53 protein-coding genes (1 of these 53 only partly in view) are annotated in these 55,352 nt (G+C 65.2%); 28 read left to right on the forward strand and 25 right to left on the reverse strand.

Translation table 11 applies throughout. The features are described 5' to 3' along the window. On the reverse strand, positions 1-301 hold the start of the coding sequence (locus tag NMQ03_RS18195; protein ID WP_255173347.1) for an aminopeptidase P family protein. 956 nt of this gene lie to the left of the window's left edge; the window shows 301 of its 1,257 coding nt (coding positions 1-301); its start codon is at positions 299-301; its stop codon lies off the left edge, out of view. A gap of 106 nt (positions 302-407) precedes the next feature. Continuing rightward, the gene (locus NMQ03_RS18200; RefSeq protein ID WP_255173348.1) at positions 408-1,778 is read right to left on the reverse strand and encodes an MFS transporter; all 1,371 of its coding nucleotides are present in this window, start codon (positions 1,776-1,778) and stop codon (positions 408-410) included. Between the two features lie 322 nt (positions 1,779-2,100). Here NMQ03_RS18200 and NMQ03_RS18205 point away from each other — a divergent pair, with 322 nt between their 5' ends. Genes NMQ03_RS18205 through NMQ03_RS18215 form a run of 3 tightly spaced genes read left to right on the forward strand, consistent with a single transcriptional unit; the run spans position 2,101 to position 5,851 of the window. Then, positions 2,101-2,583 carry a hypothetical protein gene (locus NMQ03_RS18205; RefSeq protein ID WP_255173349.1) on the forward strand — a complete coding sequence of 161 codons (483 nt, stop codon included), beginning with the start codon at positions 2,101-2,103 and terminating at the stop codon, positions 2,581-2,583. Further along, positions 2,580-4,346: a DUF5671 domain-containing protein gene (locus tag NMQ03_RS18210; RefSeq protein ID WP_255173350.1), complete on the forward strand. Its 1,767-nt coding sequence runs from the start codon at positions 2,580-2,582 to the stop codon at positions 4,344-4,346. Before NMQ03_RS18205 ends, NMQ03_RS18210 begins: the two co-directional genes overlap by 4 nt. 47 nt (positions 4,347-4,393) lie before the next feature. Then, positions 4,394-5,851, forward strand: a complete 1,458-nt coding sequence (locus tag NMQ03_RS18215) for a hypothetical protein (RefSeq protein WP_255173351.1) — start codon at positions 4,394-4,396, stop codon at positions 5,849-5,851. Positions 5,852-6,279: 428 nt separating this feature from the next. Here the strand turns inward: NMQ03_RS18215 and NMQ03_RS18220 are convergent, their stop codons facing one another. From NMQ03_RS18220 to NMQ03_RS18230, 3 genes are all read right to left on the reverse strand, one after another. Further along, positions 6,280-6,528 (reverse strand): hypothetical protein, encoded by a 249-nt coding sequence (locus NMQ03_RS18220; protein ID WP_255173352.1) that lies wholly within the window; start codon positions 6,526-6,528, stop codon positions 6,280-6,282. 100 nt (positions 6,529-6,628) lie between these two features. After that, a complete protein-coding gene (locus NMQ03_RS18225; RefSeq protein ID WP_255173353.1) occupies positions 6,629-7,036 on the reverse strand; it encodes an SRPBCC domain-containing protein in 408 nt (135 codons plus the stop codon). Further along, positions 7,033-7,347, reverse strand: coding sequence for a helix-turn-helix transcriptional regulator (locus NMQ03_RS18230; protein ID WP_255173354.1), 315 nt, complete (start codon positions 7,345-7,347; stop codon positions 7,033-7,035). Before NMQ03_RS18230 ends, NMQ03_RS18225 begins: the two co-directional genes overlap by 4 nt. Positions 7,348-7,507: 160 nt before the next feature. On the opposite strand from NMQ03_RS18230, the gene NMQ03_RS18235 reads away from it, so the two are divergent. From NMQ03_RS18235 to NMQ03_RS18245, 3 genes are all read left to right on the forward strand, one after another. After that, positions 7,508-8,464, forward strand: a complete 957-nt coding sequence (locus NMQ03_RS18235) for a zinc-binding dehydrogenase (RefSeq protein WP_255173355.1) — start codon at positions 7,508-7,510, stop codon at positions 8,462-8,464. 165 nt (positions 8,465-8,629) lie between these two features. After that, positions 8,630-9,676, forward strand: coding sequence for a LysM peptidoglycan-binding domain-containing protein (locus NMQ03_RS18240; protein WP_255173356.1), 1,047 nt, complete (start codon positions 8,630-8,632; stop codon positions 9,674-9,676). Positions 9,677-9,813: 137 nt separating this feature from the next. After that, on the forward strand, positions 9,814-10,518 hold the full coding sequence (locus NMQ03_RS18245) for an EAL domain-containing protein (protein WP_255173357.1): 705 nt from the start codon (positions 9,814-9,816) through the stop codon (positions 10,516-10,518). 10 nt (positions 10,519-10,528) lie between these two features. On the opposite strand, the gene NMQ03_RS18250 is transcribed toward NMQ03_RS18245, so the two are convergent. Continuing rightward, positions 10,529-10,834: a hypothetical protein gene (locus tag NMQ03_RS18250; RefSeq protein WP_255173358.1), complete on the reverse strand. Its 306-nt coding sequence runs from the start codon at positions 10,832-10,834 to the stop codon at positions 10,529-10,531. A gap of 71 nt (positions 10,835-10,905) precedes the next feature. Between NMQ03_RS18250 and NMQ03_RS18255 the strand changes: the two genes are divergently transcribed. Both NMQ03_RS18255 and NMQ03_RS18260 read left to right on the forward strand, forming a co-directional pair. After that, positions 10,906-11,265, forward strand: a complete 360-nt coding sequence (locus NMQ03_RS18255; protein ID WP_255173359.1) for a VOC family protein — start codon at positions 10,906-10,908, stop codon at positions 11,263-11,265. A gap of 100 nt (positions 11,266-11,365) precedes the next feature. Next, the gene (locus NMQ03_RS18260) at positions 11,366-11,650 is read left to right on the forward strand and encodes a DUF427 domain-containing protein (RefSeq protein ID WP_255173360.1); all 285 of its coding nucleotides are present in this window, start codon (positions 11,366-11,368) and stop codon (positions 11,648-11,650) included. A 97-nt stretch (positions 11,651-11,747) separates the two neighbouring features. Here NMQ03_RS18260 and NMQ03_RS18265 read toward each other — a convergent pair whose 3' ends face one another. From NMQ03_RS18265 to NMQ03_RS18275, 3 genes are all read right to left on the reverse strand, one after another. Beyond that, entirely contained in the window at positions 11,748-12,089 is a 342-nt protein-coding gene (locus NMQ03_RS18265; RefSeq protein ID WP_255173361.1) for a hypothetical protein, read from the reverse strand. Positions 12,090-12,198: 109 nt separating this feature from the next. Continuing rightward, the gene (locus NMQ03_RS18270; RefSeq protein WP_255175721.1) at positions 12,199-12,342 is read right to left on the reverse strand and encodes a hypothetical protein; all 144 of its coding nucleotides are present in this window, start codon (positions 12,340-12,342) and stop codon (positions 12,199-12,201) included. A 243-nt stretch (positions 12,343-12,585) separates the two neighbouring features. Next, complete coding sequence (locus tag NMQ03_RS18275; RefSeq protein ID WP_255173362.1) at positions 12,586-13,494, reverse strand: patatin-like phospholipase family protein; 909 nt, start codon at positions 13,492-13,494, stop codon at positions 12,586-12,588. 190 nt (positions 13,495-13,684) lie between these two features. On the opposite strand from NMQ03_RS18275, the gene NMQ03_RS18280 reads away from it, so the two are divergent. Then, positions 13,685-14,158 carry a GNAT family N-acetyltransferase gene (locus tag NMQ03_RS18280; protein WP_255173363.1) on the forward strand — a complete coding sequence of 158 codons (474 nt, stop codon included), beginning with the start codon at positions 13,685-13,687 and terminating at the stop codon, positions 14,156-14,158. 86 nt (positions 14,159-14,244) lie between these two features. Here NMQ03_RS18280 and NMQ03_RS18285 read toward each other — a convergent pair whose 3' ends face one another. Continuing rightward, positions 14,245-14,700: an SRPBCC family protein gene (locus NMQ03_RS18285; protein WP_255173364.1), complete on the reverse strand. Its 456-nt coding sequence runs from the start codon at positions 14,698-14,700 to the stop codon at positions 14,245-14,247. Between the two features lie 284 nt (positions 14,701-14,984). On the opposite strand from NMQ03_RS18285, the gene arsA reads away from it, so the two are divergent. Beyond that, a complete protein-coding gene (gene arsA / locus NMQ03_RS18290) occupies positions 14,985-16,742 on the forward strand; it encodes an arsenical pump-driving ATPase (RefSeq protein WP_255173365.1) in 1,758 nt (585 codons plus the stop codon). Positions 16,743-16,803: 61 nt separating this feature from the next. On the opposite strand, the gene NMQ03_RS18295 is transcribed toward arsA, so the two are convergent. From NMQ03_RS18295 to NMQ03_RS18315, 5 genes are all read right to left on the reverse strand, one after another. Further along, complete coding sequence (locus tag NMQ03_RS18295; RefSeq protein WP_255173366.1) at positions 16,804-17,859, reverse strand: hypothetical protein; 1,056 nt, start codon at positions 17,857-17,859, stop codon at positions 16,804-16,806. Positions 17,860-17,886: 27 nt separating this feature from the next. Beyond that, the gene (locus NMQ03_RS18300; protein ID WP_255173367.1) at positions 17,887-18,750 is read right to left on the reverse strand and encodes a phosphatidylinositol-specific phospholipase C/glycerophosphodiester phosphodiesterase family protein; all 864 of its coding nucleotides are present in this window, start codon (positions 18,748-18,750) and stop codon (positions 17,887-17,889) included. Positions 18,751-18,966: 216 nt separating this feature from the next. Then, positions 18,967-20,415 (reverse strand): HNH endonuclease signature motif containing protein, encoded by a 1,449-nt coding sequence (locus tag NMQ03_RS18305; protein WP_255173368.1) that lies wholly within the window; start codon positions 20,413-20,415, stop codon positions 18,967-18,969. Positions 20,416-20,708: 293 nt separating this feature from the next. Then, positions 20,709-21,902 (reverse strand): acyl-CoA dehydrogenase family protein, encoded by a 1,194-nt coding sequence (locus tag NMQ03_RS18310; RefSeq protein WP_255173369.1) that lies wholly within the window; start codon positions 21,900-21,902, stop codon positions 20,709-20,711. A gap of 154 nt (positions 21,903-22,056) precedes the next feature. After that, a complete protein-coding gene (locus NMQ03_RS18315; protein WP_255173370.1) occupies positions 22,057-22,953 on the reverse strand; it encodes a LysR substrate-binding domain-containing protein in 897 nt (298 codons plus the stop codon). A gap of 174 nt (positions 22,954-23,127) precedes the next feature. Between NMQ03_RS18315 and NMQ03_RS18320 the strand changes: the two genes are divergently transcribed. The 8 genes from NMQ03_RS18320 to NMQ03_RS18355 all read left to right on the forward strand — a co-directional run bounded on the left by NMQ03_RS18320 (position 23,128) and on the right by NMQ03_RS18355 (position 31,118). Further along, a complete protein-coding gene (locus tag NMQ03_RS18320) occupies positions 23,128-24,378 on the forward strand; it encodes a CaiB/BaiF CoA-transferase family protein (protein WP_255173371.1) in 1,251 nt (416 codons plus the stop codon). Beyond that, entirely contained in the window at positions 24,371-24,835 is a 465-nt protein-coding gene (locus tag NMQ03_RS18325) for a thioesterase family protein (protein ID WP_255173372.1), read from the forward strand. The genes NMQ03_RS18320 and NMQ03_RS18325 overlap by 8 nt, the downstream gene beginning before the upstream one ends. After that, positions 24,832-26,028, forward strand: a complete 1,197-nt coding sequence (locus tag NMQ03_RS18330; protein WP_255173373.1) for an acyl-CoA dehydrogenase family protein — start codon at positions 24,832-24,834, stop codon at positions 26,026-26,028. The genes NMQ03_RS18325 and NMQ03_RS18330 overlap by 4 nt, the downstream gene beginning before the upstream one ends. A gap of 69 nt (positions 26,029-26,097) precedes the next feature. Beyond that, positions 26,098-26,874: a 3-oxoacyl-ACP reductase FabG gene (gene fabG / locus NMQ03_RS18335; RefSeq protein ID WP_255173374.1), complete on the forward strand. Its 777-nt coding sequence runs from the start codon at positions 26,098-26,100 to the stop codon at positions 26,872-26,874. Next, complete coding sequence (locus NMQ03_RS18340) at positions 26,874-28,067, forward strand: acetyl-CoA C-acyltransferase (protein ID WP_255173375.1); 1,194 nt, start codon at positions 26,874-26,876, stop codon at positions 28,065-28,067. Before fabG ends, NMQ03_RS18340 begins: the two co-directional genes overlap by 1 nt. Next, on the forward strand, positions 28,068-28,520 hold the full coding sequence (locus NMQ03_RS18345) for a MaoC family dehydratase (RefSeq protein ID WP_255173376.1): 453 nt from the start codon (positions 28,068-28,070) through the stop codon (positions 28,518-28,520). Positions 28,521-28,606: 86 nt separating this feature from the next. Then, entirely contained in the window at positions 28,607-29,983 is a 1,377-nt protein-coding gene (locus NMQ03_RS18350; RefSeq protein WP_255173377.1) for an MFS transporter, read from the forward strand. A gap of 175 nt (positions 29,984-30,158) precedes the next feature. Further along, positions 30,159-31,118 carry a type I restriction enzyme HsdR N-terminal domain-containing protein gene (locus tag NMQ03_RS18355; RefSeq protein ID WP_255173378.1) on the forward strand — a complete coding sequence of 320 codons (960 nt, stop codon included), beginning with the start codon at positions 30,159-30,161 and terminating at the stop codon, positions 31,116-31,118. 744 nt (positions 31,119-31,862) lie between these two features. Here the strand turns inward: NMQ03_RS18355 and NMQ03_RS18360 are convergent. Beyond that, on the reverse strand, positions 31,863-33,890 hold the full coding sequence (locus NMQ03_RS18360; protein WP_303693902.1) for an ABC transporter ATP-binding protein: 2,028 nt from the start codon (positions 33,888-33,890) through the stop codon (positions 31,863-31,865). After that, positions 33,887-35,620: an ABC transporter ATP-binding protein gene (locus tag NMQ03_RS18365; RefSeq protein ID WP_255173379.1), complete on the reverse strand. Its 1,734-nt coding sequence runs from the start codon at positions 35,618-35,620 to the stop codon at positions 33,887-33,889. The genes NMQ03_RS18360 and NMQ03_RS18365 overlap by 4 nt, the downstream gene beginning before the upstream one ends. Before the next feature lie 229 nt (positions 35,621-35,849). Between NMQ03_RS18365 and NMQ03_RS18370 the strand changes: the two genes are divergently transcribed. Next, positions 35,850-37,085 (forward strand): MFS transporter, encoded by a 1,236-nt coding sequence (locus NMQ03_RS18370; protein WP_255173380.1) that lies wholly within the window; start codon positions 35,850-35,852, stop codon positions 37,083-37,085. Here NMQ03_RS18370 and NMQ03_RS18375 read toward each other — a convergent pair. Beyond that, positions 37,039-38,142: an SDR family oxidoreductase gene (locus tag NMQ03_RS18375; protein WP_255173381.1), complete on the reverse strand. Its 1,104-nt coding sequence runs from the start codon at positions 38,140-38,142 to the stop codon at positions 37,039-37,041. The genes NMQ03_RS18370 and NMQ03_RS18375 overlap by 47 nt on opposite strands. 327 nt (positions 38,143-38,469) lie before the next feature. Between NMQ03_RS18375 and katG the strand changes: the two genes are divergently transcribed. Beyond that, positions 38,470-40,764 carry a catalase/peroxidase HPI gene (katG, locus tag NMQ03_RS18380; protein WP_255173382.1) on the forward strand — a complete coding sequence of 765 codons (2,295 nt, stop codon included), beginning with the start codon at positions 38,470-38,472 and terminating at the stop codon, positions 40,762-40,764. A 58-nt stretch (positions 40,765-40,822) separates the two neighbouring features. Here the strand turns inward: katG and NMQ03_RS18385 are convergent, their stop codons facing one another. Continuing rightward, entirely contained in the window at positions 40,823-42,064 is a 1,242-nt protein-coding gene (locus tag NMQ03_RS18385; protein ID WP_255173383.1) for a GAF domain-containing sensor histidine kinase, read from the reverse strand. A gap of 143 nt (positions 42,065-42,207) precedes the next feature. On the opposite strand from NMQ03_RS18385, the gene NMQ03_RS18390 reads away from it, so the two are divergent. Together NMQ03_RS18390 and NMQ03_RS18395 are read left to right on the forward strand one after the other, a co-directional pair. Continuing rightward, positions 42,208-42,726, forward strand: coding sequence for a GNAT family N-acetyltransferase (locus NMQ03_RS18390; protein ID WP_255173384.1), 519 nt, complete (start codon positions 42,208-42,210; stop codon positions 42,724-42,726). Positions 42,727-42,753: 27 nt separating this feature from the next. Continuing rightward, positions 42,754-43,053, forward strand: a complete 300-nt coding sequence (locus NMQ03_RS18395) for an antibiotic biosynthesis monooxygenase (protein WP_255173385.1) — start codon at positions 42,754-42,756, stop codon at positions 43,051-43,053. Between the two features lie 202 nt (positions 43,054-43,255). Here the strand turns inward: NMQ03_RS18395 and NMQ03_RS18400 are convergent, their stop codons facing one another. The 4 genes from NMQ03_RS18400 to NMQ03_RS18415 form a co-directional block, all read right to left on the reverse strand. Continuing rightward, entirely contained in the window at positions 43,256-43,441 is a 186-nt protein-coding gene (locus NMQ03_RS18400; RefSeq protein ID WP_141159249.1) for a hypothetical protein, read from the reverse strand. Positions 43,442-43,543: 102 nt separating this feature from the next. Then, entirely contained in the window at positions 43,544-45,157 is a 1,614-nt protein-coding gene (locus NMQ03_RS18405) for an AMP-binding protein (protein ID WP_255173386.1), read from the reverse strand. A gap of 115 nt (positions 45,158-45,272) precedes the next feature. After that, positions 45,273-45,932, reverse strand: coding sequence for a response regulator transcription factor (locus NMQ03_RS18410; protein WP_303693903.1), 660 nt, complete (start codon positions 45,930-45,932; stop codon positions 45,273-45,275). Further along, positions 45,929-47,239, reverse strand: coding sequence for a sensor histidine kinase (locus NMQ03_RS18415; protein WP_255173387.1), 1,311 nt, complete (start codon positions 47,237-47,239; stop codon positions 45,929-45,931). The genes NMQ03_RS18410 and NMQ03_RS18415 overlap by 4 nt, the downstream gene beginning before the upstream one ends. A gap of 167 nt (positions 47,240-47,406) precedes the next feature. Here NMQ03_RS18415 and NMQ03_RS18420 point away from each other — a divergent pair, with 167 nt between their 5' ends. Further along, positions 47,407-48,510 carry an ABC transporter permease gene (locus NMQ03_RS18420; protein ID WP_255173388.1) on the forward strand — a complete coding sequence of 368 codons (1,104 nt, stop codon included), beginning with the start codon at positions 47,407-47,409 and terminating at the stop codon, positions 48,508-48,510. A 31-nt stretch (positions 48,511-48,541) separates the two neighbouring features. Next, on the forward strand, positions 48,542-49,264 hold the full coding sequence (locus NMQ03_RS18425) for an ABC transporter ATP-binding protein (protein WP_255173389.1): 723 nt from the start codon (positions 48,542-48,544) through the stop codon (positions 49,262-49,264). On the opposite strand, the gene NMQ03_RS18430 is transcribed toward NMQ03_RS18425, so the two are convergent. Next, the gene (locus NMQ03_RS18430) at positions 49,242-49,994 is read right to left on the reverse strand and encodes a ZIP family metal transporter (RefSeq protein WP_159630406.1); all 753 of its coding nucleotides are present in this window, start codon (positions 49,992-49,994) and stop codon (positions 49,242-49,244) included. The two genes, NMQ03_RS18425 and NMQ03_RS18430, sit on opposite strands and share 23 nt — an antisense overlap. A 200-nt stretch (positions 49,995-50,194) precedes the next feature. Between NMQ03_RS18430 and NMQ03_RS18435 the strand changes: the two genes are divergently transcribed. Then, positions 50,195-50,671 (forward strand): sensor histidine kinase, encoded by a 477-nt coding sequence (locus tag NMQ03_RS18435; RefSeq protein ID WP_255173390.1) that lies wholly within the window; start codon positions 50,195-50,197, stop codon positions 50,669-50,671. Positions 50,672-50,788: 117 nt separating this feature from the next. Here the strand turns inward: NMQ03_RS18435 and NMQ03_RS18440 are convergent, their stop codons facing one another. Beyond that, positions 50,789-51,418, reverse strand: a complete 630-nt coding sequence (locus NMQ03_RS18440; RefSeq protein ID WP_255173391.1) for an NADPH-dependent FMN reductase — start codon at positions 51,416-51,418, stop codon at positions 50,789-50,791. On the opposite strand from NMQ03_RS18440, the gene NMQ03_RS18445 reads away from it, so the two are divergent. The 3 genes from NMQ03_RS18445 (at position 51,417) to NMQ03_RS18455 (ending at position 55,342) form a co-directional block, all read left to right on the forward strand. Next, on the forward strand, positions 51,417-51,569 hold the full coding sequence (locus NMQ03_RS18445) for a hypothetical protein (RefSeq protein ID WP_255173392.1): 153 nt from the start codon (positions 51,417-51,419) through the stop codon (positions 51,567-51,569). The two genes, NMQ03_RS18440 and NMQ03_RS18445, sit on opposite strands and share 2 nt — an antisense overlap. Positions 51,570-51,746: 177 nt before the next feature. After that, positions 51,747-54,386: a Tat pathway signal sequence domain protein gene (locus NMQ03_RS18450; RefSeq protein ID WP_255173393.1), complete on the forward strand. Its 2,640-nt coding sequence runs from the start codon at positions 51,747-51,749 to the stop codon at positions 54,384-54,386. A 227-nt stretch (positions 54,387-54,613) separates the two neighbouring features. Beyond that, complete coding sequence (locus tag NMQ03_RS18455) at positions 54,614-55,342, forward strand: polysaccharide deacetylase family protein (protein ID WP_255173394.1); 729 nt, start codon at positions 54,614-54,616, stop codon at positions 55,340-55,342. The last annotated feature ends 10 nt before the right edge of the window (positions 55,343-55,352 follow it).

Raw genomic sequence — 55,352 nt, forward strand, 5'->3', positions numbered from 1 at the left:
TGCGCCACGGCATGCCGGCGTCGATGTTGGCGGTGACGGTGACGGAGTCGTCTGAGGTGACCACCAGGGCGTAGTTGCGGCCGAACGTGGTGTACAGGAAGTCGGAGTAGTACTTGATGCCGTGGTAGCTGGTGAGGATGACCGCGTCCAGCTCCTTGGCGGCCATGATCTTGCGGAGGCCGCCAAGGCGGCGCTCGAACTCCGCGTCGGAGAACGTGAGCTTGCCCTTGGTGCCGTTGTGCAGGACCTTGAGGCGATCGAGTTCGGCGATGGAGGAGGCGTTGTCGGCAGTGATAGTCACGGGTGGTGCCTTTCTAGTGGGTGCCAGCTGCTGTTGGTGCAGTTGGTGTTGTTTGCGTAGTGAGGTTGGTCTGTGTACCCGGAAGGGTTAGGGGCCGTCTGGTTGGTCAGAGGTGTTTGAGGGGCTTGCGCGACGTTTCGGCGGCGAACAGCACGGCCATGAGGGACACGGCGGATGCGGCCACGAGGTACCAGCCCGGCGCCAGCTTGCTCTGGGTCATGCCGATCAGCAGGGTGGCCATGAAGGGCGCGGTGCCGCCGAACAGCGCGTTGGAGAGGTTGAAGCTGACGGCGAAGCCGCTGTACCGGACTTTGGTGGGGAACAGTTCGGCCAGGAAGCTGGGCAGCGTTCCGTCATTCAGGGTGAGCATGCCGCCCAGCAGGATCTGGACCAGGACGATCACCAGGAAGTTGCCCGTGTCCAGCAGCATGAAAGCGGGAACGGTCAGCAGCATGAACAGCACGGACGCGGTGATCAGCATGCGCTTGCGGCCGAACCGGTCCGAGGCGAGGCCGGTCAGGAAGATGAAGCCGATGTAGCTGGCCAGGGCAATGGTGGTGGCCAGGAACGACTCAGTGGGACCGAAGCCCAGTTCCTCGGACAGGTAGGTGGGCATGTAGCTGAGGATGACGTAGAAACCGACGGCGTTGAGCAGCACGGCACCGCAGGCGATCAGCAGCTGTTTGCGATAGGTCCGGAACATGTCCAGCGCAGGGGCTTTGGGAGCGGATTCCTCCTGGTCGGCCAGGGCCCGGAAGGCAGGCGTTTCCTCGAGCTTGGTGCGGATGTAGCGGCCGATCAGGCCCATGGGGGCGGCCAGCAGGAACGGCAGCCGCCATCCCCACTCGTGCAGTTGGTCAGTGCTGAGTACCGAGCTGAGGAGCGCCGCGATCAGTGAGCCCAGGAGCAGGCCGGCGGCGGTACTGGCGGGCACGACGGCGGCATAAAGTCCGCGGCGGTTGGCCGTCGCGTATTCCACCAGGAAGGCTGATGCTCCGGCGTATTCACCGGCCGCCGAGAAGCCCTGGACCACGCGGACCAGGAGCAGCAGGAGCGGGGCCAGCATGCCGATGGTTCCGTAGCCGGGGATGAGGGCGATGCAGAAGGTGGAGACGGACATGATGACGATTGAGAGGGACAGTGCCTTGCGCCTGCCCAGCTTGTCGCCGATATGCCCCCAGAAGAAGCCGCCCAGGGGACGGACGAAGAAGGAGATCGCGAAGACGGCGAAGGTAGCCAGCAGCGCGGTCTGCCGGTCTGCTTCAGGGAAGAACACCGACGAGATGACGGCCGCGAGGTAGCCGTATACGGCGTAGTCGAACCACTCGACAAAGTTGCCGATGAAGCTCGCGGTGACCACCCGGCGTCGAACGTCCCTGCTGGCAACGGCGTTGTCCGTGCCGCCACCGGCCCGGGCGGGACCGTTGGCGTCAGCGGCAACCATCCCTGCCTCGGGTGAGTTTTGTTGGGTGCTCATGAAACCACCAATGAAAGTTGGAGTTGCATTACTTGCAACATGGTTGTTTCAAGATAGGCCGTGACGCGCAACACAGTCAAGAGTTTTCAGAAGCATTAATAGAGAGAGTCTTCCGCTGTCCCTGACCTAACCCAAGTGACTGGAACACTCGCAGTTGCCTCGATTACGTTGCACGACAAACAACATAGTTGCCCCAAAAGGGCATCTGCCTGTGGTCCTTGAGTAAGCTGCACCCACTGTCTCCGTGGCATTTTGCCCAGGCACGGCAAAGACGGGCCAAAAGACACGCGTGGATCGCATCCCCCTGCCCCATACTGGCGCCATGGACGAGACTGCCGCCAGGGAGCGCACTGCGCGAAGACCGGACCGGATCCTGCTCGCGCTGGTGGGGGTGGTGGTTCTGCTGGTGGTGGTTGCCCTCGCAGTGGTCTTCACCCGCGGCGAGCCGGCTCCCCTCGATGAGGCGAGCCCGGCCGGGGTGGTCCAGCGGTACAGCAAGGCAGTGATCGACGGCGACAACACCACTGCCCAGTCGTACCTCACCGAGGGTGCCAAGAGCCGTTGCCGGGGCGCCTACGCCAGCGAGCCGGCACCCGCCCGGGTTGTCTTGGTTTCGACGACGGAACGCACCGATTCAGCCACGGTGAAAGTTTCGATTGTCCGGTCATCCCAAGGTGGACCGTTCGGCCCGTCGGAGTACGAAATGGAGGACGCCTTCTCGCTCCTGAAGGTGAACGGCAAATGGCTGATCGACCAGCCGCCTTACCCACTGGTGGACTGCACCGTTGTGCCGGTGAAGCCATGACGGCGCCGGCAGCAACCACGGCCCCTGCCCCGGCGGGCGGGCTGGCAACCCTGCGCCGGCTGATCCTGTACGTCCTGCTGTTTGCCCTGGTGGTGATCTCGGCCTCAGGGCTCCAGGGACTGCTGGAGCGGCTTTTCCGGACGGCATCCACCCTGGTCTCCGGCGATGTGGCCGGCCTGGCGCTGTCCCTGGCCTTCACCCTGATCGGCGGCCCGCTGGCGCTGCTGCTGTGGTGGTTCGTGTGGAGACGCCTTGATGACGAGTCGGAACGCCGGGCGCCCGGGTGGGGCCTCTACCTGACCGGGATGTACGCGGTTTCGCTGATCATCGCCACCACCTCACTGTTGAATTTGGCCACCTCCTTCATTGATACGCAGGAAAGCCAATGGCCGTCCCCGCTGGCCAACGGGATGGTGTGGTCGGCTATTTGGTGGTGGCACAGGTGGATGTGGAAGCACCCCCGCAAACCCTCGTCACACCTTGAGGACGTGCGGGCCGTCGTCGGCTCTGTTTTTGGGCTGCTGCTGGGCGCAGGCGCCGCCATTGCCGCGCTGGGCACCCTCCTGGACGTGGCGATCCGCGGTTTCACGGCAGCGGCCGCCTTTGAGCCATGGTGGTTCCCTGTCCTGCGGTCCCTGGTATGGGCTGCCGGTGGGGCTGCGGTCTGGTGGTGGCACTGGTTCCGGGACGGCGGCCGGCGTTTCCAGACAGGGCTGGTGGACGTCACCATCATCGCCGTGGGCATCTTCGTCGCCGGCATCACCGCCCTGGGCGGGCTGGGGGTCATCCTGTTTGTCCTCCTGCGGCTGGCGTTCGACCGGAGCGACCCCACGAACGACCTGCTCGAGCCCCTCGCCCCGGCCATCGCGGCCGCTGTCATCGGGGCCCTGGTCTGGCGCTACCACCGCACCACGTCCGTCACCCGTTCCACCAGGACCCGCCGCGCCAGCCTCCTGGTGACGTCCGCCGTAGCCCTCGCCGCGGCAGCCTCCGGCGTCGGCGTTGTGGTCAACGCACTGCTGGCCGCAGCCGTCTCACCTTTGGCCGGCGGCGCCACACGCACGCTGCTTCTTGGCGGCATCAGTTCGCTGGTGGTGGGGGCACCGGTCTGGTGGCTGGCCTGGAAGCCGAGGCACCAGCCGCGCACCGCTGAGGACATTCCGCCCGGCCGTCGCGTCTACCTGGTGGCATTTTTCGGCGTCAGTGCCGTGGTGGCCCTCATTACGCTGCTGGTCATCGGCTACCGGCTCTTTGAATTCCTGCTCGGCGACGTCACGGGCGGAAGCCTCCTGGACCGGGTCCGTGCACCCCTTGGCCTCCTCGTGGCGGCGGGCCTCGTTGCGGGCTACCACTTCGCGCTGTGGCGGCATGACCGGGCACTGCTTGCCGCCGCGGCACCCGCGCACAAGCGCATCGTCGAGCGGGTCACCCTGGTCAGCGGATATCCATCAGGTTCCGTGGATCCCGAGGCATTGGCCCGCGGCATCGCTGACGCCACCGGCGCCAAGGTGACCACCTGGCTGCGGGCGGACGACGGCGGCCCCGGACTTCCGCCGTCGCCTGAGCCTTCGCCCGGGGTCGGGGATGTCATCCGGCAGGTGACGGCGGCACTGGAAGGCGCCACAACGCAGCAGATCCTGGTCATTGCAGGCCCGGGGAACCGGTTGGAGGTCATGCCGCTGGTCGGCGTTGGTGGCGCTGCCGTCCCTGGTGGCCCTGCCGCCCTCGGTGCCCCTGCGCCTGGCCGGGTCCTACGGCCCTAGCTGGCGCCGGACGCCGGAGCCTAGCGTGGTGGCAAAGGAGGCCGGGGATGGCTGTTCGTGGACCCGTGAAGCATGATGTTGCCACCTCGGGAAGAAACAGCAGGCGCCGACTCGGATGCCTGGCGGCCGTCCTCCTCGCCTTGGCCGCGTGCTCACCCGGCGGCACACCGCCGGGAACCAGCCCATCCGGCAGTTCGGCGCCTCCCGCCCCGGCTTCCCCTTCCATCCCGGGGTCGGCAGTGTCACCGTCCAAGCCGTTCTCGGACGCGGAACTTGCAGCCATCATCAACGGAGTGGGCCAGACCCGCAAACTGCCATTTCCCGCGGCCCAGGATTCAACGCGCCTGCGCAGCGGTGCCGCCAGCGGCTCCTTCCCTCAGACCGACACGAAAACCACGCCCGCCGACTGCATCGCCTTCGTCCCCCAGGACCCGTTTACCCGATGGGCGGACAAGGACATCAATTTTGCCGAGGGCGCCATGCCGCCGGCCGGCGGGCAGTCCGGTCCCACCAGCACCATCATGATCGTGCTGCGGAGCGCGGACCAGGACGCCATCGCCAGGGCCGATTTCGGTTATGCCGATGACCTCCCGTCGCGCTGCAGCCAGTTCGACCTGGCCTACACCGAGTCGGGCCGGACCTCCACCTACGCTGTCCAGTTGCTGGCCGCTCCCCCAATCGCCGACAAGCAGTATGCGGTCACGCAGGTCACCAAGCCGAAGGGCCCGGGAGACTTCACCTCAGTTGGGTTGCGCGTCCTGCACGGCACCCTGTCCCTCACGCTCAACCTCGCTGTGGCAAACCTCAACTCGGAGGCCGACGCCAAGCCCGCCCTTGAGGCCATGTCGGAACTGGCGAAAGAGCTCATCAGCCAGTCGGGTAAAGCTTCCGCACCAACGGCGGCAACAGCTCCAAACTCAATGACGCCTGAACAGATGGTGGCGCTTTTCAAGGGCATGACCGGCCCCGGCGGGGAGCCGGTAAACCTGCCGCAGGCGACAGTACTCGGTCAGTCTCCCGGCTTCACCCCCAGCGCCACGTTGCCGGCGTCCGGCTCCCCATGCACCTTTGACGAAGAGTCTTACGCCGCATCCTTGTCTGGTTCCGTCTACGGCCAGGGGCAGATCCAGGGGGCCACCAAGAGCGGATATGCAGACTTCACCGCCGTCAACATGCCTTCCACCATGGGCCCGCCGTTCCCGCTCGACTCGCGGGCGGAGCAGCTTCGCGGGTGCACCACCGTGCAGGAAGTCCTGTTCGAGGGAAGCAGCCGGTCGTGGTCTTCGGTTTCCGCGCCCGCAATCGACGTTATGGCTGATGCACGTTACGCCGTCACCTACCAACTCAGCGACGGCACCGGTGAATGGCACGGCCGGAGCGGAGCACGCAAGGGGACACTGTCCGTCGAGGCAAGCTGCGTGGCGGCCACTGAACCGGAAGTCCGGGCAAAGACAGAGGCCCTGGCCGTATTTTTTACCTCTGTTTTTGCCCGAGCCGGACTATGACCGGCGCGCACTGCTACACCGGGAGAGAGGGCTTGCTCAAGATTTGCGCAGTTTATCCGGCTGGTGGATTAACCCTCTTTCCCTTGGCATTCGGTGGTGCCTAGTGTGGGCACACACGCTTGCAAGGGGGATAAGTGAAAAGCTCAGTCGAAGGTCTTCAGGACGCCACGGACCAGGATGCGCAGCAGGTCGCTGTGGCGGATTCACTGGACGTACAGCAGAAACTGGCGGAATGGACGTCTGATTGTCTCCTGACGTTGCGCAGCCCCGTCAGGTTCACCCGGGCAGACTGGCCCTAGCTTCGCTTGCCGGACCGACGGGACGGGCCACCTGGACCACCGGTATGACTCCTCAGAGCCATGCGCCCAACACGGCCAGCGCACTGGTCCAGGTCGTTACCCGCCGTTTCAGGCCCACCCGGCGGATGTTCAGCTGGACGCGTCCCGCTCGATTTCCTCGGCGAGGTCATCCACTTCTTCGGGGCGCGCCTCAATGCCCGCTTCCTCGAACCGTTCTTCAAGGACGTGGGCTACGTCGTCCTGGACCTGGCCCAGCTGGATGTCGTGGCGGACATCCTCGGCGATGCTCTCAGGCGTCTCGAGGTGCCCGCTTTCGGCCACAATCCCGTCGTTGCCGTCAAAGGGATCGTTGGCGCCGCCCGCTCCGGAATCAGTCATACTCCATGGTTACCCTTCTCCTTCCGGCAGTAAACGTGCGGAAGGATCCAGGGAAGGGACGACGACGGATGGGCCCGCCGTCGTCCGCTCCCCTGAAGCGTCAGGCTGCTTCGGCGAGAAGCCCGTCGATGCGGGTCAGCAGCCCCGGCCAGCCGTTGCCCATCCCTTCGATGGCGTGGCGGCCCATGGGGGTGTCCAGCTGGAAACCGGCGTGTTCGAAGTGGAGGACAGTGCCGTCCTCGACCGGCTCAAGGCGCCAGGTGATGGTGGTATCGAGCTGGCCTTCGGAGAAGAGGAAGCTGATGGACTTTCCGGGATCCACGGCAAGGACCTCGCACTGCTGCTGGCCCCAGGCGTCCATGTCCATGGTGAAGCGGTGGCCCACGACGGGTGCGATGCCGCCAGGCGCCCACCAGCGGGCCAGCAGTTCCGGCGTGGTCAGCGCCGCCCACACGGCCGCGGCGGGGTGCGGGTAGCGGCGTTCCAGCCTGATCGCATTTTCGGTCATGTCGGTTTCTCCTCGTCCAGAAGGTCTGCCAGCGCATCCAGCCGCTGGTTCCAGTAGTGCTCGAAGTGCTTCACCCAGCCGCCAACCTCGGCGAGGCGCGCCGGCTGGAGGTGGTACACCCTGTTCCGCCCCTGCCGCTCCTCCCGCACCAGCCCCGCCTCCCGGAGCACGGCCAGGTGCTCGGACGCGGCGGGGCGGCTGAGGTCCAGCAGGCCGGTGAGTTCACCGGCCGCCCTGGGACCTTGGCGCAGCTCGTCCAGGATTACCCGCCGCGCCGGGTTGGATACGGCGGCGAAGACATCGGGAAGCACGCCTACAGTATACGTCGGAAATATCCGACGCATTTCCAAATGGGCAGAAGACGGCCATGTTCCCCGCATCACACCAGGGCTACGCTGGGCCGAAACAGGCGTACGCTGTAATTGCATGCAAATGCATGAACTTAAGCAACGGACCGAAGGAGAATGACCCATGAAGGCATGGCAGTTCACCGGCACCAACAACCCGCTCACCCTCAACGAAGTGGCTGAACCCAGTGCCGGTCCGGGCCAGGTAGTGGTCAGCGTCAAGGCCGCCGGGGTGTGCCACTCGGACGTGACCGCCCTCGACGACGCCGGATGGATGCCGCTGTTCCCGGAACTCCCCCGCACCATGGGCCACGAGAATGCCGGCGTCATCACCGAGGTTGGCCCCGGCATGGAGCACTGGAAGGTTGGCGACCGGGTTGGCCTCTCCCCCGTCCTGAAGGACGGCGACGCGTTGGGTTACGGCAAGTGGGACGGCGGTTTCGGCCCCAAACTGCTCGCCACCGACGACAACCTGGTGAAGCTGCCCGATGAGGTCTCCTTCGAGCTGGGTGCGATGGCCACCGACGCCGGACTTACCGCCTACCACGCCATCATGGCCGTGGGCGGGGCCAAGGCGGGCATGAAGGTTGGCGTGATTGGCCTGGGTGGACTGGGCTACATCGGCGCCCGCGTCGCAGCGCTCTCAGGTGCAGAAGTCTATGGCGCCGAGGTGAACCCCGAGACGCAGAAGCTCGCGGACGAGATCGGCCTGGCCGGAGTGGCTGACTCCATCACCGAATCCAAGGACAAGAACCTGGACCTGATCGTTGATTACGCCGGGTTCGGCACCACCACCTCCGCGGCACTTGAGACCCTCGCCGAGTTCGGCACATTGGTCCAGGTGGGCATGGGACGCCTCGAGGCGACCATCAACACCTACCCGCTGATCATCAACCAGCTGTCCATCAAGGGATCCAAGTCGGGCACCAAGGAGGACCTCGAGAACCTCTATGCCCTCATGAAGACCGGCGAACTGAACCCGCCGATGAACCTCATCAAGCAGGCGGATATCCCCGGCGCCATCGACAAGCTGCGCAAGGGCGGAGTGGTGGGCCGTTTCATCGCGGTTTACGAGGACTAAATCAGCCACGCACTTTCCTGAGCGGACGACGGCGCACACGTCCCGCCGTCGTCCGCTTGCCTTTTTAACGGCTGCTGCGGCGCGCTCACGGTTCATCCACTAGGCTCGCTCTTGGTCCGTGTGGGCCTTGACCCGGCTGCGCCGGACTTATTGGGGGGCATATCCATGGTGGGAACTGGCAGTACATCAAAGACGCCGTCCAAGCGCAGGGCCTGGCCGCATGCCGCGGCGATTGTCCTGCTGCTGGGCGGGTTGGCGGGATGTTCCTACTCCGATCACGCGGCAGAGCCGGCGGCCGCCGTCCAGTCCACACCCGCCCCCACTGCGTCCTCCGCCGCGAAGCCTGCGCTGAGTGGAGAAACCGTGCGGGACTCGTTTGGCAACGTGGACTTCTACACGACGGCGGCGGGTGACACGCTCGAAGCAGTAGCGAAGGCACACAAGCTTTCCGAGGCGAAGGTCGCTGGGTTCAACGGACTCCAGCCCGGAACACCCCTCACTCCCGGCACACGGCTCCGGCTGATTCCGGCCGGTCCCGTGCCGGGCGCCAAGGGCGCTGCCACGGTGGACGCAAACGGCATTCCAACGGGTTACACCATAGAGCCCGAAGACAGCCTGGCCGGCATCACCTACCGGTTCAACCTGACCGAGGCGCAGTTGGCGGAAGCGAACAAGGTCCCGTTCACCTACGAAAAGGGGAACGTCTTCTTCATCCAGGCAGGAAAGGTCATCCAGCTGCAGAAGAAGCCGGTGGACAGCCGCTCCGGGTCCGGCACAGAGGTCAACAATTCGTTCGGCCAGACGGTCTTCTACACCACGGTGGACGGCGACTCGTTCGACAGCCTCGGCTACAAGTTCCGGTCCACCACGGCACAGATCCTGCTGTACAACCCTTCCTTGGCGGCAGACCAGCCCCTTCCTGCCGGCACGAAGGTTCGCCTGATTCCGGGCGCACTGAAAATTGAGGGCGCACAGGGAACGTTCACCGCAGACGCCAACGGGATTCCGCTGACCTACACCACGGCGCCCGGGGACAGCGAACGGCAGGTTTCGTTCCGCTTCGGAGTGACTGACCTGCGCGCAGCCAATCGCCCCAGCAAGGGCACAGGCGGGGCGTGGTACGAATTCACCGACCTGCTTACCGGTGAACTGGCACCCGGGCAGACCATCAGTGTGGCGCTGGACAAGCCCATCAATAATCCCGAACGCTAACGTCAGCACTCAGCGACCCGGCCCATTCACTGCGGGCAGAGACCTGGGGTGCCCTACTCTGGAGTAACCCTAGAGAGGACCCGACATTGGCGTGTGACGTCTGCACCACATCTTCACGGCTGGACTTTGACTTCAGCATGGCCTTCCAGCCGATCTATGACGCCGGGGCTGAACGGGTGTGGGGCTATGAGGCCCTGGTCAGGGGCTTGTCCGGCGAGGGTGCCTATGAGGTCCTGGGAAAGGTGCTACCGGAGCAGCGGTACCGCTTCGACCAGGACTGCCGGGTTAAGGCCATCGAGCTGGCATCACGGCTGTTCCCGGCGGATGAGGAGCTGATGCTGTCCATCAACTTCATGCCCAATGCGGTCTATGAGCCGGCAGCCTGCCTCCGCGCCACCCTCCTTGCCGCGAGGCGCTGCGGCTTCCCGACATCCTCGATCATGTTCGAGTTCACGGAGAACGAAGAAGTCACCGACACCGCCCACCTGACCAGCATCATCACTGAGTACCGTAAACAGGGCTTCACCACAGCCATCGACGATTTCGGTGCCGGCCATGCGGGGCTGGGTCTGTTGGTGGACTTCCAGCCGGACTTGCTGAAGATCGACATGAAGCTGATCCGTGGCATTGACACCAGCCATGCACGGCAGGCAGTGGTGGCCGGCATCGGCGGCATCGCAAAGGAGCTGGGGATCACGGTGCTTGCGGAGGGCGTGGAAACCGAGGAAGAGTTCCGGGTCCTGAAAGTCGGCGGAGTCCGCTTGTTCCAGGGCTACTGGTTCGCCAAACCGGAATTCGAGGCCCTGCCGGGAATCCGGGCGCTGGGCATCCCCGCCGCCTAGCCCCGATCCCTCACTCCTGGGCGGATCTTCCCTTGCGGCCCAGCCTGTACCCCGCCCAGAACGCGAGCACCAGCAGCCCGGCCACCATGATTCCCAAGCCGATCTGCGTGCCTTGCGTGACGAAGGCGGCCCCGTTGGCAACGAACGGCTTATTGCTGAGCGGCGCGTAGGCGAACCAGCCAGTGAAATCGCGGTTCAGGTAGGCGATCAGGACGCCCGCCAGCACTGCCGCAATCCCCAGCAAAGGCACCGCGGCGGCGGGAACTTTGGTGTGTTTTGACGGCCGATGTTCTTCAGGTGTGTTGTCTTCCCCCATGCCCGCGAGTCTAGCCGCGCCCCGCGTCGCGGTACCTACCGGGCCCGGCATATCGGGTCTAGGCTGGCCGGATGTTGACTATCGGAACCATTGTCCTCGGCGTCAACGACGTCGCCGCCGCCACCAAGTTCTGGAACGAGGCCATCGGCTATGTCCCGCGGGAGGCCGGCGACGAGACGTGGGTGACCCTTGTGCCGTCGTCGGGCCCCGGCGCGGAACTGTCCCTCATGCTCAGCGAAACCCCGGTCCAGGACCACCCGCGGATCCACCTGGACCTGTATGCGGACGACCAGTCCGCGGAGGTGGAGCGCCTGGTCTCGCTCGGCGCCCGGCGCGTGGACTGGGACTCGTATCCGGACGACCCCGACTTCGTGGTCCTGGAGGATCCGGACGGGAACCGGTTCTGCGTCATCGACAAGAGTCAAGGCTAGGGCCCGCCCCCGGCATCCCGGGAACAAGCCCGCAGCGCGGCCCGTTGGCATCCGTACACGTACCGCAGCACGATGCGGTGGAAGCGACGGAAGGGATCTCATGGTCAGGGCTGTCTGGAACGGAAAAGTCATCGCCGAATCCGCGGACACGGTGGTGGTGGAGGGGAACCACTATTTCCCGCGCGACGCCGTCAATGCCGAGTATTTGCGGGATAGCGACAAGAACACCTTCTGCCCGTGGAAGGGCACGGCCAGCTACCACACGCTGGACGTTGACGGCGAGCTGAACGAGGCCGCGGCCTGGTACTACCCGGAGCCCAAGCCGCGCGCGAAGCATATTGAGGATCGGGTCGCGTTCTGGCGCGGCGTCACCATCGAGGCCTGAGAGGCCGAATGACGCGGACGACGGCGGATACGGGTCCGCCGCCGTCCGCTCCCCCCCCACAATGTGGCCCGGCACGCGCCATTGAGCGCCGGGCCGGCTAAGCGGCGAGCGGCAGGTCGAACAGCTGCTCAGCAAGCCTGATGAGGTGGCGGGGAGCGTCACACTCTCCGTCCAACGGGCCGCGGCCCAGGAACAGGGCCGTCCCCTGGATGGTTCCGTCGAGATCGATTCCGGCCTCGCGGATGAGCACCTCAGCGCGGGGATTCGTGGCCAGCGTATGGGTGGGGCTGTCCAGATAGACGCGCCAATCCATGCCGGCGATGAGGCCGATGCCGCCGGAGGCGATCTTCTGGAAGGCCGTCTCATCGAGGTCGATTGGCCTGAGGTGCACTGGCTGGGTGAGGCGGGTGGGGACGACTAAAGCATTGTGGGAGGTCATCACGGTGGTGTCCTTCGGCTGATCGCCCGGCGTTGGGCGCTGTGGAGCTTGCCGGGTTGGCGCGGGCGGCCGCGGGCCAGGAGTCCCGTGCGGCCGCCCGCTGGCATGGTCAGCGCTGGTTTTTGCGCGGTTTTACAAAATTCAGTTCGTTATTTTCATTTTTCGCTCTTTTGTCGGCCCGTTTTTCCAGGATGGACTTGCCGGCTTTTTTCGCGGCGCCGCTTTTGGGGGATTTTCCGGACATCGGAATCACGCCTTTCTTTGCTTTGCGTTACCCGATACCATACCTACTTTTATTTTTTTATCCAGTCCTGCGGAGGCACATAAGGACCCGTTCCGACGCCGCCCAGTTTCCGGTATGCAGGATGGGGTGAGAGCCGGGTGGGTTTTTTCAAAATTTGCTGCACCGTGAGGATTTGCGTTTCTTTTGCTTTGCCTCAAGAAAGCAGCCGGAAGCTCTGCCCGCACCACGAAAACAAGCTCAAATTCGCTTAATTCATTGCCGCCAGAATTCTGTGAGCATCGCGGCGCGGGTTTTTCCTTCGTTGTATCCGGACTGGGCTGCTGCGGGACGGAGTGACAAATCCATGGCGTTGGCGCCGAACATCTGCCCGGCCCCGCTGTCCGGGAAGATGACTTCGACCCTGCTGCCGCCTGCCCGCAGCTCTTCCACCTGCGCCGCCAGCTGCATGCCCCATTCGAGTGGCATCCGCGTTCTGCCACCGAAAGGCGACAGAACCAGGACGCCCTCACACCCGGCCGCCAGGTCGGCGTTCTCGTTGCGCCGGTAACCGCCGTCGATATAGCTCCTGTCCCCAATCCGGTACGCCGAGCCGCTGGAGCAACTGGCGGCGACGGCGTCAACCAAATCGATGCCGCTGTTGCGGTCGAACACTGCCGGTTCCCCGGTAGCCGCATCGACGGCCGTGATCAGCAGTTCATGCTCTGGCCATTCCTTCCTGGGCAGCCGAGCCGCGACCGTTGCCCGCCACCGCTCCGAGGCGTCGTAGGCCGCCGCCAGGTCGAGTGCCGCTGCGCCCATCCGGCGGCGCATGTCCGGCGCATTCACGGAGGCGGCGATGATCCTGCCGGTCCGCTCCAGGTGGTCGGGCACCGGACTGCCGGAGGTTCCCGCGGGACGCGTCCGCTGCGGAAGCGGAGCGCCAAGGACGGCGGCATAGAGTTCGGCGGGCCCGGCGCCCGCAATCTGCGAGGCTGCCGTGGACCCCGCCGATGTTCCGATGACCCGGTCGGCGCCGGTCACGTCCAGCCCTGCGTCTGCCAGCCCGGCGAGGACGCCGATCAGCCAGGCGTTGCCGGTGGAGCCACCGCCACCAAGGACCAAGGCGCGTTTGCATCTTCCCGCCGGAGCGGCATGCGGGGCGGAAGAAGGTGTTGTGTTCACGGGAGTCGCCTTTCGCGAATGTGCCTGTGCGGCGCTCCCGGTGGCGGCTGGTTCAGCCGCTGATCGTCGACTGCGGGGGAGCACCCATTACGGATACAGCATTCATGGGTCTCACCTCCCGGAGCCGGGTCACGATCAGGGGAATCTTGGCACACGGCCGCTGATGTCCGCAACGGGTAAATTTGAAGCGATGATTTCGATTGACCGGGACAGCCCCACGCGCGATGACGTCCACCTGCTCCTGACCGAACACCTGGCGGATATGTTCGCCACCTCGCCCGCCGAAAGCGTGCACGCCCTGGACCATTCCGCCCTGTCCGCCCCGTCCATCACGTTCTGGACGGCCCGCGAGGACGGCAACCTTTTGGGGTGCGGCGCACTTAAGCTGCTGGACTCCCCCGCCGGCCCGGGGAGGCATGGCGAGATCAAGTCCATGCGCACCACAGCAACCGCCCGGGGCCGGGGCGTGGCCACCCTCATGCTCGGGCACATACTTGATGACGCCCGTACGCGGAACCTTGAGCGCGTCTACCTGGAGACCGGAACCGAGGACTACTTTGCCCCCGCGCGGCGGCTATACGCCCGCAACGGGTTCACGGAGTGCCCGCCGTTTGCCGACTACGTGCTGGACCCCAACAGCGTGTTCATGGAACTCCGCCTGTAGCTCCCACACAAGGAAAAGCGGACGACGGCGGGTGGGCTCCCGCCGTCGTCCGCTCCTGTTTGTTCGTCAAGAACCCTGCCCCTGTCCTAGACCTCGCCGCGCCAGCCGCCGGTTTCGCTCCCGCGCGATTCGACGAAGTCCTTGAACTTCCGCATGTCGGCCTTGACCTGCATGTTGTCGATCTTCAGTGCTGCGCCAGCCTTTTCAGTTGCAGTTTCCGGCGCCCATTCGAAATGGACTTTGACCTTGGTGTGGGTGGCATCCAGGGGCGTGAACCTGATGATGCCCGCGTGCGACTTGCCGTCGGTGCTGCGCCAGGCGATCCGGTCATCAGGCGCCTGGTCAACGATTTCCGTGTCGAATTCCCTTTGGACGCCACCTACTTTGGTAACCCAGTGATTGGTGGTGTCGGTCAGTTGGGTCACCGACTCGACGCCGGACATGAACTGCGGAAAGGATTCGAACTGGGTCCACTGGTTGTACGCGGTCCGCACCGGAACAGCGACTTCCACCGTCTCTTCAACCTCTTCAACGTGTGCCATCTGCTTCCTCCTCATGATGGACGGCCGCAATGGCGGACTGGCAGCATGGGCCAGCCTGCCAGTCGGGCAGCCGCCACCTTTGCACGATAAATCCGGCAACTACCCGTGTCCAGACCCTAAAACGAAAGCGGACGACGACGGGTGGGCGCCCGCCGTCGTCCAGGACGTTCGGCTCTAGGGCCATGCCCCGCGGCTTGAAAGACTGGCCTAACCGCCTGCCCGAAGAACGCAAGGAACAGGATCATGGCCAGTCATATCCGCCCCGCCACGCAGCCTCTTCGGCCGTGAAGTTTCTCGATAACCCGCCGCGGTTCCTGTTTTTCACCGGCAAGGGCGGGGTGGGCAAGACCTCGGTGGCCTGTGCCGCTTCACTCTCCCTGGCCAGGGAGGGCCGGAAGGTACTGCTGGTCAGCACGGACCCCGCCTCGAATATCGGCCAGGTCTTCGGCCTGGCCATTGGAAATACCATCACCGCCATTCCTCAAGTGCCCGGCCTCTCTGCACTGGAGATTGACCCGGAACAGGCGGCCGACGCATACCGGGAGCGGATCCTTGCCCCTGTCCGGGGAGTCCTGCCCGAGCAGGAACTGGCCGGTATCACGGAGAGCCTGTCCGGTTCCTGCACCACAGAGGTGGCGTCCTTCGATGAGTTCACCAGCCTGCTTGGAGACGACGCCTCGTTTGCGCAGTACCACCACATCGTCTTTGATACCGCGCCTACCGGCCACACCATCAGACTGCTGCAGCTTCCCGGGTCATGGACCGATTTCCTCGCTACCGGCGCGGGCGAACCGTCCTGCCTGGGACCTCTGTCTGGACTGGACAAGCACAAAGAGGTGTATGCAAAGGCGGTCCAGGCGCTCACGGATCCCCTGCGCACCCGGCTTGTCCTGGTGACCCGTGCGCAGGCGTCGTCCCTGAAGGAGGTTGAACGGACTTACCTCGAGCTCCACCGGATCGGAATCAGCGGAGGGTACCTGGTGGTTAACGGCGTCTTTCCCCTGGCCGGCGGCGAGGAGGAACTTGCGCAAGCCGTCCGTGCCCGGGAAGCAGCGGCCCTGGCGGTGATTCCCGAGCCAATCGCCGCTCTCCCCCGCGACGTTCTCGACCTCAAACGCGTAAATATGGTGGGTATTACAGCGCTCGAATCCCTGTTCAGCACCGCTGACGGTGCTGGGGAGGACCCGGCGTCAATCCCGGAGATCGAGGATGCTCCGCTAGCTGCCTTGGTGGACGGCATCGAGCGCGACGGCCACGGGCTGGTGATTTGCATGGGCAAAGGCGGCGTGGGAAAGACCACGGTTGCCGCCGCCATCGCGGTCTCCCTGGCCAAAAGGGGACATGCCGTCCACCTCACCACCACCGATCCGGCAGTACACCTTGCCGAGACACTCCATGGGCCTGTTGCAGGGCTGAAGGTGTCCCGGATCGACCCCGCAGCGGCCATCGAGGAGTACCGCGCCCACGTGATGGATACCAAGGGCCGCAGACTGGATGCTGAAGGACGCGCAGCCTTGGCCGAGGATTTGATGTCTCCCTGCACGGATGAGGTGGCGGTGTTCCGGCAGTTTTCCCGGGTGGTCCAGGAGTCCCGCCGGAACTTCGTGGTGATGGACACCGCTCCCACTGGACACACACTGCTGCTCCTGGATGCCACAGGCTCGTACCATCGGGAGATTTCCCGCCAGGTGGGGAGCTCGATGGGGTTCGTGACCCCGCTCATGCGCCTGCAGGACCCGGCGATGACGAAGGTCATCCTGGTCACCCTGGCTGAAACAACGCCGGTGCTGGAGGCCAAGGAACTAAAAGACGATCTGGAACGGGCCGGGATCGAGCCGTGGGCCTGGGTCATCAACAACTCGATCGCCGCTGCCCACCCTCACACCCCACTGCTTCAGGCCCGCGCCGCACACGAGATCGAACAGATCGCCAAGGTGCGGTCCATGACGGACAGGGTTGCCCTGATTCCCCTGTTGCCGGAAGAGCCCGTGGGGGAAGCGAGATTGACCACGCTGACCGCGTTCACCAGCCAGCGGGTGTAAGGAAAGCCAGAAAGCGGACGACGGCGGGTGGGCGCCCGCCGTCGTCCGCTTCTTTTGGCTGCTACTGGCTGAAGGGGACCTTTTCCCAGTTCAGCACGTCGGCGCCTTTGGCACTGTTGCTTACCACCGTGAAGCGGACGTAGTCCACGGCGTTGTTGGCGCCGTCCACGGTGATGCGTTGGAGGTTGTCCGCGGCGGGTGCGCCGTAAATGTCCAGCCAGGGCGAGCCCGCGGCGAGGGGCTGGTTTTCGGCGAAGACGTGGCTGTCACCGTTGATGAGGTAGACCGGGGCGTCGAAGTTGTTGGTTTCTTTGATAATCGCCTGCACACTCTTCCGGAAGCCGGAGACGGTGTCAGGGTTGGCGGTGGCGTCGGCCAGGAGTGACGGATCGAACATGTCCGCCTGCTGCATGAGCACCACGGCGCGGTCGTTGCTGCGCCTGGCGTCGGCGAAGGTCTGGTGGATCTGGGCGATGACCGCGTCCGTGCGGTGTTCCACCTCGGCGAGCTGCTCGGGCGTGGCGGCCGTCTTGCCCAGCCCGGTCCACGGCAGGAGGGAGTTGTTGCTGCCTTGGACGTTCAGCACGGAGAAGGCCACCCGGTTCTTCTCGAAGCGGACGTCTTCCGGGAGGCCCAGGTTCTCCTGCGACTTCACCGGCATGGTGGCGCCCAGGGTCTTGCCGGGCTGGTTGAAGAACACCTCCCGGATCTTGTCCAGGCGCTCCAGCGGGTTGTAGGCGCCATTGTTGGTCCGGTGGCAGTCCACCCACTCGTTGTCGCCGGGCGTGTAGACCAGCGGGTGGGCAAAGGTGTCGAACTGGGTGCGGATGGAGGAGAAGTACTCGTTGGAGCAGACGGACGATCCGTTCTTGATGTCGCCCACGTGTGCTACAAACTTCAGTTCCTTGTCTGCGTTGAGATCCTGGATGCGGGACGGAAACTTGGCGATCTCGGCGGCGCCGTAGGGAATGTCGCCGATGGCGGCGAAGGTGAACACCTGGTTGTCGTTGCTGGTGCTGTCCGCTTGTGCTGTTTGGGCGAAAGTGGGTTGCGACGCAAGGAGGCCGAGCGCCAGGGCGAGCGCCGCCGTCGTGGTTTTCACGATCTTAGAGGACATGGGATTGCTCCTGGTTCTGCTGGTTGCCTAGGCTGCGCGGGCGGTGAGGAACTGCTGGAGGCCGGCGAGGTCGTCGGTATTGATGTGGTCCACGCCTGCATTGGCAAGCTCGGTCCAGACGGCATCGCGGGCGGCACCGGGCTGGTCCGGGGTGGCCCAGAAGCGGACGCGGTAACCGTTAGCGTGTGCGGTGGCCACGAAGGCGCGCAGCTTGGCGCGCTCGGCCTCCGGCATGGGGCCGACGCCCTGCCAGGTGAAGAGCTTGGTCCAGTTGTCGCTGACCAGCGGCATCAGGGCGGCGGGCAAGCCGGATGTGAGGTCGGTGGAGCGGCCGTCGTAGAAGCTGAAGCGCTTGTCCTGGGCCTGCATGGTGGCCAGCGGTCGGTTGCCGCTGATGACGGCGGTGACCGGGCCGGTCTTGACGTTGCCGTTGGTGTAGCGGCTCATGATGTCGCGGTGTTCGGCCAGTTCCTGCTCCAGGGCGGCGTAGGTGGCCTCGCCCTCGCTCTTGATATCGATCAGGAGTTGCAGGCTGCCGTCCCACGTGGGGTAGACGCTGTGGCCTGGCTGGCTGCGGACCAGGTCCTGGAGTGGGTCGAGGTAGAGGCTCTCGAGCGTGACTCCCTGTTTGGCGTCAGCGAGGTCGTGGGCCACGCGCAGCTCACCGTCGACCAGCCACACGTCCGCCTCGACGCTGGTGAAACCGTGCTCCAGTGCGTCGAACAGAGGGCGGTCATGCTCGTAGTCGTTGTGGGCATGGGTGCCGGCAAGGGGCTGGCCGACGACGGGCGCTGGATTGTGTGCCTCCGCCCCGGCCTGGGCGGGGGCTACGTCTGTCCCGGCCAGGGAGGCAAGGATGGCGACGGCGGCGAGGGTGCTTTTCACGAACACGGGAGTACTCCTGGTACCTCGGGGATGTCCGCCCGGTGATGGGGTGTTCCGGGCGTGAGGGTGCGTGAAAAGACTGCTGTGCTTGGCGAAACGGTTCAGGGCGTCTTGGTTGCATCATGGTGAACGGCCGGGAACATCAATGTCGAGGAGGGCATGAGTTTCCCAGCCGTGATGCAGGTGCGGGTGTGTCCTCCGGGCAGCCCAACTAACCGCTCGCTAGGAGACCGCGAGATAATCCACAACCAATACCTCCAGCACGCTCGCCTCTTCCGGAAGCCAGCCCGGCGGCCAGAGTGTCGGTGCCCGGTCCGGCTGCTCGGCGTTGTACTGACGGCCACTTGGAGAAGTCCAGCCCGGCGGCTCATTCCTGGAAGCCGGCCCCGGACTCCAGCCGGTTCGATGCTTGAGCTGGTGATGCTTTGGGCACAACTGTCCCAGGTTGCTGATTCCGGTGGTGCCTCCGCGCTCCCAGGCCCTGAGATGGTCCGCCTCATTGTCTTGGCTGTGGTTGCTGCAGCCGGGGAAGGTGCATTTTCCATCCCGCATCCTCAGCCACCGCTTGAGCGACTCGGTGAGCCGGTAGTTGGTGCGGCCAAGTTCAAGCGGAGCTCCGTCGCGGGGGTCCACCAAAATCCGGTAGAACGAGTTGGCCCCTTCCGCGACCAGTTTGCGCGCCATCGATGCCGGGATGGGTCCGTAGTTGTCGAGTTCGGCGGGTTCGTCCGTGGCACCGAGGAGGGAAAAGACCGGCACTGTGACCAGCACATCAGCCTTGAGGGATGACCCAGGCCCGGCGAGGTCCCCGGTGTCACCGAGCAGCAATTTTGCGGCCACGTCTGCCCTGAGCTGGGTAAGGGTTCTCGGCTCGTCCGGTCCCTGCAACCCACGGGCCAGGGCAGACGTCCTGTTCCAGGCGGCACAGGCCTTGTCCGCAGCCATGTACAGCGAAACCCAGGCCATACCGTCCCGGTCCGGCGAGTACTCCATCCGCCGATCCGCAACGGACTTCACATGCCTGATCGTCAGGGACTCGGGGTGATGGCGTTCCCTCCAGGCACGTACTTTCCGACGGAAACGGCCCGGGACCAGCTCTCCGGCAGATGCACCCCGGGCCGCGTTAGGCGCCTCGGGGTCCAGGAAGTGGGTTTCCAAGGCAGTTGCAGCTACGGCGTCCAGGCTGCTGGTTTCGTCGATCATGATCTGGGCATGCCGCCAGGAGACGGCGCCAGCCTCCATGGCGTTGAGCGTCGCCGGAAGAGTGGTGGTGAGCGCATGGGCGTCCTGCAACAGCGCGGATGCGGCTCCTTCGCCGATGGTGAGCGTGCAGGCGACTTCGGCGACGACACTCATGTCCCGCGCCGATGATTCAGAGGCGCTTTCCGCCGGCGCTTCCATGGCGGCTGCGGCCTCCGAATACTCTGCGAGCAGCCGCACTTTCACGGCCGCAGTAGCAGCTTCGATTCGGGCCACGATGCCCAGGCCGTCCAGGCAGGACTCGGCAAGTTCCCGAAGCGGATCAAGACTGTCGACGCCGTGAACATTATCCGCGGCTTCCGAAGAACCGCTCAGGGCTCCTGTTAGTTCGTCCACCAGCCCGGTCAGGGATGCGACGGCACCGGCGAGTCCGGCCGCGCCCTTCGCATCCATAACCGTTTCGGTTTCCATAACCAAAGACTGTCACTCGGGTCTGACATTTTGAGTCCGTCGCCGCAACCCATCCGCATCGGCCATTGGCCGCCGCTTCTGCGTCCCGCCGATGGCAATCGCATCTTCGTTCCTGCTGTCCACGGGGGCGGCGGAGTTCTCGCAGACTTCCGGCACTGGCACTGAATTAGTAGCAGGAGGCCTGTTGGGCGGCCTGCGGCGGACCGGGCGACGGCGGGCGGTTCCCGCCGTCGAGAGGGCCCAAAGTACGGGTGAACGGTAGGGCACACGTCGGCACCGACGGCGCCATACCGTTACTCCTGGCGAAACGCAGAGATGCCCGTGATCCGCTGCCCCAGGATAAGTGTGTGGACCTCGTCCGTACCTTCGTAGGTTCGCACTGATTCAAGGTTGTTAGCATGCCGCAGCGGCGAGTAGTCCAAGGTGATTCCGTTTCCCCCCAGAATGGTGCGCGCTTCGCGGCAGATGGCAATAGCCTCCCGTACATTGTTCAGCTTGCCCACGGAGATCTGCACAGGCTCCAGCGTCCCGGCGTCCTTCAGTCGACCGGTATGAAGTGCCAGCAAGGTCCCCTTTTGAATTTCCAGCAGCATATTCACCAGCTTTTCCTGCGTGAGCTGGTACCCGGCCAGGGGCGTGCCGAACTGGAGCCGGTCCCCGGCATAGGCGAGCGCTGCTTCGTATGAGTCCCGGGCCGCGCCCATGGCGCCCCAGATGATCCCGTAGCGGGCTTCATTAAGGCACGAGAACGGGCCGCTAAGCCCGCGGGCGCCGGGCAGGAGTGCAGTGGACGGCAGCCGTACTTCATCGAGGCTGATGTCACATTGGATTGACGCGCGCATGGAAAGCTTCGAGTCGATGGGCGTTGCGGTGAAGCCTGGGGTGTCCGTCGGGACGATGAACCCGCGGATGCCCTCGGCGGTGTTCGCCCAGATGACCGCAATCTGGGCCACTGAGGCAAGGCCGATCCAACGTTTCGCCCCGTTGATGACCCAGCCGCCGTCCCCGTCGGGTGCGGCAAAAGTCGCCATGCTGGATGGGTCGGAGCCTGCCGTCGGCTCGGTAAGCCCGAAGCAGCCGATCTTCTCACCCCGCGCCATCGCCGGCAGGTGCTCGTTCCGTTGCTCCTCGGACCCCCACTTGTGGATGGCACTCATGGCCAGGGAGCCCTGGACGCTAACGAAGGTCCGAAGCCCTGAGTCGCCGGCTTCCAGCTCCATGGCGGCGATTCCGTACTCGACGGCGCTGCGGCCTGGGCATCCGTAGCCCTTCAGGTGCATCCCGAGGACCCCCAACTTCCCAAGCTCGGGAACAATCTCGAGCGGGAAACGGGCATCCTCGTACCAGCCGGCAATGTTGGGCCGGATCCGTTCATCCACAAAGTCACGGACCGTGCTGCGCAGCTCCAGTTCCCTGGGCGTCAGGAGGCTGTCGAGGTTGAGCACGTCGTCGAAGACCAGGGCGGGTGCGGGTGCGGTTACGGTCACGGTGGTTCTCCTGGCGGGTCAAGGGGCGGGTCGATGTCCGTGCGGGCGTGATTTGCACCACCCGGTGACCTGAACCACTGTGCCAGTCCGATTGCCGTCAGATCCAATACCTAATAAGGATTCCGCTTATGCCCCATCGGCATAAATAGACAGCTCAGTCCGGTGACGGAAGGACCTCTTCCGAGAGCCGGAGTACCTCGCGCAGCGCGGGGCTGGCATTGTCCTTCCGCCAGACCAGCCGCAGCTGGATGACGTCAGCCGGGTCGTCGAGGGGAAGAAACACGACACCCGGGTGGCTGAAGTTCTCGGGCACGGAGGACACTGTCAGGGCTACACCGATTTCGGCTGCCACGAGCGCCATCAGCGTCTGCGAATCCGGCGCCACTTGGGCGATTTCCACGACATACCCCGCGGCACTGGAAAGCCTCCGAAGGTGGTCGTGGAGGATCGCGCCCGGATGCTCCGGCAACGTAACGAAAGGCTGCTCCGCAAGGTCTGCCATGCAGAGCGAAGCCTGTCCGCTCAAGGGGTGGCTTTCATACAGGGCCACCACGAGCCGTTCGTTGGCCACGATCCGCGAGTCGAGGACAGCGGGAATGAAATTCCAACGGCCCAGGCCCACTTCCATGGCCCCGCTCATCACCTTGTCCATGGCCGGTAGCGCGAAGTTGGAGCTGGACAGCTCAAAGTCGATTCCGGGGTGTACTTCCCGGACACGCTTGGCGAGCCTGCCGACCATCACATGCGAGGAGACCCCGGCAAAGGCGACCCGAACCCGCCCGGTTTCGCCCCGGCCCACCGAAGCGACCGCCAGGCGGCCCCGCCGGCAACCTTCGAGTATGTCGCGAGCCGGGCCGACAAGCGCCTGGCCCTCGGCAGTCAACTGCACAGTCCGCGTGCTGCGGATAAACAGGGGCGCCTTCAGTTCATGCTCAAGCCGCTGGATGGATCGGCTCAATGGCGGCTGGGCCATATGGAGCCGACGCGCCGCCCTGCCGAAATGTAGTTCCTCGGCCACGGCGAGGAAGGCCCGGATCTGATGTATTTCCACTCCCGCGCTCAGCTCCTGCCCAGGTAAACGTCATTGTCCATACGCCCAAGATACCCAAATGAGTTCGCCCACATTAGTGACAGCCAGGTATCAGTCCAGCACCAAATACGTATTGGACGTGAATCAGTCCACTTGCAAGGGTTAGTGATGCAGACCACATTGCGGAGGATTTAGATGACACACCCGATCGACGAATCGGTCTCCAGAAGCCAGGACCATTCCGCTGGAGGCGACGATAAGCATGACTTTGATGCCTTGGGCCGGGCAAGCGCAGGGCCCCTCGCAGGCGTTGTGGTCGCAGATTTCAGCAGAGTGCTGGCTGGCCCGTACGCCACCATGCTCCTAGCTGACATGGGCGCCACAGTGATCAAGGTGGAGGGACCAGAAGGAGACGACACCCGTACGTATATGCCCCCGGTCCGGGATGGCGAGGCCACATTCTTCCTCGCGGTTAACCGCAACAAACACTCCATTGCCCTGGACCTGAAGGATCCGGAGGACCTCGACGTAGCGCGTTCACTGATCAGCACCGCCGACGTCATGATCGAGAATTTCAAGCCCGGCAACATGGCGCGGCTGGGCTTGGATTATGCCGCTGCGGCCGAATTGAACCCGGACATTATCTACGCTTCCATTACTGGATTCGGCACCGGAGCCGTCGCACATATTCCGGGATATGACCTGTTGGTGCAGGCTGCCTCGGGAATGATGAGCCTGACCGGGGACCAGGACACCCAACCGTACCGGGCAGGCGTCGCCCTGTTCGATGTCATCACAGGCCTGCACGCTGCCATCGGCATCCTGGGGGCGCTGCACCATAAGGACCGGACCGGCGAGGGTCAGCTGGTGGAGCTGAATCTGCTGACCTCGGCCCTGTCCGGCATGGTGAACCAGTCTGCGGCCTACGTAACGGGCGGTGTGGTACCCACCAGGATGGGCAACGAACACCCCAGCATGTATCCATATGCCCCAATGCAGACCGGGGACGGCACCATCATCATCGCGACGGGAAATGACGCCCAGTTCGTCCGGCTCTGCGGGGCTCTGGGGATTCCCGGAGTCGCCCGGGATCCGAAATTCGCCACGACACTGCAGCGCAACGCCAACCGCAACGAACTGCGGGGCATCCTCCACGCCCAGTTGGCCGCCCAATCAGCCGACGAATGGTTCCGTGAGCTCTCCTCGGCAGGGCTGCCCTGCGCTCCCATCCAGGATGTCCGCGGCGGTGTCGAGCTGGCCGAACAGCTGGGGCTCAACCCGGTAGTGATGGCGGGCGAAGGGCCACGGAAGATACCCACCGTGCGCCACCCCGTCGAATATTCCCTTACGCCGGTGGACTATTCACTTGCGCCGCCCGGATTGAACGAAAGCTCCGGGCTGGTGCGGGACTGGCTGCTGCACCGGAAAGCACTGGTCCATGCCTGAAACCTACCGGACCCGCGTCTCCCCAAGGTGGTCCGACCAGGACCTCAACGGGCATGTCAACCACGCCGCCGTCGTCACGCTCCTGGAGGAGTCAAGAATCAAATGGCGGTCTTCAATGCCGGGTATACGTCAAGGTGACGCGACCCCCACGGTGGTAGCCAGCCTCGAAGTGAACTATCGGCGGCCCGTCCACCACGGCGAAGACCTGGAGGTTGAACTGACCGTGACCAGGATCGGCACGAGTTCATTCAGCCTGGAATTCAGGGGTAGCCAGCGCGGGGCAGTCGCCGTAGACGGCCGGACCGTGCTGGTTTCAGTCAATCCGGGCACCGGCAAGTCCCGGCACTTGGCGAAACACGAGCGCCACTGGCTCGCCCTTTTCCAGCCTTCACAAGGAAACACGGACCCGCAGCGTAAGCAGGTTCCCGATCACACACCATTGGAGCTCACTCGATGACACCGGAAACCGCCGGGAACGGCGCCGATTTTTACCTCATGGACGATTTCCTCAGCGCTGAGGACCGGGCGCTCCGGCTCAAAGTCCGCGCCTTCGTGGACAAAGACCTGCTGCCCGTCATCAATGGCTACTGGGAACGCGCCGAGTTTCCTTTCGAACTTGTTCCCAAGCTTGCCGGGCTCGGAATTGTCGGAACAACCATTCAGGGTTACGGATGTCCTGCGCTAAGCCGGCTTGCCGCCGGGATTGTTGCCGCGGAAATCTCCCGCGGCGATGGTTCCGTCAATACTTTCCTCGGCGTCCAGTCAGGACTGGCGATGGGAACCATCAACATGCTCGGCAGCGAGGAGCAAAAGCAACGCTGGCTCCCTGAAATGGCTGCCCTGGCCAAGATCGGCGCCTTCGCCCTGACCGAGCCCGAGCACGGATCCGATTCGGTGGCACTCGAAACCAGCGCGCGCCGGGACGGGGACAGCTACATCATCAATGGACGCAAGCGCTGGATCGGCAACGCCAGCATGGCCGACGTCGTCATCATCTTCGCCCGCGACGAGGCGGACGCCAAGGTCAAGGCCTTCGTGATGGAGCGTAACGAAGACGGCAGCTTTCCGGACGGCTACTCCGCCGAAGTCATCACCGGCAAGATCGGCAAGCGGGCGATCCTCCAGCCGGACATCACCCTCGAAAACCTGCGGGTCCCGGCCGCCAACCGGCTCACGGAATGCCACTCATTCAAGGACGTCACCCGTGTGCTCACCTCCACGCGCAGCGGCGCGTCCTGGGAGTCCTACGGCCATGCAATGGCCGCATACGAGATCGCCTTGGACTACGCGAAGACCCGGCAGCAGTTCGGCAAACCGATCGGCAGTTTCCAGCTGGTGCAGAACAAGCTGGCCAACATGCTCGCCGAACTGACGGCGATGCAGCTGATGTGCTTCCGGCTGGCCGTGCTCGCCGAGGACGGCCGAATGACCGGGCCCATGGCCTCGCTGGCCAAGATGCAGACTGCCCGGAAAGCACGCTGGATCTGTTCCGAAGCGCGGGACATGCTCGGCGGCAACGGTGTGCTGCTGGAGAACCACGTGGCCAGGCACATGACCGACATGGAGGTCGTCTCCACTTACGAGGGCACGGACTCCATCCAGTCACTTCTCGTTGGCCGGGAGATCACCGGCCTCTCCGCCTTCAGTTAGCGCCCCGCCGGGCTGCCCCGGCTTCCACAGGCACGAAACCAACAGATCCACACATGCAAAGGAAAAGTCATGAGCAATTTCACCAACCGGGTGGCCGTGGTCACCGGCGGGGCGCAAGGAATAGGCGCGGCCACCGCGCTGAAACTCGCCACCGGGGGTGCCACCGTCGTCGTCCTTGACCTCAACGAGGGCGGTGCCAAGGCCACCGCGCAGCGGATCTCGGACCACCCGGACGTCTTGGCAGCCGGCAGAAAGGCCGTTGCCGCCTGCTGCGATGTCACGGATGAGGCAGCCGTGGACGGCGTATTCGGTGACATTCACCGGGAGTTCGGCCGCCTCGACATCCTGGTAAACAATGCCGGCATCACCCGTGACAACATGTTTTTCAAGATGGAGCGGCCGGACTGGGATTCGGTCCTGGCCACCAATCTCACGAGTGCCTACCTCTGCACGCGCGCTGCCCAGCGCTACATGGTTCCGGCCAAGTACGGCAAGATCGTCTCGCTCAGCAGCCGCAGCGCGCTGGGCAACCGCGGGCAAGCCAACTACGCAGCCGCAAAGGCAGGCATCCAAGGCCTGACGGCGACGCTTGCCATCGAACTCGGCCCGTTCAACATCACGGTCAATGCCGTGGCACCGGGTTACATCGCCACTTCGATGACCGCCGCAACGGCCCAGCGTGTTGGCGCCAGCCCGGCCGAGCACCAGCAGGCGGTGGCGGAACGCACCCCGTTGGGACGTGTAGGCCAGCCCGAGGAAGTAGCCGCGGCCGTCGCGTTCTTCGCCGGCGACGACTCCTCTTACATCTCGGGACAAACCCTTTACATCAATGGCGGAGCCCGCTGATGCCCGAGGCATTCCTCGTCGGGGGCGTCCGCACCCCGGTGGGTCGACACGGCGGCGTGCTGGCCACCGCCCGCCCCGACGACTTGGCCGCGCTGGTGCTGGAGGCCGCAGTGGACCGGGTCGGTGTCGATCCTGCCACCATCGACGAGGTGATCCTGGGCTGTGTGAACCAGGCCGGGGAGGACAACCGTAACGTTGCCCGGATGGCCTCGCTGCTGGCCGGGTTCCCGCACGCCATTCCGGCGGTGACGGTCAACCGGCTTTGCGCCTCCGGCCTAACCGCCATCAGCATGGCGGCGCAGTCGATACGCAACGGTGACGCCGACCTTGTGGTCGCGGGCGGTGTGGAGTCGATGACCCGCGCGCCCTGGGTGATGGCCAAGCCGGACAAGCCATACGCCAAACCGGGTGAACTCGCGGACACCTCAATCGGTGCGCGGTTCGTCAACCCGCGGATGGAGCCGGGGGCGCTGTTTTCCATGCCGGAGACGGCAGAAGAGGTAGCCAAGCGGGAAAACATCTCCCGTGCCGACGCGGACAGCTTTGCACTGCGCTCGCACCATCTGGCTGTGGCGGCGATCGACGCCGGTCGCTTCAGTGATGAGATAGTCCCGGTTCCGGTCAAAGACAGACGGGGGGAAGTCTCGCTGGTGGACACAGATGAGGGACCCAGGCGCGGCTCAACCGCCGACGCTTTGGCCGCCCTCCGGCCGATCGTGGCGCCCGGAGGGGTGGTCACCGCCGGCAATTCCAGTTCCCTTAACGACGGCGCATCTGCCGTAGTGGTGGCCAGCGGCGAAGCCGTGGAACGCTACGGGCTCACCCCACGGGCCCGCATCGTCGCCAGCCAGGCGGCCGGTGTAGCGCCGCAGGTAATGGGCATCGGCCCGGTGCCTGCTACACAAAAGGCACTGGCCAAGGCCAACTGGGACCTGGACGGCGTGGGGGCCGTCGAACTCAACGAGGCGTTCGCTGCGCAGGCGCTGGCCTGCATGCGGCTGCTCGGAATGGATGCGGGAACCGTCAACAACGACGGCGGTGCGATTGCTTTGGGCCACCCCCTGGGCTCCTCCGGAGCACGGATCGTCGTCACGCTGCTGGGCCGGATGGAACGCGAAAACGCCGACCGCGGCCTGGCCACCATGTGCGTGGGCCTGGGCCAAGGCGTCGCCATGCTGCTGGAGAGGGTTTAAATGAAACTGTTCAAGGACGCTGCCGAGCTGGCCAGCATGGTTGGTCAGGAAATCGGGGTGAGCGGGTGGCATACCCTGGACCAATCCCAGATCCAGGCGTTCGCCGACGCTACCCTGGACCAACAGTGGATACACACGGACCCGGAGCGGGCAGCAGGCGGACCCTTCGGTGCCACGGTTGCCCATGGATACCTCAGCTTGTCGCTGCTGCCATACCTGGCCGGTCAGGTGTACCGGGTCGACGGGGCCGCAATGATCATCAACTATGGGCTGAACAAGGTCCGGTTCCCTGCGCCCGCCAGGGTCAACTCGCGCATCAGGGACCGGCTGACACTGGCCTCGGTGAGCGAGACAGCCAATGGGCGGCAGCTGCAGTTCCATCACCTGATCGAACTGGAAGGCTCGCAAAAGCCTGCCTGCATAGCGGAGACTGTCTCCCTGCTCCCGAGCTGAGCTGCTCCTGAAGACCTTGCACCACCATCCGAACAACGACGTTACGGCCGAGCCTGCCTGCAGGCTCTTTCCGAGGGAGAAACCCCATGAGCACAGAAAACTCAAACCTGAAATACGTCGACGCTGACCTCCAGGGGCCGGCGTCGGAACTGAAGGTGTCGCCTGCTGAACTGCGCCGCACCTCCGTGTCGTCCTTCCTTGGTTCCGCTTTGGAATACATGGACTTCACGCTTTATACCCTGGCGGCGGCGCTCGTTTTCGGGCCGCTGTTCTTCCCCAACACAGACCCGGCCATGGCATTGCTCGCCAGCTTTGCCGCGTTTGGTTCCGGATTCCTCGTCCGGCCCCTTGGCGGGGTCTATTTCGGCTACCTTGGGGATAAATACGGGCGGAAATCCGTCCTGGTCATAACCGTGGGAATGATGGGGATCGCCACTCTGGGAATGGGTCTTTTGCCCACGTTTGCCCAGATCGGGGTCATGGCCCCCATCCTCCTGGTGCTCCTGCGGCTTATCCAGGGCTTCGGCGCCGGCGCCGAGCTGTCCGGGGCCTCGCTGCTGCTGGTGGAATCCGCCCCGTCGAATAAGCGCGGCTTTTACGGCGCCGTGGTGGCACTGGGAACGGCAACGGGTGTGCTGTTGGCCAGCGGACTGTGGCTGCTGCTCTCGCAAATGCCCAAAGACGAGTTCCTCGCCTGGGGGTGGCGTCTTCCCTTCCTACTGAGCGTCGGTACCACCCTTGTGGCCCTGTATTTGCGGCGCAGTGTGAGCGAATCACCGGTCTTCGAGGCGGTGAAGGCGCGGCGGGCAGCGGCGCGCCTGGAGGCCAAGCAACAAAGCGTCTGGCGTGACGTTGCCGATTCCAAGAAGGCCTTCCTCGTCTCACTGGGCATCAAACTCGGCGAAAACGGCTCCGTGTACCTCGTCAAGGGATTCCTTATCGGATGGACGGTGTCTGTGGTGAAGATGGATCCCAATCTGGTCACTACGGGCGTGACGCTCGGCTCCGTTTTGGGCGTGCTCACGGTCCTGCTGACCGGTAAGCTCACTGACCGGTTCGGCCGACGCAAAGTTTGGCTCTGGCTCTCCGGGTTCCAGTTCGCCTTCACCATTCCCGCGATGCTGATGATCGAAACACGGAACCCCGTATTGGTGGCCCTGGTCTTCGTTGTCTATGTAGGCGGTCCGCTGCCGAACCTGTATGGCGTGGAGTCCACTTGGCTGGTGGAGATGTTCGGCTCCAAACGCCGCTTCTCCTTTATGACGACGGTCAAGGAAATCGGCGCGGTCCTGTCCGGCGGTCTCGGCCCCATCATTGCAGCCAGCGTCGTTGCTATGACCGGGCCGGGCTGGATCCCAGTTGCCGGAATCCTCATGGCCTACGCGGCGATCGGCCTTGCGGCCGGGTTCTTCGCGCCGGAGACCAAGGGCCGGGACCTCAATGCGGAGGCAGACGCGTTCTAAGTCCACAAAAGCGGGCGACGGCGGGAGCAATGCCCTGCGTGGCGGCGAGCGGACGACGGCGGGTGGGCACCCGCCGTCGTCCGCTTTGGTTGAAGAGGCCGGACGTTCAAATCCCCGGTTGGTCGCGGCGGGCTGGCGGGTGCACATGACGGTTCCGAGCGACCAATGCGCGTAAATGTCGCCCTTGGAGGTCGTCCCTGAATTCATCGCTGATGTTGGGCTCAAGAAGGGCGAGAAGATTGACTATGCAATCGTCAAGGACGGCGAAGTCCAAATTCTGATCGAGTGCAAGAAGTCGACCGAACCCGTGAAGATCGAGCATGCCTCGCAGCTCTTCCGGTACTTCGCGGTTACCAACGCTCGTATAGCCATCTTGACCAACGGCGAGGTCTATCAGTTCTTCACTGACTTGGATGCACCCAACCGCATGGATGCGAAGCCCTTCCTCGTGCTCGATTTGAACGACATCGACCAGTCCCTGATTCCCGAGCTCCAGAAACTCTCAAAAGACGTCTTCGACCTGGACTCAATCATCAGCGCAGCCGGTGAATTGAAATACATTGGCGAACTCAAACGAACCCTGGCCGCACAGTTCAAGGATCCAGAGGATGAATGGGTAAAGTTCCTGACGGCACGGGTCTACTCGGGACCCTATACACAAAGGGTCCGAGAGCAGTTCACCACGTTGGTTGGAAAAGCCACCAAACAATTCCTCAATGACCAGGTCAACGAACGGCTGAAAAAAGCCCTTGGAAACCCCGGATTCCCGCAGACTGATGAAGCGGCAGTACCTGCTGCTGTCACTAGCGCTCCGGTTGCAGAGGCGGACCTCGCCGAGGCTGATGGTTTGGAGACGACTCTTGAGGAGATTGAGGGCTACCAGATCGTACGCGCTATTGTCTGCAGTGAGGTGAAGCCAGTTCGGGTCGCTCAGCGGGACGCGAAGTCCTACTTTGCGGTTCTTCTGGACGATAACAACCGGAAGCCCATAGCCCGTCTTCACTTCAACCGGACCCAGAAGTACATCGGCATCTTCAATGACAGCAAAGAAGAAACCCGGGTCCCCATTAATTCCCTCGAGGAAATCTATGAGCACACCGAAGCACTTCGAGCGACCGTCAAGAGCTACCTGTGACCGCGGCGAGGCTGCCAAGGCCCTTGCCATTAGTGGTGGGTGAGAGATACCGGGATTTTGGGATTCAGGCCAGTCGCTCCTGAGACACCCCGTAAATGATTGCACTGAAGCGGACCTTCAAATATGAATTCGCACCATCGGCAATGAATCCCGCCCCAAGCGCCCGGGATGAGTCTTTCGGCTCTACCAGCAACTTTGCTGATCAAAGTAAATTTCGGCAGATGGTCCAGGACTCTGGCCACCTCAGAATTCCGAATTGAAAGCAGGAAGCAATGATGATTTCGGCTAGGACCCTCCCCCGCGCGGCCGCTGCCCTTGGTATCACTGGAGCCCTTGCGTTAATCGCAACACCGGTCATGGCAGCCAGCGGAGGTGCCTCCGGCGGGGGCGCGCAGGTGGTAAACGAATCAGGCTGCCAGACCACATCAGATGGGACCCAATGCTCAAAAACCCATAGCGTAGTCAAGGCTGTGACCACTCCAAGCGGAGTTGAAAACAGCGTGGACATTGGCCGTGTCTACTCCACGACCTCACACCCGGACGGCACCACCGATTGGTATGCAAATACTTACAGGGACCATTCCATGACACGAGGAGGCGAACTGCAGGAAAGAAGCACCCACGTGAACTTTTCAGCAGCCAACTGCACTTACTTGGCCGACATTCACTACGCGAACGGCGCGTACCAGTTCCACAGAATCAACCTTGACTGCCCGCACTGACCCGGATCTCTTAACGGGCTCTTTAGACCTCCGCGACAGGAGCCGCGAACTGCGCCTCGTACAGCCGCGCGTAGGCCCCGCCCGCAGCCAGCAGTGAAGCGTGCGTCCCCTGCTCCACGATCTGCCCAGCCTCCATCACCAGGATGAGATCGGCGTCGCGGATCGTGGAGAGGCGGTGCGCGATCACAAAGGACGTCCGGTCCGACCGCAGCGCGCTCATGGCCTTCTGCACCAGCACCTCCGTCCGGGTATCCACCGAAGATGTCGCCTCATCGAGAATCAGGACAGACGGCTGCGCCAGGAACGCCCGGGCAATCGTCAGCAACTGTTTCTCGCCGGCGGACACGTTGGACCCTTCGTCGTCCAGCACGGTGTCGTATCCCTCGGGCAGGGACTTCACAAAGCGATCAACATAGGTCGCCCGGGCAGCTTCCAACACGTCTGAAGAGGAAGCAGCAGGGCGCCCGTACGCAATGTTGTCGCGGATGGTCCCGCCGAACAGCCACGTATCCTGCAGCACCATCCCCATCCGCGAGCGCAGGTCGTGCCGGCTTATGGTGGTGATGTCCACACCATCCAGAGTGATCCGCCCGCCGTCCAGCTCGTAGAACCGCATCATCAGGTTCACCAAGGTGGTCTTGCCCGCACCCGTTGGCCCCACAATCGCCACAGTCTGCCCCGGCTCGGCCACCAAAGACAGCCCGCTAATCAGCGGCTTGTCCGGCGAATACGAGAAGGACACATCCTCAAACACCAGCCGCCCCCGGGCAGCACCGTCAGGGCTCTGCAGCGAAGCCCCAACAGGATCCGGCGACTGCTCCTCCGTGTCCAACAGCTCGAACACCCGCTCGGCAGAGGCCACCCCGGACTGCAGCAGGTTCGCCATGGACCCCAGCTGCGCCAGCGGCTGGGTGAACTGCCGCGAATACTGGATGAACGCCTGCACATCGCCCAGCTGCATCGCCCCGGACGCCACCTGCAGGCCACCCACCACCGCGATGCCCACGTACACCAGGTTCCCGATGAACGTCATGGTAAGCATGATCAGCCCGGAAATGAACTGCGCCCCAAAGCTCGCCTCATACAGCTCTGCGTTCTTTTGCCGGAACCGCTCCCCCACCTCGCGCTGCTTACCGAACACTTTCACCAGTGCATGCCCGGTGTAGGTCTCCTCGATCTGCCCGTTCAGCTCGCCGGTGTTCTTCCACTGCTGCACGAACAGCTTCTGCGAGCGCTTGGCGATCAGCGTGGTGATCCCCAGCGTCAGCGGAATGGTCACCAAAGCGATCAGCGCCAGTGTGGGCGAAAGAATGAACATCATCACCAGCACACCCAGCACCGTCAGGACGGACGTCACCGCCTGGCTGATGGACTGCTGCAGGCTCTGCGAAATATTGTCCACATCGTTGGTCACGCGGCTGAGCAGCTCGCCGCGCTGGATCGAATCGAAATACCGCAGCGGCAGCCGGTTGATCTTCGCCTCAATCTGTTCGCGCAGCCCGTACACAGTCCGCTGCACCACGCCGTTCAGCACATACGCCTGCCCCCACATGAAGGCCGAGCCCAGCACGTACAGCACCAGCGCCCACGTCAGCACACTGGCCAGCGCGCCGAAGTCGATCCCCGCGCCCGGCGTCAGCGTCATGGCGCTGAGCATGTCCGCCTTCTGGTTCTCCCCCGACGCCCGCAGCATCGCAATCAACTGCGCCTGCGTCATCCCCGGCGGCAGCTGCTTGGACACCACACCGGAAAAAATCAGGTTGGTGCCCTCGCCCAGCAGCCGCGGCCCAATCACCTGCAGCACCACGCCCGCCACAGCCATGGCCAGCACCAGCATCAGCCAGAACCGCTCCGGCCGCAGCGTGCCCAGCAGGCGCTTGGCAGAGCCACTGAAGTTCATTGCCTTCTCCGCCGGGACATTCATCCCGGCGAACGGTCCGCCGTGCCCGGGGCCGCCGCGCGGCCTGGGAATGCGTACGACGTCGGCCTGGCCGCTTCCGGAGGCGGGCGCACCTTTGGTGCCGCGTGCGGGAGTGGGCCCGTGGCTCATACCGTCTCCTCCGCTGCCAGCTGGGACGACACAATCTCACGGTACGTCTCTGATGTCTCCAGCAACTCGTGGTGCGTGCCCTGCGCCACGATCCTGCCGTCGTCGAGCACCAGGATCTCATCCGCGTCGACAATGCTGGACACGCGCTGGGCGATGATCACCATGGTGGCACCGGCGATGTTCCGCTTGAGTGCCTGGCGCAGCCGCGCATCAGTGCCGGTGTCCAGGGAGGAGAACGAATCGTCAAAAATGTAGAGTTCGGGCCGCTTCACCAAAGCCCGGGCAATGGCCAGCCGCTGCCGCTGCCCGCCGGAGACATTGGTGCCGCCCTGGGAGATGGGCGCATCCAGCCCTTCCTCCATCTGCTCCACAAAGTCCCGGGCCTGGGCGATTTCCAGCGCGGTCCACAGCTCCTCCTCGGTGGCATCCGGGTTGCCGTACAGCAGGTTGCTGCGAACAGTGCCGGAAAACAGGTAGGGCCGCTGCGGCACCAGGCCGATGTGCCCCCAGAGCAGGTCCGGATCCAGGTCGCGGATGTCCACGCCGTCCATCAGCACCGCCCCCGAGGTGACGTCGAAGAGCCGCGGCATCAGGTTCACCAGGGTGGTCTTGCCCGAGCCGGTGCTGCCGATGATCGCCGTGGTCTGCCCCGCGCGGGCGGTGAAGCTGATCCCGGACAGGACGGGCTGGTCGGCACCCGGGTAGGCGAATCCGACGTCGCGCATTTCCAGCTCACCGCGGCGAACCGCGCTGGTGACCGGCTGCTCCGGCGGCAGGACGCTGGAACGGGTGCCCAGCACCTCGCCGATCCGGTCCGCGGACACCGACGCCCGAGGAATCATCACCGCCATGAACGTGGCCATCATGACGGACATCAGGATCTGCATCAGGTAGCTGAGGAACGCGATCAGGGTTCCCACCTGCATGGACCCGTCCTCGATCCGGAACGCCCCGAACCAGATCACCGCCACGCTGGAGACGTTCAGGACCAGCATGACCGTGGGGAACATGAGGGCCATCAGCCGGCCGGCGCGGAGGGCAACATCGGTGACGTCGGTGTTGGCGCCCGCGAACCGTTCCGTCTCCATGTCTTCCCGGACGAACGCCCGCACCACCCGGATGCCGGTGAGCTGCTCGCGGAGCACCCGGTTGACGGTGTCGATCCGGGCCTGCATCTTGCGGAACAGCGGCACCATCCGCGTGACAATCAGGCCGACGGCGATCAGCAGCACCGGGACGCACACGGCAATGAGCCAGGACAGTTGGGCGTCCTGCCGGATGGCCATGATCACCCCGCCGATGCTGAGCATGGGCGCTGCCACCATGAGCGTGGCGGACATGAGCACCAACTGCTGGACCTGCTGGACGTCATTGGTGGAGCGGGTGATCAGGCTGGGGGCGCCGAAGCGGGTGACCTCCTGCTCGGAGAACTGCCCCACCCGCTCGAAGATGGCCCCCCGCAGGTCCCGGCCCAGCCCCATCGCGGCCTTGGCGCCGAAGTACACCGCCACCACGGCGCACGCGATCTGCGCCAGGGTGATGAGCAGCATGATGCTGCCGGTGGACATGATGTAGCCGGTATCGCCCCGGGCCACGCCCTGGTCAATGATGTCCGCGTTCAGCGTGGGCAGGTACAGCGACGCGATGGACTGTGCCAGCTGGAAAACCACGACGGCGACCAGCAGCGGCCGGTGCGGCCGGAGGTATTCAACGAGCAACTTCCAGAGCATGCGCAAAAGCCCTCATCTGACGGAATGTCCACAAACGTGGTGCGAAGGTCAGTGTACGTCCGGGAAGAGTCGATGATCCTTACAGATGGCTGGGAAAAACGGCAGGTTCTCCCTCGGCGTATTCGGGGGACGCGCCGGGGATCCAGCGGAGCCGTTGGGTACATGAGTGTGAGAGAACTGGATGGGCGTCAAGAACGCGCCACCCCACCGAAGGATGGAAGAAACAACGATGTTTGCCGTCACACGGAACCCCTCCCAGCACACTGCCAGGTTCGGAATCGCCTTTATCGGCGTCCTGCTCATCGCAGTCAACCTTCGGGTGTCCTTTGTCAGCGTCGGACCGGTCCTGGTCAACATCAGCAGCGACCTGGGGTTGTCCAGTGCCGCAGCGGGATTCCTCACCGGCCTCCCGCTCATCGCTTTCGCGGTCTTTTCGCCCCTGGCGCCCGGCTTCGCGGCCCGGCTGGGCCTGGACCGGGCACTCTGGACGTCATTGCTGATCCTCGCCTCCGGCATCGTGCTTCGCTCCCTGCCCGTGCCTGGATTCATCTGGGCCGGGACGGTATTGATCGGCGTGGCCATAGCGTTCCTCAACGTCCTGGTCCCTTCCCTCGTCAAGCGGGACTTTCCGTTGCGGGTCAGCCAGGTCACCGGCAGCTATACCGCGGCCCAGGCCGCGTTCGCAGCGGTGGGGGCCGCCGTCGTCGTTCCCGTGGCCCAAACCTCGCCGGCAGGATGGCGGCTCGCCCTCGGCGCCTGGGTGGGGCTGGCCCTCGTCGCCATGGCCGTGCTGCTGCCTTGGCTGCGCCGCCACGGGACAAGCGCCGTGCACGCCGCAAAGCAGGAACCGGCACACCGGTCGCCCTGGGGCTCGGCCCTGGGCTGGCAGGTGACGGCGTTCATGGGGCTGCAGTCGATCGCCTTCTACGTCCTGATGGCCTGGCTGCCCACCATTGAGCAAAGCCGCGGGATCCCCGCCACCACTGCCGGCGTGCACTTGTCCGTTTTCCTGCTGATCAGCGTGTTCGCCAGCCTGGGGGCGGGCGCGGTCCTGCACCGGGGACCGGACCAACGGCTGGTGTCCTTCGCCAGCGGGGCGTTGGTGTTCGTAACCTTCCTGGGCCTTGCACTCGCGCCGGACCTCATCCTCCTGTGGGTCCTGCTGGGCGCCGTCGGTTGCGGAAGCCTCATTGTCATTGCCCTGTCGCTGTTCAGCCTCCGGACCGTGAACCACCCGCAGGCAGCATCCTTATCCGGCATGGCACAGTCCGTGGGCTACGGGCTGGCCGCGGTGGGCCCGGTGGCCTTCGGTGCACTCCGGGATGCCAGCGGGGACTGGACGCTTCCGCTGCTCGGCACCGCCGGTGCCATGGCTATCCTGGCACTGACCGGGTTGTTCGCTTACCGTGACCGTGTGATCAGGGAACCAGGCGGTCGGCACGGTAACGGTCAAACAGCGAGGTAAATGCATCCAGCGTCCGCCGGTATCCCGTAAAGCCGGCATCCCGGCTCTTCCCCATGTCCGTCACCACCTCGATGCCGCGGCCCAGGTCGCCGTCCGTATGCCACCAGCTCGCCACCCGGCCCAGGTCCGGTTCGCTGAGGTTGTGTTCCGCGGCGATCCGCCGCCACTGGTCTTCCCTGCCCGCCATGGAGTGCTCGAGGGGACGGGGCTCCCCCTGGTATCCCTCCCACTCCACGCCGAAGTAGGCTGCGAGTTTCGGCCACATCCAGCGCCAGCGGAACACGTCGCCGTTGACGATGTTGAAGGCCTCGTCAGCAGCCCCGGGGGTGGTTGAAGCCCAGAGCATGTGCTCGGCAAGCAGTCCGGCATCCGTCATGTCCGTGAGCCCGTTCCACTGCGTTTCCGACCCCGGGAAGACGAACGGCTGCCCGCTGTCCCGGCACAGGGTGGCTTGCGCGGCGAGCGTGAGTCCCATGTTCATGGCGTTGCCCACCGCATGCCCAATGACGGTGTGGGCGCGGTGCACGGACCAGGTGAACCCCTGCCGGGCCGCGGCCGCCCAGAGCTCGTCCTCCTGGGCGTAATAGAAGTTCGGCACTGGAAGGCGCGGTTCCTCCTCATGGAAGGGGGTGTCCGGCATTTCTCCGGCGGCGTATGCCTCGAACGGTCCCAGGTAATGCTTGAGTCCGGTCATCAGGGCAACGTGGGCCACGTCCTTGCCCTGCAGTGCTGAGAGGAGATCACGAACCATGCCCGCGTTGACGGCGATGTTCTCTTCCTCGGTAGCACGGCGCGACCATGCGGTGAAGAAGACATGCGAGGGGTTCTCCGGACCCAGCACAGCGGCAAGGGATCCAGCCGAGGTCAGGTCCGCGGAGAGCCACCTGACGCCGGGGCGTCCGGGACCGGGCCGGCGGGACAAGGCAAGGACTGCCCAGCCTTCGCCCACCAGGGTATCCACCAGGGCGGACCCTGCGATGCCGGTGGCCCCTACCACCAGCGCTGTCCGTCCGTTGCCCGCTGCTGTTCCTGATGCTGTTCCTGATCCGGTGGTCATAGTGCTCCTCTTGGTAGGTGCTTGGTTGCATCCGCGCCTCAGCGCGGCCTCACGCGTGGGCGGAGGCCCGCGCGCTGCGTTACGCCGGGACAGTGGGCCACCCTGGACCCTCTGGCAACAAGTCGGAGCGTCAGTCAGATATTCCAGCGCCGGCAAGTGGCGGACAGGAGGTGCCGGACAAATTGCGAGGGACGGGGCAATGACAGGCCGGGTTTCACCCATGGCGTAGGAGGGTCTTCTGCTGTCACCTGTCCATGTTCAAATAGGAGGGTTGCACCGGCTGCCCGAGTCCAACCGCGGCCTCGGCCCAACGGAAGGAATAAGCACATGACCGATCCCCAAGACCATCCCCCGGTCCCCACTCCCGGGAGCGCACAGGGCCTGGACCAGAAGGTTGAGGGCGGGTGCCCGGTGGCCCATGGCAGTGCCACCGCCCAGGGCAGTGAAAGCGAAAACCCGGCGATCGATTCGCCGACCCCCAAGGGACACCGGCCACGGACCAACCAGGACTGGTGGCCCAACCAGCTGGACCTCTCCGTGCTGCACACGCACGGCCAGGCGAGCAACCCGCTTGGCCCGTCCTTCAGCTACCGCGAGGAATTCCAGAAGCTCGACGTCGAAGCCCTCAAGCAGGACATCAGCCAGGTCCTGACCACTTCCCAGGACTGGTGGCCGGCGGACTTCGGCCACTACGGCGGACTGATGATCCGCCTGAGCTGGCACGCTGCCGGAACCTACCGCGTCCACGACGGCCGCGGCGGAGCTGGCGACGGCAGCCAGCGGTTCGCCCCGCTGAACAGCTGGCCGGACAACGCCAACCTGGACAAGGCCCGCCGTCTGCTGTGGCCCGTCAAGCAGAAGTACGGCCAGAAGCTCTCCTGGGCCGACCTCCTGGTCCTCGCCGGCAACGTAGCCCTCGAATCCATGGGCTTCAAGACCTTCGGCTTCGCCTTTGGCCGCGAGGACGTCTGGGAGCCTGAACAGATCTTCTGGGGCCCGGAGGACGCCTGGCTCGGAGATGAGCGGTACACCGGTGAAGGCACCATGGCGGACAACGTCGGTTCCACCGAAATGGGCCTCATCTACGTCAACCCCGAAGGCCCCATGGGCAACCCGGATCCCGTGGCTGCTGCCGCGTTCATCCGTGAGACGTTCAAGCGCATGGCGATGAACGACGAAGAGACCTTCGCGCTGATCGCCGGCAGCCACACGTTCGGCAAGACCCACGGTGCCGGTCCCGCAGACGCACACGTGGGCCCCGAACCGGAGGGTGCAGACCTCGAGACGCAGGGCCTGGGCTGGCTCAGCACCTACGGCAGCGGCAAGGGCGGCGACACCATCACCTCCGGCCTGGAGGTCACGTGGACGGACAAGCCCACGCAGTGGAGCAACCGCTTCCTGGAAATCCTCTTCGAATACGAATGGGAACTGGTCAAGAGCCCCGGCGGCGCCCACCAGTGGGTTGCCAAGGACGCTCCCGAGATCATCCCGGACGCGCACGACCCCAACAAGAAGCACCGGCCCACCATGCTGACCACGGACCTGTCGCTGCGCTTCGACCCGGAGTACGAGAAGATCGGCCGGCGTTTCCTGGAGAACCCGGACCAGTTCGCCCTGGCCTTCGCCAAGGCCTGGTACAAGCTGCTGCACCGCGACATGGGACCGGTGGGCCCGCACATGCTGGGGCCCTGGGTTCCGGAGGCTCAGCTGTGGCAGGATCCTGTTCCCGCCGTCGACCATGAACTGATCGGCGAGCAGGACATCGCCCAACTCAAGGCCAAGCTCCTCGACTCCGGCCTGACCATCCCGCAACTGGCGGGCACGGCCTGGGCGTCGGCTGCAACGTACCGCAAGACGGACCGGCGCGGCGGGGCCAACGGCGCCCGGATCCGGCTGGAGCCGCAGCGCAGCTGGGAAGCCCACGAACCGGAGCAGCTGGATGCCGTGCTTCCCGTCCTTGAGCGCGTGCAGGAGGAGTTCAACTCGGCACAGTCCGGCGGCAAGAAGGTCTCGCTCGCGGACCTGATCGTCCTGGGCGGTGCCGCCGCGGTGGAAAAGGCAGCAGCCGACGCCGGGTTCCCCGTCACGGTGCCGTTCCGTCCGGGCCGCACGGACGCCACCCAGGAGCAGACCGACGTCGAATCCTTCCAGTACCTGGAACCGCGGGCCGACGGCTTCCGCAACTACCTGCGCCCCGGCGCGAAGGTCCAGCCGGAGACCCTCCTGCTCGACAAGGCGTACATGCTGGACCTTTCCGCCCCGGAGATGACGGCACTGGTGGGCGGCATGCGTGCCCTCGGCACCAATGTGGGCGGCTCCAGCCACGGTGTACTGACGGACAAGCCGCAGGTCCTGACGAACGACTTCTTCGTCAACCTGCTCTCGCCCGGCACCAAATGGAAGGCCTCCGAGTCCGAGGAGAACTCGTACGAGATCACCGACGTCACAACCGGCGAACTCAAGTGGACGGCCACCCCGGTGGACCTGGTCTTCGGCTCCAACTCCCAGCTGCGGGCACTGGCCGAGGTCTACGCCAGCGATGACGCCAAGGAGAAGTTCGTGAACGACTTCGTGGCCGCCTGGGCAAAGGTCATGGAACTGGACCGCTTCGACCTGGACTAGCCGGTAGAACCCAGTCTCGGCGGCTGCATTCCGCAGCCCCGGAGCTGTTTGGCGCTTTTTATTGGTCAGCCGGGAAGCTGATGACCGCCGTGGTCCCGCCGCCGGGTGACTCTTTCAGGCTCAATTCGCCGCCGTGCGCCTCGGCAATGCGGCGGCAGATGGCCAGCCCAAGGCCGGAACCGTGCCCGTCCCCCTGCCGGTGCAGCCGGACCAGTGGTTCCAGCACGCGCTGCCGGTCCGCCGGCGCAATGCCCTTGCCGTTGTCCGCCACCAGCACCGTGATCCCGTGGTAATTCGAAATGCCGCTGATCCGCACGTTGAGGTCCCGGTCCGGGCTCCGGTAGTTCATGGCATTGGCCACCAGGTTCTGCAGCAGGGTTCGCAACTGCCCCGGGTCCACGTGGAGCTTAATCTCCTCGCTGTCCAGGACGGCTCCGGGCCCGAAGGACAGGCCCAAATCCCTCGCCACCTCGGCCGCCACTTCCTGGAGGGATACGCGCTGCCGCTGGAGGACTCCGCCCATCCGTGAGTAGGTCAGGACGTCCTCGAGCATGGCCAGCATGCGGTGGCCACTGGCGCCGATGATCTGCAGGTACTCGGCCGCCGGGTGGTCCCCGTCCACTTCATCGTCTGCCAACTCCACGTAGCCCAGCATGGTGGTGAGTGGTCCGCGCAGGTCATGGCTGACGCGTCCGGCAAACTCCGCCAGCTTCGCATTGCTTTCACGCACCTCTTCGAGGGCACTGTTCAGCTGCAGCGTGCGCCGCTGGAGCTCGAGCAGCTGCACTGCCTGGCGGGCCAGGATCTCCAGCATGTCCAGCTGGTCCTTTTCGGGTGTGCCCGCTGAATTGGAAAAGACGCACAGGGACCCCAGCACGAACCCCGACGACGTCTCGAGCGGAACCGAAGCATAGAACCGGACGGCGGCGATTTCCCCTGTCACAAACGGATTCGATGCGAGACGGGGGTCCAGGGATGCGTCCGGGACAACCGTTGTCTTCCCCGAGAGGAAGACTTGTGCGCACATGGAGTCCTCCCGGGCGCAGACGGCGGCCTCAAAGCCGACGGCGGCCACCTGCTGTTGCTCATCGGAAGTGACAACGTTGATCACGCCGTAGGGGACGCCGCAGAGCTTTGCGGCCAACTGAACAAGGTTCTGGAGGGGTTCCATTGAAAGCGCCTCATCAACGCTCTGCTGCCGTCCCCCGCTGTTGGCGAAGGTGAACCCATACTCCTGCAGTAATTCGTCCCGTCCGAGTGGATCGCCGAGCGCTGCTGTCATCGAGTGCGTGCCAACCATGAACGTCCCTTCCCAGACCGCAAAGGGGTCCCCGGGGAGATAGTACAGGCCACCACCTGTGTCCCGGGAATACGTTTCCCCGCTCCTCTGCCGCGCGCCGGGATCCCGAGGCATCGCTCCGGCAGGCGGCATAGGATCCAGGTATGGCCCAACTCATCGTCCCGGACCCAGCCCTCCACTCTTCCTGGCTGGAGGGAACTGCGGAGTTCCAAGGTGCCCACCTGGACGGCGCAGGCGCGGAGGGCTGGTCCCTGGCCGATCTCCGGGACCCCGCCGTCTTTGGCCGCTTCGTCGATGTCCTCATCAAAGATGCGCTGCCGGACACGGTGCGGAAGCCAGGCTACGTGCCCTGCACCTACCTGTGGATTGCCGACGGCGGCACGTTCCTTGGGTCCCTGGCCATCAGGCACGGGTTGAACGACTACCTCCTCAACGAAGGTGGGCATATCGGCTACAGCGTCCGGCCCTCCGCCAGGCGCCGCGGCCATGCCGCGAAAGCACTTGCCGATGCGCTGCCTCTGGCAGGGGCGCTGGGAATCGCGCGGGTTCTCCTGACGTGCAACGAGGACAACGCCGGCTCGCGTGCAACCATCGAAAAGAACGGCGGCCAATACGAGGACACGCGCAACGGCAAACGCCGCTACTGGATCGACACCGAATAGCCGTCGAACGCGTGCCAGACTTACCGGGTGATCACAGAACACGCGCTGCTTCCGGTCATTCCCGGCCGGGAAGAGGACTTCGAGGCAGCTTTCGCCCAGGCCCGGCACATCATCGCTTCAATGCCGGGCTTCGTCGCCATGTCCCTGTCGCGCTCGATCGAATCTCCCCACACGTACCTGCTGCTCGTTGAATGGGAGTCGCTGGAGGACCATACCGTGGGCTTCAGGGGATCCCTTGGGTACCAGCAGTGGCGTTCTTTGCTGCACCGCTTCTATGAACCGTTTCCGGTGGTGGAGCACTTCGAAACCGTTAGCGCCACGCCGTAAGCCGCGCGGACGTTGGGGGGAAGCCCCCGCGCGAGTCTCGCTCCAGCGCAGGGGCTTCCAGTGCTTCCTGCCGGGGAACTGGCGTTGGAAACAGTTATAAATTACCGGCCGGTAGCTTGCGGGAATCACAGTTTGCAGCGGCTTTGGCCAATCTTGATGGAACTTTGAGGGTGGCCTGGGCCACTTTAGTCAGCCGGCCCCTTTAGTCTGCCGGGCCCGCCGAGGCGTCGGGGTCCTCCTCCGGCTCAAAAGTGTTGGGCTCGGCCCCATCGGAGATCCCGACGCCGTCTTTCCCGCCGGGGATCCCGCCGTCGGGGTTTCCTTTCCTGGCCGCCGTGTCCTCCTGCGGTTCGTCCTCAGGCAGTGAATCAGGTGAATTGATGGACATCGCTCCTCCTTCTGTGGCTGGGCCTCAACGCTAACAGCCGGTGCCGGAAAAGGCTCCGGAACAACTCGAGGTTTTCTGCCCCTCCCCCAAAAAACCCGACTGCTAGCTGCCGGATGCGGCTGCCCGCTGCTGCCTCAGGATGTAGCGCTGGAGCTTTCCCGACGGCGTCTTGGGCAGGTCCGCAACGAAGTGGATGCGGCGCGGATAGGCGTGGGCGGCGAACTGCGTCTTGACCATGGTCTGCAGTTCAACCACCAGGGCATCACTGGCGGCGGCGCCGTCCGCCAGGACAACATAGGCCTCCAGGACTTCACCGCGCAGTTCGTCGGGAGCGCCCACCACGGCACTTTCCAGGACCGCCGGATGGGTGGACAAGACGCTTTCCACGTCGAACGGGCCAATCCGGTATCCGGCCATGATGATCACGTCATCATCGCGGGAGGAGAAGAAGTAGTAGCCGTCCGCGTCCACCATGCCCGCGTCCCCGGTCAAGTACCACTTGCCGTCCGCACTGAACCTTTCGGCGGTCTTCTCCGGGGCATCCTGGTAGCCCTTGAACCACATCATGGGGCTCCCGGCCACGTTGACGGCTACGCGGCCCAGTTCACCCGGCGCAGCCGGTTCGTCAGCGTTGTCCTTGAGGACCGCGCAACTCCACCCCGGCAGGGGCCGCCCCATGGAACCCGGCCTCAGTTCCGTCCTCACGTCGTCATGCCAGGCGTTGATGATCATCATTCCGTGTTCGGTCTGCCCGTAGTGGTCCCGCACCGGAACGCCCAGCACCTCCCGCGCCCAGCTGATCACCTCAGGGGTCAGCGGTTCACCGGCGGACGAAGCGCGCCGAAGCTGGAAAGGACCCGTCCCGGCGTCGGCTTTCGCGCGCATGGTGCGGTAGACGGTGGGCGCTGCGGCGAAGTTGGTGACGGAAAATGCCTCCAGAACCCTAAAGCTGAGTTCCGGCGAGAACCCGGGGCGCAGCAGGATGTTTCGCCGTCCCGCCGCCATGGGACCAAGGATCCCGTAGTACAGGCCGTACGCCCAGCCGGGGTCTGCGGCATTCCAGAAGACATCCCCTTCATCGACGTCCAGGCCCAGTTCGACGTACTGGCGGAACGCTGCCAACGCCCGGACCGGCACCGGCACGCCCTTGGGGGCGCCCGTGGTGCCGGACGTAAAGATCAGTACCAGGGCACCGTCACCTCCCACAGCTTCGGCGGCGATACCCGGCCGCTGCCTGGCCAGGAGCGGCGTGAGCGCCAGGTCCGGCTGGGAGGCTTCTTCACCGGCAACCACCACGGCGGCGGCCGTTTCCTGGAGCTTCGTCCGCTGGTCGGGGTCGGTGATCACCACCTTCGCACGGGAAGCGGTAAGGCGAAGTTCAATGGCAGGCCACGCAAAGGCCGTGAACAGTGGCACATGGACGGCCCCGCGCCGCCAAATGGCCAGGAGCATGACCACCAGGTCTGCCGACTTTCCCATCAGGGTGGCCACCGCGTCCCCGGGGCCGACCCCCAGTTCTGCCAGGGCGGCGGCTCCCCGTTCCGAGCGCTCCCGAAGCCCGCCGTAGGTGATGTCCTCCGAGGAAAGATCAGCTGCCACCACTGTGAAGGCAACAGCGTTGGGATCGTGGCTGTCGCACAGGAGCTCGGCCGCGCAGGCGTCCGGCGCACCGTAGGTGGCGAGAAGGGCATCGACGGCTGGAACCGGACGGGACATTCATTCTCCTTTGAACAACAGCACTTTGAAACACCGGCATGTGTAACACCTGGAATCAACCTACTGCACTGAGATGGCCGTCACATGCCGCGCCCTGCTGTCATGCGACGACAGGTCACCCCTGGGCGCCGGGCGGCCGGATGATCCGCCGCTGCGTCGCAGCAGCGATTGCGGCCGTGCGGTTGTCCACGCCGAGCTTGCCGTAGATGTGCACCAAGTGGGTCTTTACCGTCGCCTCCGAAATGAAGACCTGCCTGGCAATGGCGCGGTTGGACAGGCCCGTGGCCAGCAGTTCCAGCAGCTGCACTTCCCGCGGGGTCAGCGACGTGCCGGGGTTGCTGATCCGGTTCATCAGCAGCGCGGCCGCACGAGGTGCCAGGACCGTGCCGCCGGCGGCAGCCTGCAGCACCGCCTGCCGCCGCTGTTCCGGCGGGGCGTCCTTCAGCATGTAGCCGCTGGCCCCTGCCTCCACGGCGGCGAGGATGTCCGCGTCGGTGTCATAGGTGGTGAGGATGAGCACCGGCGGCGGAGCGTCGAGCTTACGGATCTCGGCCGTGGCCGTGACGCCGTCCATGCCTTCCCCCATCTGCAGGTCCATGAGGACCACATCCAGCGCCTCGTCCAGGGCGGTCAACCGGGCCAGTTCTTTCAGAGCTGCCCTGCCGTCAGGGGCCTCCGCGGCGATCGAAATGCCTTCAAAGGCGGTGAGCATGGCACGCAGCCCGGCGCGGACCACGGGGTGGTCGTCCACCAGCAATACCCGTATGTCGCTCACGGTTCCTCCACCGGGAGCCTGATGGCCACCACTGTGCCCTCGCCCGGCGCCGACTCCACCGCCAGCGTGCCGTTCAAGGAGGCGACGCGTTCCCGCAGCGAGCGCAGGCCGAAACCGCTGCCGTCCGCTGCGCCCGCGGCACTTTCCGGAGCGGACGGGTCAAAGCCCGTGCCGTCGTCGTACACGTCCATGGTCACTTCACTGCCCAGGAAGGCAAGGCTGACGACGGCGGTGCTTGCCCGGGCGTGTTCGCGGACGTTGGCGAGACTCGCCTGCGCAGCCCGCAGCAGGGCAACGCGGACGGGCTGGGGCAGTTCCTGTGGCTCGCCGTCCACCTCCAGCCGGCAGCGCAGCGGCACCCCTGCGGCGTCGGCGTCTGTCCCGGCCCTGTCGCACAGCCGTCCCAGGGCCTCCACCAGGGTGGTGCCCTCCAGTTGCGGTGAGGAAAGGCCGCGGACAAAACTGCGGGCTTCGGCCAGGTTGTCCGCCGCGGTCTGCTGCACCAGCGCCAGCCGGCCTGAAGCCGTGGCGGCATCACCGTCGGCGAGCGACTGGCCGGCGGCCCGCCCCAGCAGCACGATGCTGGACAGGCCCTGCGCCAGTGTGTCGTGGATCTCCCGGGCCAGCCGCTCGCGCTCCGCCAGCACGCCCGCCTGGTGCTGGGACCGCGCCAGCTCCTCCCGCGTCCGCCGCAGCTCGTCCGCCGCGCGCCGTTGGTTTTCCGCCTCGCGGTACAGGGCCGCGTAGGCCAGGCCGGTGATGACGGAAAAGATCGCGCCCAGGACGGGCCCGACGACGGCCGCGGCGTGCGGGACAGGAGCACCGCTGGCGGCCCATTGGGAAGCGATGACCGCGACTGTCATCAGCGCGATGGTCAGGAGCGCGGCACGCCGTGGCAGCAAATGAAGGTGCAGGAAAAAGATGGGGAACGCCAGCCAGGCGAAATCGGCGCTGCCGGCGAGCAGGAAGACCCACAGTGCCGTGACCAGGCCCAGCCAGAGCAAACCGTAGCGGCGCGGATCCACCCCGGTCCGCCCCTCGGCATGGCGCTTCTCCAGGACCGTGCCGGCCAGGTAAACAGCAGCAAGGACGACGGCGGCGCCGGCGCACACCCAGCGCAGGGTACCTCCCGCTATCAGCATCCGGACCAGGCCGACGGCCAGCAGCAGCGCGAAGCCGGTGTGCAGCGTGACCCGCAGGATGCGGAGGATAGCTGCGGATGATGCGTTTTCCAGGGCGTTCAGCGGCCCCCGCGCGGAAACACCTGCGGCCTTCTCCGGTGGTTGCGGCAGGGGCGTGGCAGGCATTTCATCAGCTTATGCCGGGGACTGCGGGGAGGGGATCAACCGAAAGGTTGACTCCGGGCTCAACCGTTCCCTGCCCGTGGCTCAACCATCCCCGCGATGTCCGTGGAGGCGCCGGTCGGGAAGGTGGAACTACAGAACAATCCATCCCTGCTGAGAGAAGAAACAACGTGTTCCTGGCAATCCGCGATATCCGCTTCGCCAAAGGCCGGTTCGCCATGATGGGCGGCGTCGTAGCCCTGATCACCCTGCTGCTGGTCATGCTGTCCGGCCTGACGGCGGGCCTTGCCGAGCAGTCCACGTCCGCCATCGCCAGGCTCGGGGCAGCTGCGGCTACGCCGGTGGACACCATCGTCTTCGGCGCCCCCGGCTCCGGTTCCCCCAAGGCGTCCTTCACCGAAAGCTCGGTGACCGCCGCCCAGGTGGACAACTGGAAGGCCCGGCCCGGGGTCCGGTCCGCCGAACCGCTGGGCATCACCCAGACGCGGGCGCAGACGGCTGATGGTTCGGGGACGGCGAACGTGGCCGTCTTCGGCGTATCGCCGGGCAGCCCTCTGCCACCTGTGGAGGTGTCCGCCGGCACGGCCGCGGTGGGTGCCTCGGTGGCGGAGGCCTTGTCGGTGGGCCAGGGCGACAAGCTGTCTTTGGGCGGCGTGGAACTTTCGGTCGCGGCCGTGGTGCCGGACCAGTGGTACGCGCACACCAGCGTAGTGTGGACCGCGCTGCCCGCATGGGCCAAGGCGGCACACGTGTCCGACGGCGGACAGTTGGCTACCGTCGTGGCCGTCACTTACGCGGACGGGGCCACAGTGGATGAGGCCGCAGCGAACGCTGCAGCGCATACCGTCAGCGCGTCCCGAACCGGTTCCTTCCAGGCACTGGGCTCCTTCAAAAGCGAAAACGGGTCGCTGACCCTGATGCAGGCGTTCCTGTACGGAATTTCGGCGCTGGTGATCGTGGCCTTCCTGACCGTCTGGACCATCCAGCGCACCCGGGACATCGCCGTTCTCAAGGCCATCGGCGCGCCCAGTACCTACATCCTGCGCGACGCCATGACCCAGGCCGCCATTGTGCTGCTGGCGGGCGCCGGAGCGGGCGGGGCCGTGGGTGTTGCCGCCGGAGCATTCGCGGCCCAGGCGGCCCCCTTCCAGCTGGACCTGGGCACCACGGTGATTCCCGTCGTCGGGATCGTTGCCCTGGGCCTGGCCGGTGCCGCGCTGGCTGTCCGCCGCGTCACCAAGGTCGATGCGCTCCTGGCGCTCGGCGGCAACTAACCCCTCTTCCCTCCCCCGAAAGGAACGCTCCATGTCTTTTTCAGCAGCAACCGCTCCCCTGAGCCTGGTCAATGTCACCCTCGAATACCCGGACGGCGGCGGGACCACCACCGCCCTGGACCAGGTCAGCCTCACCGCCTGCGCAGGTCAGCTGGTCTCCCTCGTGGGCCCCTCAGGATCCGGTAAATCCAGCCTCCTGGCCACCGCCGCCACCCTGGTCCAGCCGACCCGCGGGCAGGTCATCATTGACGGCACCGATACGGCGGGACTCAAGGACAAGGAGCTCACCGCACTGCGGCGCGAAAAAGTGGGCATTATCTTCCAACAGCCCAACCTGCTGCCGTCACTCACCGCCCTTGAGCAGCTCGTCATCAGCGACCACCTTCGTGGCGGGAACGCCAAAGCGGCCCGGGTCAAGGCAGCCGAACTGCTGGACGTCGTCGGACTCGCCGCGGCCGCCGGCAAGCTGCCGCACCAGCTCTCCGGAGGTCAGCGCCAGCGCGTCAACATCGCCCGGGCGCTCATGGGGAGTCCCAAGGTACTGCTGGTGGATGAGCCGACGGCGGCGCTGGACCACGAACGGAGCGCGGCCATCGTGGGGCTGCTTCGGCAGGTGACCACGGAGTTTGGCGTGGCCACGGTGATGGTCACGCATGACACCGAGTTCGTGCCCCTGACGGACGCGGTGGCCACCATGCGGGACGGCAGGCTCACGGCTCCCGTCAGTGCCCTCAGCCCAAGTGGTGCACCGTAAACGCTGTCAGGAACCCCACGGACGCTGTCAGCCCGGTGAGGTTGTGATGCTCCTCGAAGGCCTCCGGGATCATGGTGTCCGCCAGCATGGCCAGGATGCCGCCGGCCGCCACGGACGTAATGAACGCGACCAGCTCGTCCGGCGCATCCTCCAGCGCCACGTACCCCAGAAGCGCGGCCACCCCGCTCAGGATCGCGATGCCGCCCCACAGTCCGAACACGTAGCCCCTGCTCCGGCCGGCTTTCTTCATGCCGGCTGTCCCGGAAAGCCCTTCGGGCACGTTGGAGATGAAGACGGCCGCCAGCATGGCAGGACTCACCGCTCCCCCGGCCAGCAGGCCGACGCCAAGGACCACGGATTCCGGGACGCCGTCCAGCAGCGCCCCGACGGCGATTGCCGTGCCGCTGCCGGGATCGTCTTTTTCGGAGGGCTGCTGGTCTCCGGACCGCTTGCGGTGCTTGGCGCCGGCCTTGGCCAGGAGCATATTGGCGCCGACGTACACCACAGCGCCGGCCAGGAAGCCTGCCACCGTGGGCCACAGGCCGCCACCTTTGACGGCCTCGTCCACCAACTCGAACGCCAGGGCGGAGATCAGCACGCCCGCACCGAACGACATAATGGTGGAGACCACCTTGGACGGTATGGACCACCGCCAGGACACGGCTGCTCCCAGGACCAGCGCCGCACCGGCACCGGTACCCCATACAAGTGACATCAACCAAGTAGGCATACGTGTTCTGTCCCCAGCTGCGCAGAACTGAAACACGGGGCCATCAAAGAAGTCCCGTCCGGTGGTAAGCGGGCCCTACCCGGCCCGTGAGGCGCCGCGCGCAGAATTGATGGGATCTTGAGCCAAACCTTACGATCCCCATACCTTGCGGGTCCACGCTGGAGAGATCAGACCAACCAGCTTGCGGGGAGCAGGAAGTCATGGGAAGCAGAACAGCGTTGGACAGCGACGTCACAACCGTGGGCGGCGTGCTGACAGACCGGCAGCCGCTGGATTTCCACACGTTGGGCCTCGCCGGCTGCATCGACCGGCTCACGGCGCCCATGCGGCAGCGCGGGACCGTGGTCCACTGGGATACTCCGCACTGGGGCATCGAGATCCCGGCGGACTCCGCGTCCCTCCTGTACCAGTCCGCCCGCGAGGCACTCAGCAACGCCTTCAAGTACTCCGCTGCGCACACGCTCACCATCCAGCTGGCAGCCGTTGACCACGGCATCCGCCTGGTGGTGGCCGACGACGGCACGGGCTTTGACAGCGACCTCGCCACCTGCGGGCGGCACCACGGCTATGGTTTGCGGCTCATGGCGGTCGCCGTGCAGGAAGCGGGTGGGGCCGTGGATATCAGTGCCACCCCGGGGATGGGCACCAGCGTGACGGTGACGCTGCCGCTGGACTGACCCACATCCCCGGATCCCAGGCGCCGGACACGCCTGCCCAAAGACTCGGATGCCCGCCGTTGCTGGGACGGCGGGCAGCCGTATGCCTGACGGAAAGCTCCCTGGTGGAGAACGGAACTAACGGGAAAGCTTGGCCGCATCCGGTTCCAGGTCGCCGATGTGGCCCGGTGCGTTGGCAGCCAGGACCCTCGCCACGAAGGCCGCATACTCGTCCATGTAGTGCCCCAGGAACTTGGCGGTGGACGCATCCTTGACCTCGCCGTCGTCCCCAAAAGCTTCTGCCTTGTAGGTGATGTACGCCTCCGGCGCGTTCAGCTGCGGGGCATCGAGGAAGCTCAGGATGCTGCGCATGGCGGACTGCATCACCGCCGTGCCGATGCTGCCCGGCGAGGCGCCGATGCTGCCGGTGGGCTTGCGGGCAAAAGAGATGGTTCCCCACGGGCGGGAGCCCCAGTCGATGGCGTTCTTCAGGGCGCCGGGGATGGAGCGGTTGTATTCGGGAGATACGAACAGGATCCCGTCGGCGGCCTCGGTGGCTTCCTTGAGGGCATGGCCCCCGGGCGGGAAGTCGGCGTCATAGTCGTAGCTGTACAGCGGGAGGTCCTTGATGGGAATCTGGGCGTCCAGCACACAAGCACGGCTGCGGCCAGAGGTGTGGATGCTCCTTGACAGGGCGGGTAGCGGGGCGCTGAATGAGGGGTACCGCAGAACACCGGCCCCGTCCCGGGACATGACAGGAGCAGCCATGACTGAGAATGCAGCAATGGGCGACGACAACCGGGTCCACAACCAGGCACCTGCCGAAGGCGACCCGGACGCAGACCCGCAGGACCTGCGCATGCATTCGCAGGACCCTGCCGAAGGAGCGGACGACGCCGGCGACGCCGCCGATAAGTAGCCCCTTCGCCGGCGGTACGTCCCACGCCACACCTTCCACCTCACCCGGCAGGCTGTCCTGCCCCGCAGCAGGCCCTTGCCCGGAGGGCACTGGTCTACTACGTTGTAACTATAGTGAGAAAGCGCTTTCCCGTGGATGCGGGAGTCCTGCGCGCGGCAACCAGCGGAATTGGATGACATGGCGGACAGCACCCTCATCAGGTGGATCGACGGACAAGCTCCTGCGGAAATCAGCGGCGGAAGCACGTGGGGCATGCCGTTCCCACGCGGCACAGTGCCTGGGGTGGAGGCCCTGGCAGTTGCGGACGCCACCGGCGCCCGCGTCCCCAGCCAGGCGTGGCCACTGGCCACCTGGCCGGACGGATCCCTGAAGTGGGCCGGCGTCGCGCTCCCGGCGACCTGCTCGCCGTCGGACACCTACCACGTGACGGCCGACACCGGCACAGCCGCCCGGGCCGGCCGGCCGTCGTCGGGCATCGCCTCAGTCGTGGTCACCGAAAGCGCGGACGCCATCACCGTGGATACCGGCGTCCTGCAGATGGTCATCAACTGCGGCGGTTCAACCCTGTTCAGCAGCCTTTCCCGGGACGGCAGGACCGTTGCCCGGGACGCCCGGCTGGTCAGCCTGCTGCAGGATGGCATCCCCGAAGGGTCAGGGACGGCCAGGCGGGAGGCCTTTACCGGCGAGGTCACGGCCGTCGCCCTCGAACAAAACGGCCCGGTCCGGGCGGTGGTGCGGCTGGAAGGCCGGCACCGCCAGGATGGTCCCGGCAACGGGCGCTCCTGGCTGCCCTTTGTGGTGCGCTTCTACTTCCACGCCAACGCCCGCAGCGTGCGGATGGTGCACTCCTTCATCTGGGACGGCGACCCGGAGCGGGACTTCCTGGCCGGACTCGGCGTACGGTTCACCGTGCCACTGGAGGCCGAACTGCACAACCGGCACATCCGCATTGCAGGAGCCGACGGCGGTTTCCTCGCCGAGGCAGTCCGCGGCCTGACCGGGCTCCGCCGGGACCCGGGCGCGGAGGTGCGGGAGGCGCAGATCGCCGGACGCGCCACTCCCCCGGAACAGACCTGGAACCCGGAGGTCTCCGGCCGGCTGCACCTGATCCCCACATGGGGCGACTACATGCTCAGCCAGCTCAACGCGGACGGTTTCGAAGTGCGCAAGCGCACGGCTGCCGGTCGCGGCTGGGTGGGCATCTCCGGCGGAACCCGTGCCGCCGGTTTCTGTTCCCTGAGCGACAGCCGTGGCGGCCTGGGAGTCGGCATCAAGGACTTCTGGCAATCCCATCCGGGGCAGCTGGACATCCGCGGCGCGGCGGGCAGCGAAGCCGCCCTGACGGCCTGGCTGTACTCCCCCGAAGCGCAGCCCATGGATCTGCGGTTCTACCACGACGGCCTGGGCCAGGACACGTTCGAGGAACAGCTCGAAGGCTTGGAAATCACGTACGAGGACTACGAACCGGGGTTCGGCAACCCCACGGGCATTGCCCGCACCCACGAACTGACCCTGTTCGCCTACGAGGCCACCCCGCCAACCGAAAGCCTGGCCGCCGACGCCGCCGCTGCCTCCACGCCCGCCCTGCTCCAGGCCACTCCGGAGTACCTGCATTCCGCGGGCGTGTTCGGCGACTGGGCCCCGGTGGACCGGAGCACGCCGGAACGGGCACGGCTGGAAGACCGGCTGGACTTCCTCTTCGATTTCTATGCTTACCAGGTGGAGCAGCGGCGCTGGTACGGCTTCTGGAACTACGGCGACGTCATGCACACGTACGATTTCGACCGGCATGTGTGGCGCTATGACGTTGGCGGCTACGCGTGGGACAACTCGGAGCTCTCCCCGGACCTCTGGCTCTGGTACTCCTACCTGCGCTCCGGCAGGGCGGACATCTTCCGGTTCGCCGAGGCCATGACCCGGCATACCGGCGACGTGGACGTCTACCACCTGGGGCCATGGAAGGGCCTGGGATCGCGGCACAACGTCCAGCACTGGGGCTGCAGCGCCAAACAGCTGCGGATCAGCACCCCCGCCTACCGCCGCTTCTACTACTACCTGACGGCGGACGAGCGCACCGGCGACCTCCTGGCCGAACTGGTGGACAACGACCAAAACTTCCTGGGCCTGGACCCCGTCCGCAAAGTCCGCCCGGACGCCGCCACCTACCGGCCCAACCGGGGCGCCCTGGGCGTGGGTCTCGGGACAGACTGGGGCTCGCTCGCGGCAACCTGGCTCACCGACTGGGAAAGGACGGGCAACCCGCGCTCCCGCGACCGGCTGCTGGGCACCATGGCTGACATCGGCGCGCTCAAGTACGGCTTCCTCACCGGCGAGGCGCTGTATGACCTGGACAAGGGACGGTTCGACACCGGCCGGGAGCAGATCTCTGTGTCGCACCTCAGCGCGGTGTTCGGGCTGGTGGAGATCTGCAGTGAGCTGGTGGACCTGGCACCGGACCCGCAGTTCGAGCGGGCCTGGCTGCAGTACTGCCGGCTGTTCCTGGCCACGAAGGAGGAACAGGTGGAGGCGGTAGGACAGGCGCTGGAGGGCATCCACCTGACCCAGGCGCACAGCCGCCTGACGGCCTACGCGGCGGCAAGGTTGCAGGATCGTGACCTGGCAGCCCGGGCCTGGGAGAGTTTTGCCGAGGGCGGGGAACACCTGAACCATGGATCAGCGTTCTCGCTGCGGCGGATCGCGCCCCCGTTCGTGCTGCAGCCGGTGGATGAGGCGCCCACCGTCTCCACCAATGACACCGCGCAGTTTGGGCTTGCCGTCATCCAGAACCTTGCGTTGGTGGGCCAGTACCTGGACTGACGCAACCTGCCCGGCCAAAACCGCGGCGGCGGCACCCGGCCCGGTGCCGCCGTCGTCCGCTTATCCCTTCCAGGCAACGCTTAGGTAACGCCCGGAATTGCACCATTGCGGGAGGCAGGAGAAGTTACGCAGTCGACGCCTGCCATCTGTTTACACCCCCTTTAAGGCGGTCATAGGGTGCTCACCTAAACAAGGTTGAAAGCAGCCTTGGGAAGGGAAAGAGCACCATGAAAAGCAAGATTGCGGTCATGGCCCTGGCTGCCCTGAGCTTGATTCTGGCCTTAGTCGCCGGAGCCCCTGCATCAGCCCATGCCGCCGACAAGCCACTGATCGGCCTGACCTTTGACGACGGGCCATCCGCCGAGCGCACCGCTTTTGTCCTCGACGTCCTCAAGGAAAAGAACGTCAAGGCAACGTTCTTCATCCAGGGCTCCCACGCCCAGCAGTACCCGGACCTTGTCCGCCGGATCAAAGCCGAGGGGCACGTTATCGGCAACCACTCCTGGGACCACGCCAACTTCCCCGACCTCACCCAGGCGAACCAGAAGCAGGAAGTTGACCGCACCAACGCCACCCTCAAGGCCATCACCGGCACCACACCCGTGCTGATGCGCTTCCCGTTCGGCAACAGCACCCCCTACGCGCTCAAATACATCAGGAGCATCGGCATGAGCGGCGGCATCCAGTGGCACTGGGCGGTCGGCGAGCCCGGCGACTACGAGTGCCCCGGTGCAGCTGGAGTCGAGAAGTACGTGCTGGATGAGGTCACCCCGGGTGCAATCATCCTGCTCCACGACGGCAACGACGTCCTGTCCTGCCCCGCCTCCCAATGGGACTACCTGTCCAAGACCATCGACGCCATCCGGGCCAAGGGCTACGACTTCGGCGTGGTGGCTCCTTCCACCAAACCAAGCGCACTCAACGAGGGCTCCTACGGCGTCGTGGTGGCGCCCTGAGTAAGCCCGC

Origin of the sequence: Arthrobacter sp. DNA4 (assembly GCF_024362385.1) — a bacterium.
Classification (GTDB): domain Bacteria; phylum Actinomycetota; class Actinomycetes; order Actinomycetales; family Micrococcaceae; genus Arthrobacter.

What these genes read in the sequence shown, in the direction of transcription:
- NMQ03_RS18260 (WP_255173360.1), top strand. Translation starts at nt 11,366, where the DNA reads ATGGTCAGGGCTGTCTGGAACGGAAAAGTCATCGCCGAATCCGCGGAC.
- NMQ03_RS18430 (WP_159630406.1), bottom strand. Translation starts at nt 49,994, where the DNA reads ATGCCTACTTGGTTGATGTCACTTGTATGGGGTACCGGTGCCGGTGCG.
- NMQ03_RS18295 (WP_255173366.1), bottom strand. Translation starts at nt 17,859, where the DNA reads ATGTCCTCTAAGATCGTGAAAACCACGACGGCGGCGCTCGCCCTGGCG.
- NMQ03_RS18265 (WP_255173361.1), bottom strand. Translation starts at nt 12,089, where the DNA reads ATGACCTCCCACAATGCTTTAGTCGTCCCCACCCGCCTCACCCAGCCA.
- NMQ03_RS18285 (WP_255173364.1), bottom strand. Translation starts at nt 14,700, where the DNA reads ATGGCACACGTTGAAGAGGTTGAAGAGACGGTGGAAGTCGCTGTTCCG.
- NMQ03_RS18320 (WP_255173371.1), top strand. Translation starts at nt 23,128, where the DNA reads ATGACACACCCGATCGACGAATCGGTCTCCAGAAGCCAGGACCATTCC.
- NMQ03_RS18375 (WP_255173381.1), bottom strand. Translation starts at nt 38,142, where the DNA reads ATGACCACCGGATCAGGAACAGCATCAGGAACAGCAGCGGGCAACGGA.
- NMQ03_RS18330 (WP_255173373.1), top strand. Translation starts at nt 24,832, where the DNA reads ATGACACCGGAAACCGCCGGGAACGGCGCCGATTTTTACCTCATGGAC.
- NMQ03_RS18355 (WP_255173378.1), top strand. Translation starts at nt 30,159, where the DNA reads ATGTCGCCCTTGGAGGTCGTCCCTGAATTCATCGCTGATGTTGGGCTC.
- NMQ03_RS18240 (WP_255173356.1), top strand. Translation starts at nt 8,630, where the DNA reads ATGGTGGGAACTGGCAGTACATCAAAGACGCCGTCCAAGCGCAGGGCC.
- NMQ03_RS18365 (WP_255173379.1), bottom strand. Translation starts at nt 35,620, where the DNA reads ATGCTCTGGAAGTTGCTCGTTGAATACCTCCGGCCGCACCGGCCGCTG.
- NMQ03_RS18210 (WP_255173350.1), top strand. Translation starts at nt 2,580, where the DNA reads ATGACGGCGCCGGCAGCAACCACGGCCCCTGCCCCGGCGGGCGGGCTG.
- NMQ03_RS18390 (WP_255173384.1), top strand. Translation starts at nt 42,208, where the DNA reads ATGGCCCAACTCATCGTCCCGGACCCAGCCCTCCACTCTTCCTGGCTG.
- NMQ03_RS18435 (WP_255173390.1), top strand. Translation starts at nt 50,195, where the DNA reads ATGGGAAGCAGAACAGCGTTGGACAGCGACGTCACAACCGTGGGCGGC.
- katG (WP_255173382.1), top strand. Translation starts at nt 38,470, where the DNA reads ATGACCGATCCCCAAGACCATCCCCCGGTCCCCACTCCCGGGAGCGCA.
- NMQ03_RS18370 (WP_255173380.1), top strand. Translation starts at nt 35,850, where the DNA reads ATGTTTGCCGTCACACGGAACCCCTCCCAGCACACTGCCAGGTTCGGA.
- NMQ03_RS18405 (WP_255173386.1), bottom strand. Translation starts at nt 45,157, where the DNA reads ATGTCCCGTCCGGTTCCAGCCGTCGATGCCCTTCTCGCCACCTACGGT.
- NMQ03_RS18250 (WP_255173358.1), bottom strand. Translation starts at nt 10,834, where the DNA reads ATGGGGGAAGACAACACACCTGAAGAACATCGGCCGTCAAAACACACC.
- NMQ03_RS18325 (WP_255173372.1), top strand. Translation starts at nt 24,371, where the DNA reads ATGCCTGAAACCTACCGGACCCGCGTCTCCCCAAGGTGGTCCGACCAG.
- NMQ03_RS18440 (WP_255173391.1), bottom strand. Translation starts at nt 51,418, where the DNA reads ATGGCTGCTCCTGTCATGTCCCGGGACGGGGCCGGTGTTCTGCGGTAC.
- NMQ03_RS18415 (WP_255173387.1), bottom strand. Translation starts at nt 47,239, where the DNA reads ATGCCTGCCACGCCCCTGCCGCAACCACCGGAGAAGGCCGCAGGTGTT.
- NMQ03_RS18345 (WP_255173376.1), top strand. Translation starts at nt 28,068, where the DNA reads ATGAAACTGTTCAAGGACGCTGCCGAGCTGGCCAGCATGGTTGGTCAG.
- NMQ03_RS18400 (WP_141159249.1), bottom strand. Translation starts at nt 43,441, where the DNA reads ATGTCCATCAATTCACCTGATTCACTGCCTGAGGACGAACCGCAGGAG.
- NMQ03_RS18305 (WP_255173368.1), bottom strand. Translation starts at nt 20,415, where the DNA reads ATGGAAACCGAAACGGTTATGGATGCGAAGGGCGCGGCCGGACTCGCC.
- NMQ03_RS18445 (WP_255173392.1), top strand. Translation starts at nt 51,417, where the DNA reads ATGACTGAGAATGCAGCAATGGGCGACGACAACCGGGTCCACAACCAG.
- NMQ03_RS18360 (WP_303693902.1), bottom strand. Translation starts at nt 33,890, where the DNA reads ATGAGCCACGGGCCCACTCCCGCACGCGGCACCAAAGGTGCGCCCGCC.
- NMQ03_RS18235 (WP_255173355.1), top strand. Translation starts at nt 7,508, where the DNA reads ATGAAGGCATGGCAGTTCACCGGCACCAACAACCCGCTCACCCTCAAC.
- NMQ03_RS18225 (WP_255173353.1), bottom strand. Translation starts at nt 7,036, where the DNA reads ATGACCGAAAATGCGATCAGGCTGGAACGCCGCTACCCGCACCCCGCC.
- NMQ03_RS18425 (WP_255173389.1), top strand. Translation starts at nt 48,542, where the DNA reads ATGTCTTTTTCAGCAGCAACCGCTCCCCTGAGCCTGGTCAATGTCACC.
- NMQ03_RS18245 (WP_255173357.1), top strand. Translation starts at nt 9,814, where the DNA reads ATGGCCTTCCAGCCGATCTATGACGCCGGGGCTGAACGGGTGTGGGGC.
- fabG (WP_255173374.1), top strand. Translation starts at nt 26,098, where the DNA reads ATGAGCAATTTCACCAACCGGGTGGCCGTGGTCACCGGCGGGGCGCAA.
- NMQ03_RS18200 (WP_255173348.1), bottom strand. Translation starts at nt 1,778, where the DNA reads ATGAGCACCCAACAAAACTCACCCGAGGCAGGGATGGTTGCCGCTGAC.
- NMQ03_RS18215 (WP_255173351.1), top strand. Translation starts at nt 4,394, where the DNA reads ATGGCTGTTCGTGGACCCGTGAAGCATGATGTTGCCACCTCGGGAAGA.
- NMQ03_RS18455 (WP_255173394.1), top strand. Translation starts at nt 54,614, where the DNA reads ATGAAAAGCAAGATTGCGGTCATGGCCCTGGCTGCCCTGAGCTTGATT.
- NMQ03_RS18280 (WP_255173363.1), top strand. Translation starts at nt 13,685, where the DNA reads ATGATTTCGATTGACCGGGACAGCCCCACGCGCGATGACGTCCACCTG.
- NMQ03_RS18450 (WP_255173393.1), top strand. Translation starts at nt 51,747, where the DNA reads ATGGCGGACAGCACCCTCATCAGGTGGATCGACGGACAAGCTCCTGCG.
- NMQ03_RS18220 (WP_255173352.1), bottom strand. Translation starts at nt 6,528, where the DNA reads ATGACTGATTCCGGAGCGGGCGGCGCCAACGATCCCTTTGACGGCAAC.
- NMQ03_RS18350 (WP_255173377.1), top strand. Translation starts at nt 28,607, where the DNA reads ATGAGCACAGAAAACTCAAACCTGAAATACGTCGACGCTGACCTCCAG.
- NMQ03_RS18385 (WP_255173383.1), bottom strand. Translation starts at nt 42,064, where the DNA reads ATGGTTGGCACGCACTCGATGACAGCAGCGCTCGGCGATCCACTCGGA.
- NMQ03_RS18205 (WP_255173349.1), top strand. Translation starts at nt 2,101, where the DNA reads ATGGACGAGACTGCCGCCAGGGAGCGCACTGCGCGAAGACCGGACCGG.
- NMQ03_RS18340 (WP_255173375.1), top strand. Translation starts at nt 26,874, where the DNA reads ATGCCCGAGGCATTCCTCGTCGGGGGCGTCCGCACCCCGGTGGGTCGA.
- NMQ03_RS18255 (WP_255173359.1), top strand. Translation starts at nt 10,906, where the DNA reads ATGTTGACTATCGGAACCATTGTCCTCGGCGTCAACGACGTCGCCGCC.